Origin of the sequence: Pseudomonas sp. MIL9 (assembly GCF_016887925.1) — a bacterium.
Taxonomy (GTDB): domain Bacteria; phylum Pseudomonadota; class Gammaproteobacteria; order Pseudomonadales; family Pseudomonadaceae; genus Aquipseudomonas; species Aquipseudomonas mohnii.
In genome coordinates this window covers 1-57671 of record NZ_JAFEHE010000021.1, presented here as the reverse complement: position 1 = coordinate 57671, position 57671 = coordinate 1, and the positions used below count along the sequence as shown (strand labels likewise).

Genomic DNA, 57671 nt, shown 5'->3' with positions numbered 1-57671 from the left:
CTTGCACGCTTCGATGAACTGCTCGGTGGATACGTGCGGCATCAGCAGGCGGGCGCAGCTGCGTTGCATGCGCGCGGCGTTCTGGTCCGGACGGAACAGGTTGATCGAACCGTCCTTGCAACGATAGGCCTTCAGGCCTTCGAAGCATTGCTGGCCATAGTGAAGGGCAGTGGAGCCTTCGCTGATGTGCAGCACGTTGTCTTCGGTCAGGGTGCCTTTGTCCCACTCGCCATTACGCCAGTGCGACAGATAGCGCTTGTCGGTCTTGATGTAGTCAAAACCCAGCTTGTCCCAATTGATGCTTTCGTTACCCATGACACCCTCTATCACTTAACAACCGCCGAAACGGTTCAAGGCTTCTGACATTTTTTCGGATGGGCACAACAATACTTCATTCTCGGGCTAAATCGCAGCCCAGACTATCGGATGGCAGGCAGATAAATCGTGTTGGCCTCAAGAATTCGCGAGCAGGCTCGCTCCCACAGGGGATTGCATTTCAAATGTGGGAGCGAGCCTGCTCGCGAAGGGGCCGGTGTTGCCACCACCATTTAGAGGTGCAACGCGTGGCCAAGGGCCCGCAACGCCGCTTCCTGCACCGCCTCGCCGAGCGTCGGATGCGCATGGATGGTGCCACCGATGTCTTCCAGCTGCGCGCCCATTTCCAGGCTTTGCGCAAAGGCCGTGGACAATTCGGACACCCCGACACCTACCGCTTGCCAGCCCACGATCACATGGTTGTCACGACGGGCGACCACGCGCACGAAGCCGCTTTTCGATTCCAGGGTCATCGCCCGGCCATTGGCGGCGAACGGGAAGCTGGACACGATGCAGTCCAGCCCGGCAGCCTTGGCCTCGTCCGGCGTCTGGCCGACCACCACCAGTTCCGGGTCGGTGAAGCACACCGCGGCGATGGCCGTCGGGTTGAACTCGCGGGACTTGCCGCTGATCAGCTCGGCGACCATCTCGCCCTGGGCCATGGCCCGGTGAGCGAGCATCGGTTCGCCGCTGAGGTCGCCGATGGCGTAGACGTTGTGCATGCTGGTTTGGCAACGATGGTCGATCTTGATCGACGCGCCGTTCATCGCCAGGTCCAGCGCTTCAAGGTTCCAGCCCTGAGTGTTCGGCTTGCGACCGACGGCCACCAGCACCTGATCGGTTTCCAGGTTCAGGGTGTCGCCGTTGGGGGCAAGCACTTGCAGGGTATTTGATTTGGAATCAAAGCCTTGAACGCTGTGCTTCAAGTAAAGTTTCACGCCGAGCTTTTTCAGTTCGTCATGCACAGGCTGGGTCAGTTCGGCGTCGTAGGCCGGCAGAATCCGCTCCTGCGCCTCGACCACACTGACCTCGGCACCGAGTTTGCGATAGGCAATGCCCAGTTCCAGGCCGATGTAACCGCCGCCCACCACGATCAGCCGTTTCGGGACTGATTTCGGCGCCAGGGCTTCGGTGGACGAAATGATCGGCCCGCCAATCGGCAGCATGGGCAGGTTCACGCTTTTGGAGCCCGTCGCCAGCACCAGATGCTCACATTGAATGCGCGTGTCGCCCACTTCGACAGTCTTGCCGTCGATGACCCTGGCCCAGCCTTGAATGACCTGGACCTTGTTCTTTTTCAGCAGCGCGGCGACGCCGGTGGTCAGGCGATCGACGATGCCGTCCTTCCACTCGACGCTCTTGCCGATGTCCAGGGTCGGCGCCGATACGCTGATGCCCAGGGCCGAATGCTGGCTGTGCTGTTGCGTCTGGTGAAACTGTTCGGCGACGTGGATCAGTGCCTTGGACGGAATGCAGCCGATGTTCAGGCAGGTGCCGCCCAGGGACTGGCCTTCTACCAGAATGGTCGCAATGCCCAACTGGCCGGCACGGATCGCCGTCACATAACCGCCGGGGCCGCCGCCGATGATCAGCAGCGTGGTGTTCAGAGTTTGCATGCATGCCTCTCCAGAAATCAGTCCACAAACAGGGTGGCGGGTTGTTCGAGCAGGCCGCGCATGGCCTGGATGAATTGCGCCGCGTCCATGCCGTCGACCACGCGGTGATCGAAGGAGCTGGAGAGGTTCATCATCTTGCGGATCACGATCTGGCCTTTGATCACCATCGGCCGTTCGACGATCTTGTTGACGCCGACGATGGCCACTTCAGGCAGGTTCAGCACCGGGGTGCTGACGATGCCGCCGAGGGCGCCGAGGCTGGTCAGGGTGATGCTCGAGCCGGACAGTTCATCGCGGCTGGCCTTGCCATTGCGTGCGGCGGTGGCCAGTCGGGCGATTTCCGCCGCACTGTCCCACAGGCTGCGGGCTTCGGCGTGGCGCACCACCGGCACCATCAAGCCGATGTCGGCCTGGGTGGCGATGCCCACATGCACCGCGCCGAGGCGGGTGATGACCTGGGCTTCGTCGTCGTAACGGGCGTTGATCTGCGGGAAGTCGCGCAGGGCGACGACCAGGGCGCGGACCAGGAACGGCAACAAGGTCAGCTTGCCACGGGTCGCACCGTGTTTTTCGTTGAGGTGCGCGCGCAATTCTTCGACAGCGGTGACGTCGATTTCTTCGACGTAGCTGAAGTGGGCCGCACGCTGGGTTGCGTCCTGCATGCGCTGGGCGATCTTGCGGCGCATGCCGATCACCGGGATTTGCTCTTCATCGTTGCGCTGGGTGTAAGCGCTGCTGACGCTCGAGGCATTCGACTGGCCCTGGGCCAGGTAAGTCTCTAGGTCTTCGTGCAGCACCCGACCGGCCGGGCCGGTACCGCGTACCAGACGCAACTGGATGCCCAGGTCCAGCGCATGCTTGCGCACGGCCGGGGACGCCAACGGACGCTCATTCGCTTCACGGGCCACCATCGGGCCCTGGCACACGGCCGGGCGTGGCGCGGCGGCGACCGGTTTGCTTTCGACCACGGCTTCCACTTTCGGGGCTGCAGTCGGTGCTTCTTTGACAGCGGCCGCTGGCTGGGCCGACTCTTTAACGTTGCCCGCGCCTTCGACTTCAATGCTGATCAGCACACTGCCGACCGCCATGACTTCGCCTGGCTGGCCGCCAAGGGCGATGACTTTGCCATGCACCGGCGACGGGATATCGACCATCGCCTTGTCGGTCATGACATCGGCCAGCACCTGATCTTCGACGACCATGTCGCCGACCTTGACGTGCCACACCGACAGTTCAACTTCTGCAATGCCTTCGCCAATGTCCGGCATTTTAATAACGTGCGTGCCCATTCAGACCTCCATGACCCGTTTCAACGCCGCGCCCACTCGGGACGGACCAGGGAAATACGCCCACTCCTGCGCGTGCGGGTAGGGGGTGTCCCAACCGGTGACGCGTTCGATCGGCGCTTCCAGGTGGTGGAAGCAATGCTCTTGCACCAGCGCCACCAGCTCGGCACCGAAACCGCAGGTGCGGGTGGCTTCATGGACCACCACACAGCGCCCGGTTTTCTTCACCGACTTGACGATGGTTTCCAGGTCCAGCGGCCACAGGCTGCGCAGGTCGATGACTTCGGCATCCACGCCGCTTTCTTCGGCGGCGACCAGCGACACGTACACCGTGGTGCCGTAGGTCAGTACGGTGACATCCTTGCCCGGACGGGCAATGGCGGCAACGTCCAGCGGCACGGTGTAATAGCCATCCGGAACCTGAGCGGCGGGGTGTTTCGACCAAGGGGTCACCGGACGGTCGTGGTGGCCGTCGAACGGGCCGTTGTACAGGCGCTTGGGCTCGAGGAAGATCACCGGGTCATCGTTTTCGATGGAGGCGATCAACAGTCCCTTGGCATCGTAGGGGTTGGACGGCATGACGGTGCGCAGGCCGCACACTTGGGTGAACAGCGCTTCGATGCTCTGACTGTGGGTCTGGCCGCCGTAGATGCCGCCGCCGCAGGGCATGCGCAGGGTCAGCGGCGCGGTGAATTCGCCGGCCGAGCGATAACGCAGGCGGGCGGCTTCGGAAATGATCTGGTCGTAGGCCGGGTAAACGTAGTCGGCGAACTGGATCTCCACCACCGGCCGCAGGCCGTAGGCGCCCATGCCCACGGCAGTGCCGACGATGCCGCTTTCGGAGATCGGCGCGTCGAACACCCGCGAGGTGCCGTACTTGGTCTGCAAGCCTTCGGTGCAACGGAACACGCCACCGAAGTAGCCGACGTCCTGGCCGAACACCACGACATTGTCGTCACGCTCAAGCATCACATCCATGGCCGAGCGCAGGGCCTGGATCATGGTCATGGTGGTCGTGGTCATGGCGGTGTCCAACTGAATATTGTTGTTGTGATCGTTCATGTCAGATCCCCAGTTCCTGACGCTGGCGCTTCAAGTGCTCCGGCATCTCTTTGTAGACGTCTTCGAACATGGTCGCGGCGCTTGGAATCTGGCCACCGGCGAGGGTGCCGTACTGTTCGGCTTCCTTCTGCGCGGCGATCACTTCGGCTTCCAGCTCGGCGCTGACCGCGGCGTGTTCCTCTTCGGACCAGTGGCCGACCTTGATCAGGTGCTGCTTGAGGCGCGCGATCGGGTCGCCCAACGGGAAGTGGCTCCAGTCGTCGGCAGGACGGTATTTGGACGGATCGTCGGAGGTCGAGTGTGGGCCGGCACGGTAGGTGACCCATTCGATCATGGTCGGGCCGAGGTTGCGGCGGGCGCGTTCGGCGGCCCAGGCAGAAGCGGCGTAGACCGCATAGAAATCGTTGCCGTCGACCCGCAGCGAAGCGATGCCGCAACCCACGCCACGACCGGCGAAGGTGGTCGCTTCACCACCGGCGATGGCCTGGAAGGTGGAGATCGCCCACTGGTTGTTGACCACGTTGAGAATCACTGGCGCGCGGTACACGTGGGCAAAGGTCAGGGCGGTATGGAAGTCGGATTCGGCGGTAGCGCCGTCGCCGATCCAGGCCGAGGCGATTTTGGTGTCGCCCTTGATCGCCGAGGCCATGCCCCAGCCCACCGCTTGCACGAACTGGGTGGCGAGGTTGCCGGAGATGGTGAAGAAACCTGCGTCCTTGACCGAGTACATGATCGGCAACTGACGGCCCTTGAGCGGATCGCGCTCGTTGGACAGTAGTTGGCAGATCAGGTCCACCAGCGGCACTTCACGGGCCATCAGGATGCTTTGCTGGCGGTAGGTCGGGAAGCACATGTCGTCGATGTTCAACGCCAGGGCCTGGCCGCTGCCAATGGCTTCTTCGCCGAGGCTCTGCATGTAGAACGACATTTTCTTCTGGCGCTGGGCGACCACCATGCGGTTGTCATAGATCCGCGTCTTGAGCATGGCGCGCATGCCCTTGCGCAGGATCTCGACTGGCACGCCTTCAGCCCACGGACCGAGGGCATTGCCCTGGTCGTCGAGCACGCGAATCAGGCCTTTGGCCAGATCGGCGGTATCGGCCGGTTCAACGTCGATGGAGGGTTTGCGCACCGTGCCGGCGTCGGTCAGACGCAGGTAGGAGAAGTCGGTTTTACAACCGGGACGGCCCGAGGGTTCGGGAACGTGCAGGCGCAGCGGTTCGTACGCTTGGTTCATGGCTTCTACGCTCGATCTTGTGAATTTCTTGTAGTGAGCTGACAGATTTCGTTCTGTGGAAGAAATCTTGTCCTACAAACATCATAGGCCCGGCCAAGAAGAATATTTCTCTCTGTTTCGTTGCGCTGACGATCATTTGCAGATAAAAAATCTCCATAAACATAAAAAACAGGTGGTTTTATCTCATGCGCAAACTGGACCGTACCGATATCGGCATTCTCAACAGCCTTCAGGAGAACGCGCGGATCACCAACGCCGACCTCGCCCGCTCGGTGAACCTCTCGCCGACACCGTGCTTCAACCGGGTCAAGGCGATGGAGGAGCTGGGCCTGATTCGCGAGCAAGTGACCCTGCTCGATGCCGACCTGCTGGGGTTGCACGTGAACGTGTTCATCCATGTCAGCCTGGAAAAACAGGTGGAGGAGGCGTTGCAGCATTTCGAAGAGGCGATTTCCGATCGCCCGGAAGTCATGGAGTGCTACCTGATGGCGGGAGACCCGGACTACCTGATCCGCGTGCTGGTGCCGACCATCCAGTCGCTGGAGCGCTTCATGATGGACTTTCTGACCAAGGTGCCGGGGGTGGCGAACATCCGTTCGAGCTTTGCGCTCAAGCAGGTGCGATACAAGACGGCGCTGCCGTTGCCGGCCAATGGAATGACGCTGGATAAATAACATTCGATGGCGTTGTTATTGTTGTTGAATCAATAAGTCACACCTGTACAACGCCAATCTACAGTTTGGGTCCATGTTTATCTGATAGGGCTCCGTTTATGTTGTTTCCTCCATTGTTAAATAACTGTTGAGGTACAAGATGAATTCCCTATTGGATAAAGTTGCATTGGCTAGTTCGCTGGATGTGTGTGTTGATGATCTGGATGCGCTCGGTCATATAAAAGAATACCTGCCTCCGGTTTTTGGACCTTACTTTGAAAGTGCGGCGGTCATACAGTCGGTAGATCCGCAATCGCTACTGAATCACGGGCCGGCATCCGCCAGCGATGAGTTCGAGATCGGAATAATGGGTGGCTGGTGTCCGGGAGGAAGCTGGAGCGGTGGCGTATGCAAGCCTTTCAATAATAATCGTACGCACTGGATGAGCACTTATACGGGCGTGCGGAATTTGCCGATACATTCGGCCATTTTGCCGGGTACTCATAATTCGGGATTTGACCTGAAGGCCGAGTTCGCTCCTTCTATGGAAGTTTGCCAGGATGTTTCGCCTCATGAACAACTGAACGCGGGCATTCGAGTGCTGGATATCAGGGTTCACCACTATTCCGGATATCTGGCGGGTGATCCCCGGCGATTCATGGTTTATCACAGCACAACCAATGGCCGAACCATTCAGGGCGATATCATTAATGGAATCAAGTCCTTTCACTTCGGTTCGGGATGGGACCGTCGAAAAGAAATCGTGATCGTGAACTTCCATCAATTCCGGAAATTTACCTCTGCGGCGCATGCAGAACTTATAGGTATTTTGAAGTCTTCTTTCGGCGACTCGATTATTTCCCCAACGTATAAGAATTTGAGTGTGTCTCAGATCTGGGGCTTGCCGGGATTCAAAAATGTTGTCGTCTCTTATAACGCTGGCGAGCGAGACCCCGGTTTCTGGCCGGGAGTCAATCAACGCTGGATCGGTTCCAACACCCCTTCGGACTCCGCTCTCAAGGCCTTCATCGACGAGGTGGGTAAAGAGGTCAAGCCTGCGGGTGAGCTCAGATCGATTCAGGCCGCCCGTATGGTGCTTCCTTTTTTTGTGCCGAAAGACATATCGGGCTCACTGATGTCATGGTTCGGGGCCGGTAATGCCAATTCTCCTATCATGAATCATTACATCATCAATACAGATTGGTCGCTCAGGCATCGACTGGTAGATAACATCATCTACTCGAATCAGTTTCGTGCACGTACGTTGGGGCTTCAGGATGTCGAACAGGCCAACCCCACTGTCGCACGTGCCAAAAGCCTGCCCTCGGCCCGTCACATGCTGTTCAGAATCAGTGACGAGCATTGGTCGCCGACGGTCTCACTGCCTCCCATCCTGAGTGCGGAATCACACAGGCTGCTGGTCTGTTCGGACGCCAGCGCTGAATGTGTACTGGATATGCGCAACAGTGATGTCCCGATGGCTCGGGTGACGCTGTCAGCAGGTGATGCAGTGGCCTTCGTCTGTCTCGACGGTAGCGAGCAATGGCAATTACAGGTCCGCGACTGTTCGCCTGAAGATCATTCGCAATCGATTCCTGCACCCTGCGATGGAGAAAAGTTTGTTCGATACACGTTGTCCTACGGCAACTATTTGCCCTTGGTGTATCTACCGGACGTGGCGGCGGCCAATGGCGTAGTTTTGGTCGTCAGCGAGGCACCCTACGAAACCAGGATATGTCATGCCCGGGGGGCGGATGAAATCGAGCATGTCATTGAGGCGGGTCAGACGCTTGCATTCACCTACAACGAGCCTGCCGGCGGCTGGAGTATGGAGCCGGTTTTGACCAACGCTACATCTGATTGATCGGAATTTTCAGGTAGGTCACGCCATTACCTTCCGCGGGCGGCAGATTTCCCGCCCGCACATTGACCTGGATCGCCGGCAGCAACAACGTCGGCATCCCCAGCCCCAGCCCCCTGTCGCGCCGGGTGCGCATGGCGACGAAGGTGTTTTCGTCGATGCCGTCATGTACATGAATGTTGCTTTTTCGTTGCTCGCCAACGGTGCTCTGGCATTGCGCTTGCCGACCTTCGGGCGGGTAGTCGTGGCAGACGTAGAGTTTCACACTGGCCGGGAAGGCCAGCAGCTTCTGGATCGAAGCGTACAGATGATGCGCATTACCGCCGGGGAAGTCGCAACGCGCGGTGCCCACGTCCGGCATGAACAGTGTGTCGCCCACCAGGATCTGCTCGCCGTCGATCACGTAGGCCATATCCGCCGGGGTGTGGCCGGGGACGTGCAGGGCGGTGGCTTTCAGATTGCCGATCCTGAACGATTCGTCCGGGGCGAACAGATGGTCGAACTGCGAACCGTCCACGCAGAACTCTGGCTCAAGATTGAACAGCGCCTTGAACACCTCCTGGACCTTGCTGATCGATGCGCCGATGGCCATCTGGCCGCCCAGTTCCCGACGCAAATACGACGCAGCCGACAGGTGATCGGCATGGGCGTGGGTTTCCAGCAGCCATTGCACCTGCAACCGGTGTTCGCGAACGAACGCGATGATGCGGTCGGCCTGGGTGCTGGCGGTGCGCCCCGCAGCCGGATCGTAGTCGAGCACGGGGTCGACGATTGCGCACTGACTGCCATCGGCTTCATAGACCACGTAACTGTAGGTCGAGGAGGCCGGGTCGAGGAAGGCTTCAATCAAGGCGGGCATGGTGGCTGTTTCTGTCTGGACGAGTATTGAGGGTAGTTTCATTTTCCCCGTGGTGGTGGCCTGCATGTCATTGAAGGCGGCTGTCCAGTCAGTAGCGGTTCCTGTGGCCCCCACCTCGGGGGCCACAGGCCCTACACCTTAAGTTGCTGGCCCTGCCGACAAGCGGTCTTACGCCGAACTTGTTGCGCACCGCCGGCCGCTCCAAAGCAGCTGCAAATCGCCCCCAAGGCAGCGTATGGCGCCGCCGGTCCGCTTTCGATAATCGCCTCCGACACCTCGTCACCAGTCGCGGAGCGCGCCATGCACAACAATAAGAACTTCAAGCATCGTCTTTTACCGGTCTTCATCGCCAGCCTGCCGGCCCTTGGCCTGAGCTCGATGGCCGAGGCCGAGATCATGCTGTACGACAAGGACCAGACCACGTTCTCCACTGACGGCTATATCAACGCCTTTTACGTGAACAGTGACGTAAACCGTGAAGGGGACCAGTACGACCGTCGTCAGGCGCGGGTGAAGATGGGGTTCCTGCCGAACTACCTGGGCTTCAACATGGGCAAACAGGTCGATGATCTCAAGCTCGGCGCCCGGGCTTCGTTCTGGGTGACCATCAACGACAGTGAAACCAATGGCACCGACACCGCCATCGATGTCCGCCAGTTCTACGGCACCGTGGCCAACCCGCAATGGGGCGAAGTGCTGATCGGCAAGGACTTCGGCCTGTTTGCCCGCTCCAACATCCTGCTCGATGAACTGCTGGCCGGGTACGGCCAGGTCAGCGACACCCTGGGGCTGGTGGACGGTGGCGGGGTCTCGTTCGGCAACATCGGCACCGGTTATCCCTATCCTTTCCCGACGTCGCAGATCACTTACCGCACACCGGTGATGGACGGTCTGCGCGTGGCGGTGGGCATCATGGATCCGGTGGACACCAACGACAGCAGCCCGACCGGCAAGGCCTATCAGGAGAACCCGCGCACCGAGAGCGAAATCACCTACCAGTTCGACCTGGCCGGCGCGCAGATCTATAGCTGGGTCAACGGCAGCTACCAGACGTCCGACAATACCGACTCCACCGTCAACAGCGTCACTTCAAAAGGCGTCGGTTATGGGGTGCAGGCGAAAATGGGCGGGCTGACCCTGGTCGGTTCCGGTTTCCAGGCCAAGGGCATCAACCCCTTCTTCACCAACAATGCCGGGGAGCCGACCCTGCGCAACGTCGACAGCGACGGTTATCTGCTGCAGGGCTCCTACAAACTGGGGAAAAACCGCCTGGCGCTGTCCTATGGCAAGACCAATGACGATGGCAACGGCGTGGTCGGCAGTGGCGCCGACTATGAAACCCGCGGCGTCGCGCTGTTCCATGACGTGAACGACAACCTTAAGCTGGTGGCCGAGTACAACCAGTTCAAAATCGACGGGCACGATACCAGCGCCCAGAACGAAGACACCGATACGTTTGCGGTGGGGGCTGTAGTCACCTGGTAAGGGATTGATCGTCCGACCCTTTCCAGTGGCGAGGGCGCTTGCTCCCGCTTTGGGTCGCGAAGCGACCCCTGCTTCTGGTCGCGCATCGGCCAAGCAGGGGTAGCTTCGTCGCCCGGTGGGGGCAAGCTCCCTCGCCACAAAGGCCCCCGCCATCCAGTTTCCACGCTCCGGCTCTCATCCCATCGAAGCGCCTGACCGCTACCCAAGTAGCATAGGTCGCACCCCCACAGGCTTCGTACACTCGTACCTCATACATGCGCACCTGCGGGAGGCGACGATGCAGCAGGTCCAGAACGAAGGTATCGTCAGCGCGATGTCCCAGGCCACCGATGCCCGGCAGGTGGCGCAGGAGCTGGCGCGACAGTTATTGCATCCGCACCTGGGGTTCGTGCTGTTCTTCTGTTCCGCCGAGTACGATTTGCAGGCGCTGGGGCAGGCCTTGCAACAGAGCTTCGGCGGCATTCGCCTGGCGGGCTGCACCAGCGCCGGGGAAATCACTCCGCTGGGGTATGGACGCAATTGCGTGACGGCGGTCGGTTTCGATCACCGGCACTTCTCCATCGCCCTCGAACTGATCGACGAAATGGAACGCTTCAGCCTGATCGACGCCCAGCAAATGGTCGAGCGCCTGGTCGGCGGCTGTCGCAGCAACACCCTGGCACCGATCAAGGGCAACAGCTTTGCCCTGACCTTGCTCGATGGCCTGTCCAGCCGCGAAGAAATGGTCCTGGCGGCCTTGAGCGCCGCGCTGGGCGACATTCCGCATTTCGGCGGTTCGGCCGGCGACGACAACTACCTGACCCACACCCATGTCTACTTCGACGGCGAGTTTCACAGCGGCGCGGCAGTCGTGGTGCTGGTCAATACGTGGCTGGACTTCGAAGTGTTCACCACCCATCACATCCTGCCCCGGGCGGAGAAACTGGTGGTCACCGGAGCCGACAGCGCTTCGCGGCGGGTCTTCGAACTCAATGCCGAGCCGGCCGCCGCCGAGTACGCCCGACACATCGGCGTGCCGGTGGCCGAGCTCGATCACCGGATCTTCGCCGCGCACCCCTTGGCGGTGCGGATCAACGAGCAGTATTACGTGCGTGCCATTCAGCAGGTTCATGCCGATTTGAGCCTGAGTTTCTATTGCGCCGTGGAGAACGGCATCGTCCTCACCGCCATGACCCCCGGTCCCATGCTGCCGAACCTGCAGAGCCTGTTCGACGGCTTGCAGGAGCGTCTCGGTGATTTGCTGCTGACCATAGGCTGCGATTGTTTTCTGCGGCGCCTGGAGCTGGAGGACGACGGTAGCCTCGAGCAGATCGGCGCCTTCTTGCGCGAGCAGCGGGTGATGGGGTTCAACACCTACGGAGAACAGTTCAATGGCATGCACATCAACCAGACATTCACCGGCGTTGCCATTGCCCGAGGGCGGTCCCTCGGACTGCGCTGAACTGCGGGCGCAGATCGCCGGCCTGCAACACGACAACCAGAAACTGCAACGCATCAACGCCGCGTTGATCGAACGCATCGAGTCCGGCATCACCCGGGGCAATGATCCCTACGCCGCGTTCCAGCATTCGGTGGTGCTGGCCGAGCAGGTGCGAGAGCGCACCGACGCCTTGAACCAGGCCATGGCCGAACTCAAGGCCGGCAACCACTTGCTCAGCGAAGCGCGCTTGCGCGCAGAAACGGCTCATCAACACCTTATCGACGCGATCGAGAGCATCTCCGACGCCTTCGTGCTGTTCGATGCCCAGCAATGCATCGTCCTGTTCAACAGCCGCTTCAAGGCCTTCTGGAGCAACAGCCGGGTGCGGATCAGCGCCGGCATGCGCCTGACCGAGGTCAAGCGCCTGATGATGAACAACGGCCTGTTCACCGAAGAGCCGCGCGGGCATGCCGACGAAAACCTGCTGTATCGCCTGCAGGACGGTCGCTGGTTGCAAGTCAGCGAGCGGCCTACCCAGGAAGGCGGGCGGGTGATTCTGTTCACCGACATTACCGACGTCAAACTCAGCGAAACCGTGCGCCGCGAGCAAGCGGTGGCGCAGAAGTCGCACCTGTTGCAACGGGCGGTGGACAACCTCTCCCAAGGGGTGGCGATGGTCAACGCCGAAGGCATCCTGGAACTGTGGAATCGCCGGTTCCTCGAACTCAGTGGCCTGGCACCGGTAGCGGCCCATCGTCCGTTTGCCGAAGTGATCGCCGACAGCGAATTGACCCTGCTGACCCCGGCCAGCCGCGACGCCAACGGGCGGCCCACGCAGGAGTGCGAACAACGCCTCTACGATGGCCGGGTCCTGGAGATTCGCACCCATCCGCTGCCCACGGGCGGATTCGTCAACACCTTCACCGATATCACCGAACGCTACCAGCACGCCGAAGCCCTGAGCGAAAGCGAGCGCTGGATCCGCCTGATCACCGACCATGTGCCGGCGTTGATCGCCTATCTGAACGCCGACCTGGTCTACGAATTCACCAACAAGGTCTACGAAGAATGGTACTGCTGGCCACGGGGCGTGATGCTCGGCCAAAGCTTGCGCGAAGTGCACAGCGAGCAGCATTACCAGCGCCTGGAGTCCTACGTGGCCAGGGCGCTGGCGGGGGAGAGCGTGACGTTCGAGGTCGCCGAAACCAACGTCAATAATCAGGAACGCTACATGCTGCGTTCCTACGTGCCCAATCGGCTGGCCAGCGGCGAGGTGGTGGGGATTTTCGTGTTGATCCGCGACATCACCGAACGCCGCCGCACCGCCGAGGCATTGCACCAGGCCTATCAGAATCTGGAGCTGCGGGTGCGCGAACGCACTGCGGAACTGACCACCCTCAACGACCAGTTGTTGCGTGAGATCGAGGAGCGTCGCCGGGTCGAATCACGCTTGCGCGAGGCCAAGCAGGAGGCCGAGCAAGCCAACCTGTCGAAGACCAAGTTTCTCGCAGCCGTCAGCCACGACCTGCTGCAACCCTTGAACGCAGCGCGGTTGTTTACCAGTGCCTTGCTGGAGCGCCGGGAGGCGGTCAGCAACGAGGTGCTGGTGCGCAATGTCAGCAACTCCCTGGAAGACGTGGAAAACCTGTTGGGCACCCTGGTGGATATTTCCAAACTCGATGCCGGGGTGATCAAGGCCGACATCGCGCCGTTCGCCCTGAGCGAGCTGTTGGACACCCTGGCGGCGGAATACACCCAGGTCGCTCGCAGCGAAGGACTGGAGCTGCATTTCATTGCCTGTTCGGCGCTGGTGCGCAGCGATATCCAGTTGTTGGCGCGCATCCTGCGCAACCTGTTGAGCAATGCCATTCGCTACACCTACAGCGGTCGCGTGGTGCTGGGTTGCAGGCGTCATCACCAGCGCCTGTCGATTCAAGTCTGGGACAGCGGCATGGGCATTGACGAAAATCGCCTGGAGGAGATTTTCCAGGAGTTCAAGCGTGGCGATGTGCAACGCCCGGATCAGGATCGCGGCCTCGGGCTGGGCCTGGCGATCGTCGAAAAGATCGCCGGCATTCTCGGGCATCGGGTTCAGGTTCGTTCGTGGCCGGGCAAGGGCTCGATGTTCTGCGTCGAAGTGCCGTTAAGCGCCACCGCACCGCAGGCAGCCCCCGGTTTGCTGATGAGCGAGCCGATGCTCGAACGGCTGCGCGGGGCGCGGATCTGGGTGCTGGACAACGATGCGACCATTTGCGCCGGCATGCGCACGCTGCTGGAAGGTTGGGGCTGCCGGGTGGTCACGGCGCTGTCGGAAGAGGACCTGGCACGGCAAGTGGACAACTACCACGCCGACGCGGACCTGCTGATCGCCGACTATCACCTGGACAACGATCAGAACGGTGTGGACGCCGTGGCCCGGATCAATGCCCGGCGCGGCTCACCGATCCCGGCGATGATGATCACCGCCAACTACAGCAACGAACTCAAGCAGCAGATCCGCGAACTGGGGCATACCCTGATGCACAAGCCGGTACGGCCGATGAAGCTCAAGACAGCCATGAGTCATTTGCTCGCTCGGCCTTGAGTGCTCGGGTGCAGGTGCCGGCCCCTTCGTCGGAACGCCGCCCTGCTCCCACACTGGATCGGCTAAATCCCTGTGGGAGCGAGCCTGCTCGCGATAGCCGTTATGCGGTCTTCAGGCGAGCCTCACCGCCGCAAATACGACCCGAAATCAATGTCTCCGGCACTCAGGATCGCCTGCACCCGGTTGTGCACGTTGAGCTTGCGCAGGATCGCCGAGACGTGGGCCTTGACCGTGGTTTCGGCGATTTCCAGGGTGTAGGCGATCTGTTTGTTGGACTCACCCTTGGTCATGCGTTCCAGCACCTGCAATTGCTTGCGGGTCAGGGCCTGGAGCAGCTCCGGCGGGAAGCTCGGGGTGTCGTTCATCCGTCGGTGCGTGCCGGTTCTGGCCGAGCGGATAATGTCCGGGGGCAAGTAGACGTTGCCGTTGAGAATCTGCTGGATCGCATCGGTCATCTGGCTGCGGGGCGAGGATTTGGTGATGAAGCCCACCGCGCCGTAAGTGATGGCTTGCAGGACGATTTGCTTGTCTTGTTCGGCGGACACGATCACCACCGGAATGGTCGGTGCTTCGTTGCGCAGGTTGATCAAGCCATTGAGCCCGTGCATGCCGGGCATGTTCAGGTCGAGCAGGATCAGGTCCAGGTCATCGTGTTCCTGGGTCAGGGCCAGGGCGCTGTCCAGGTCGGCGGTTTCCATCACTTCGCTGCCGGCAAAGCCGTCGCTGATGACGTTATGGATGGCTTCGCGAAACAGCGGGTGATCATCGGCAATCAGAATTTTGTACATAGCCTTTCACCTCATTATTTTGATTATGGTGTGGCAACAACACGCACGCGTAAAGCTCAGGGAAAGGGTTCGGGCCGGGCCGGCGTCACCGGCAGGTTGGCCGCCTGCCAGGCGTCCACACCGTCACGGTACCAGTACAGTGTCTTATAGCCCAGGCTGGCCGCGCGCTTGACCGCATTCCAGCTCAGCCAGCAGTCGGAGCGGCAGTAAAAGACCAGTGGTTGCGTCGGGTCACCGGCGGTCAGTTTTTTCAGGTTGTGCGCGAAATAGTCCTGCCACTGTGGCGTCAGCTCACCATCACCGGTATTGGCCAGCCAATGGCTGCCGGGCAGGTTTTCGCGGGACTGGTCTTCGATGAATTGGCCTTGCAGCCATGGGCGGCGGTAGACGTCGATCAGCAGCGGGCGCGGGGTTTGTTCCAGCAGGGTTTGCAGGGCCGGTGTGTCGACGAGGGTCGCGCCCGGCAACTCATGGGGCGTCGGGCTGCGGTACAGGTCGATGCGATAGCCCTCTGCGGAAAACAGCGGGGCTTGAGCGTGCGCGTTGCCCAGCCACAGGCTCAGCGACAACGCAGCAAGAGAGAGACGCAGCAGGCGACGTCGGGCATGCGGCATGGGTTCAGTCCTTATCGTTATGGACCCATTACATGCCAGTCACGCTGCGTTTGGAATGCGACGATAGACAGGAAAACCAGTACTAAAGTAGTAATTTTGGTCCTTCGGGAGGTCGGTCAGCCGGATTTGCGCAAGGCGGCGTGTTGCGGGTTGAACGTCAACACGGCCAGCAGCGAAAACAGCAGGGTCAGCCCCACGCACACCGCCAGCGCCAGGGCATTGAAGCGTTCATACAAGGCAAACCGCACCAGTTCCACGGCATGGGTGAACGGGTTCAGGGCGCACAGCCAGTACAACCATTCACTCGACTCGCGCATCTTCCACAGCGGATACAGGGCCGAAGAGAGGAAAAACAGCGGGAAAATCACGAAGTTCATGACCCCGGCAAAGTTCTCCAGCTGGCGGATCGCGTTCGACAGCAAAAGGCCCAGGGCACTGAGCATCAGCGCCACCAGCAGCAACGCCGGCAAGGCCCACAACAGGCCCATGGCCGGCGGTCGCACACCGTAGACCCAGGCGATCGCCAGAAACGCATACACCTGCAACAACGAAATCAGCGCCGTGGCCAACAGCTTGCTGCACAGCAGAAAGGTCCGGGGCAGGGGACTGGTCAACAGCACGCGCATGCTGCCCATCTCGCGGTCGTAGACCATCGACAGCGAACCCTGCATGCCGTTGAACAGCAGGATCATGCAGGCCAGGCCCGGAATGATGTACACCTCGTAAGGAATGTAGGTGTCGTAGGGCTCGATGATCGCGATGCCGAGGGCCGCACGAAAACCCGCGGCGAACACCAGCAGCCACAACAAGGGCCGCACCAGCGCGCTGAGAAACCGCGTGCGCTGCAGAACGAAACGCAGCCATTCGCGCAGCACGATGCCGCTGAAACATTGCCAGTACGCGTTCATCGGGCAGCTCCGGAAGTCGTGAGACGGGTGAAGGCCGAACCCAGATCGCCGCCGTGTTCCAGGCTCAGCGCGTCGGCCTGCCCACTGGCGACCAGCCGGCCTTGATGGAGAATCAGCAAGTCATCGCTGGGCTGCACTTCGTCGAGCAAATGGGTGGTCCAGAGCACGCTGATGCGCTGCTCGCGGCACAGGTTGCGAATGTGCTGGTTGAGCGCCAGGCGACTGGCCGGATCGAGTCCGGCGCTGGCTTCGTCGAGCAGCAGAAGACGTGGCTCATGCAGCAGGGCGCGGGCAATTTCCACCCGCCGGCGATGCCCGCCATTGAGTTCACGTACCCGTTCGCGCCGGCGTTCGGTCAGGGCCTGCCGGGCCAGTTCCGCCTCGACCCGCAGGGCGCTCTGGCGCCGGGACAGGCCATGCAGCGCTGCGTGATAACGCAGGTTCTGCTCGACGCTGAGGTCCAGGTCGAGGGTGCTTTGTTGAAACACCACGCCCAACTGCCGAAGTGCCGGGCGCGGCGTCCTCGACAACGAGCAGCCACCGACGCGGATGTCTCCGTGCTGTACGTCATAGAGCCGGGTGAGCAGGGCGATCAGGGTCGATTTACCGGCTCCGTTAGGCCCCAGCAGCGCCGCGAAGCGTCCCGGTGCCAGACTGAAACTGACTTGGCGCAAGGCCTCTCGGGCCCCGTAGGCGAAACTCAGGTCGCTGACCTCCAGGGCGTTCATGGGGTCACCACCACGCCCCAGGGATAACGTCCGACCTTCACTGACTTGGTGACCTTGAGGCTTTCGACATCGATCACCGAGACGTCGCCGCTGACACCATTGGTGGCCAGCAACTGCTTTTGATCCGGGGTAAACGCCATCTGCCAGACCCGTCGCCCCACCAGCAGGTAGTCGAGAATCTCGAAGGTCTTGGCATCGATCACCGCCACATGGTTGGCCGGGCCCAGCGCGACGAAGCCGTACTTGCCATCGGCGCTGAGCTTGACGCCCACCGGCTGGACCTTGTCCGGGTGCACGCCCTTGATCTGGAAGTTCAGGGTCTTGAGGATCTTGCGGCTGGCCACGTCGAGAATGGTCACGGTGCCGCCGATTTCCGCCGAGGCCCACAGCTGCGAACCGTCCGCCGAGAACTCGACGAAACGCGGGCGCTGATCCACCAGGGTGCTGTCAGCCAGGGTCTGGGTGCCGGTGTCGATCCAGTGCAGCATGTTGGTGGTTTCGCTGGTGTTCACCGCCCATTTCCCATCGGGGCTGACGGCCATGCCTTCGGGTTCGACGCCGACGTTGATCTGGCTGAGGACCTTGGAGGTTTCGGTGTCGATCACCGTGACCAGCGCATCGTCTTCGTTGGACACGTACAACCAGCGATTGTTGGGGTGCAGGGCGAACTGCTCGGGATCCTTGCCCGAAGGCAGTTCCTTGATGATCTTGCGCGTGGCCACGTCCATCACCTGCACCCGGTCCGAGTCGCTGGCGCAGATGTACAGCAGCTTGTTGTCGTGGGACAGCAGCAGGCCACGCGGACGCTGGCCGACGGGCAAGGTCTCGGTGACTTGCAGGGTCTGCATGTCGATCAGGCTCAGGCTGTTGTCCTTTTCGTTGGAGACCCAGGCGGTGCTGGCCGCGGCGTGTCCCGCAGCGAGCAGCAGGGCGCATGAGAGCAGGGTGCGGCGCATGGCAGATTCCTTATTGTTGTCGTTGTTGTGAAAAAAGGGATCAGGGAAAGCGGCAGCTGACCTCGGGCTTGTCGTAGCCCAGGCTGTCCATTTCGTTGAAGGGGTGCAGAAAGCCGTCCTGGGGCGAGGTGCTGACCAGCGCACGGGGTTGCACGATGGGGATCGGCTGGCGCAACTGGCCGTTCCACGGCCGATAACTGAGCTTGCGCCCCTTGAAGCCGTCCAGCGGCAGTTGATCGCTGATTTCCAGCTGACGGATCGCCATGGGCTCGGTCTGGCGCAGTTTGCTCACGGCGCTGGCGATGCTGCGCACGGCCATCCATGCAGCGAAATCGCGGTCGTTCATCCAGCGCCCGGTCAGGGCTTCGAAACGTTTCTGCAACTGCGCGGCACCGTAGGTTTCCACGGTTTTGTGCCAGCCCACCGGGGTCAGGCCCTGGGTGCCCGCCACCGGGCGCGGGTACCAGGTCTGGTACGGCACGTATTCACCAAAGTCGCCGCGTTCGTCGGCCACCAACACCACGTCGTATTCAGCGGTCTGGGTGAACAGCGGCATGTCGGCCTGGGCGCTGCGTCGTTGATCGTTGTCGAAACTCCAGGCTTTTTCCGCCACCAGTTGCACACCGAAGCGTTTGGCCGCGCGGCGCAGGGCGGCGGCGTAGGCTTGATCGTCTGCGGTCGGGCCGACGATGAGCAGGGCCCGCTGCCATTTGCGCACCACCAGGAATTGCCCCAGGGCATCGGCGAGCATCGCCCGGCTGGGCAGGCTGTGCAGCACATTCGGCAGGCAATCGGTGGTGCGCAGGCTGTCGTCCGGGCTGCCGGCGTTGAACAACAGGCTGTCGGGAAGTACCGCGCTGAGCCGGCGCAGACTCTCTGCCGGCGCATTCACCACAAACAGGCGCAGGCCCTGTTCGTGCTGGGCCTGGGCGGCATGAATCAACGCATCCGGGCTGTCGACGCTGGCACTCACCAGGCTGTAGCTGTGGTTGAGAAAACGCCCGGTGCTGTTGCTGTCGGTGATCGCCAGTTCAGCGCCACGCAACCCGGCATCGGTCGGTTCGGGAATGACGTTCGACAGCAGCGGTCCCGGGTCGGGGCGATAGCCCAGGTAGCCGATTCGCACCTGCAACGGCGCATCGGCGGCCTGGCTTTGAGTCGCCAGCCCCGCCGCGCAGGCAATCGCCAGCACGTAGAACAAGGCGTAAGGGGCAAGCTGGCGCATAGGGCACTCCATTACAGGTAGCGCCAGCATAGGAAGCCTGAAGGCCGGATGAAATATGCAGAAAGTACCAGCGAGGCAGTACCAAGGTAGTAGCTCGCACCGTGCGGTGCGGTTTTAGCATGGGCTGAAACGGCCATTACCCTGGAGGCAATCGATCATGCGAATTCTCAAAGCGCTGCTCCTGCCGTTTTTACTGGTCCTGAGCCTGATCGGCGTCGACAAGCTGCACGGCCCGCGCCCCGCGCCGTTGCTCGTCATGCCCGCGACACCGGGACGCTAGGCATGTCGGCCCTGTGGCGGATCAACCTCTGGGTGTGCGGTTTTTTCGCCCTGGTGACTTTGGCGTGCATGGGGTTGCTGGTGCATCAGGCGCTGGCGGATGTGGAGCGTGAGCTGCAATCCGCCGAAGCGGTGGTCGAGTACCTGAGCGAAACTGCCGAGCGCAATCCTGCCAGCCTGCAACCACGGCTGACGCGCAGTTTGCGTCACGTGCGGGTGCGCTGGCTCGAGCCGGGCGAAGCGGAACGGCTGCCGGTGCAGGACGGGCTCGATGCCTGGCTCGGACGGCTGTTGTTTGCCGAGGCCCGACACAGTGAACGGGTTCTCCAGTTACAGGACGGCCGCCGCGTGCAGATCGCGGTCGATCCACGGGATGAAATCGACGAAGTCTGGGATTCCCTCCAACAATTGCTGAGCCTGTGTGGCCTGGCGTTAGCGTTGAGTCTGCTGACCATTCGCTGGGCCGTGCGTCGGGGCCTGGGCCTGCTCGACGACTTGCTGCGTGCCCTGCAGCAGGTCTCCGGCGGCCAGCTCAAGGTGCGTTTGCGTGCGCAAGGCCTGCCGGAGGCGCGGCAACTGGCGACGCATTTCAACCGCATGACCGACGCACTGGAACAGGCACGCGCCGACAACACCGAACTGACCCGGACGTTGCTGGCGGTGCAGGAACAGGAACGCACACAACTGGCGCAGACCCTGCACGACGACCTCGGACAATACCTGGCGGGGATTCGCGCCCAGGCCTGCCTGCTGCGGCTGGTGGCGGATCAGCCAGACACCGTGGAACGCACAGTGCGTGAGCTCGAACACAATTGCGAACACCTGCAACAGGGCTTTCGGGCGCTGGTGCATGGCCTCTATCCGGTGGTGTTGCAACACCTGTCGTTGTCCGAAGCCTTTGGCTTGCTGGTCGAGCAATGGCAAGGCCGGCAGGGGATCGATTGCCAGTTGAGGGTCAGCGCGCAGTTGCCGCCGTTGTCCGTACCGGACAAGACTCATCTCTACCGCCTGTTGCAGGAAGCCCTGACCAACATTAGCCGTCACGCCGGCGCCAGTGAGGTGCGGGTTCGCCTGCAACATCATGGCGGCCATCTGCGTTTGCTGATTCGCGATAACGGTCGCGGCGCCCGACAGCCACCCCGGCCGGGTGTCGGTTTGCATTCGATGTTCGAGCGCGCCCGCAGCCTGGGCGGCGAACTGCGGGTGATCAGCCGGCCCGGCGCCGGTTGGGCGCTGGCCTTGAGCATGCCTTTGGAGGTGTCATGAATATTCTGTTGGTCGATGACCATGCGGTGGTCCGCCAGGGCTACGCGAGTCTGTTGCGCGCGGTGCTGCCGGCAATGGACGTGCGAGAAGCGGCGACCGGCGAGGAGGCGCTGGCCAGGGTGCAGGAGGCTGTGCCGAATCTGGTGATCATGGATTTCGGTTTGCCGGGGATCAGCGGCCTGGAAACCACACGACGCCTGCGTCAGCGCCTGCCACAGTTGCGGGTGCTGTTTTTCAGCATGCACGACGAGCTGCCCCTGGTGCGTCAGGCACTGGACGCGGGGGCCTCGGGCTACCTCACCAAAAGCTCGGCGCCGCAAGTGCTAATCGAAGCGGTGCGGCGGATTCTCGCGGGCCATGCCTACATCGAACAGCCCCTGGCCACCCAACTGGCCTGCCACCCGCCACAGGACGCCAGCGATCCGCGTTTGCAGAGCATGACCCAGCGCGAGCTGGAAATTTTCGTGATGATCGCCAAAGGCACCCCGGCCCGGATGATTGCCGAACAGCTGAGCATCAGCAGCAAAACAGTCTCCAATCACCTGACGTTGCTCAAGAGCAAGTTGCAGGTCTCGTCCCATGCCGAACTGGTGCACCTGGGCATCGACATGGGCGTGGTGCGGGTGGCCGGCTGATTCACCGCCCTTGTGCCTGCGTAGGAGCGAGCCCGCTCGCGAAGAACGTCAACGATAACGCGGGGAGCCTGATACCCCGCGGCGCTCTCGGGTTTTTCGCTTGTGCCTTTGTAGGAGCGAGCCTGCTCGCGAAGAACGTCAACGATAACGCGGGGAGCCTGATGCCCTGCGGCGCGCTCGGGTTTTTCGCTTGTGCCTTTGTAGGAGCGAGCCTGCTCGCGAAGAACGTCAACGATAACGCGGGAAGCCTGATACCCCGCGGCGCTCTCGGGTTTTTCGCGAGCAGGCTCGCTCCTACAAAAGAGCAAGCATCGACATCTGCTCGCGAAGAACGTCAACGGTAACGCGGGGAGCCTGATACCCCGCGGCGCTCTCGGGTTTTTCGTTTGTGCCTTTGTAGGAGCGAGCCTGCTCGCGAAGAGCGTCAACGGTAACGCGGGGAGCCTGATACCCCGCGGTGCGCTCGGGTTTATCGCGAGCAGGCTCGCTCCTACAAAAGAGCAAGCATCGACATCTGCTCGCGAAGAACATCAACGATAACGCGGGAAGCCTGATACCCCGCGGCGCTCTCGGGTTTTTCGCGAGCAGGCTCGCTCCTGCAAAGGAGGGGGAGGGGTTAGCGATTCCAGGTGGTCGGGCAGCCGCTGCAGCCCTCCATGTTTGCATCCTGAAAATTCGCGTAGTGCTGGCGCGAGCCGCTGAGGTTGGCGCCCTCCAGGTTGCTTTCGCCCAGCTTGGCTTCTTGCAGGTTGGCATCACTGAGATTCGCGCCCTTGAGATCGGCCTTGCTCAGCCAGGTCATTTCCAGATCGGCGGCCCGCAGGTTGGCGTTGTGCAGTTTGGCTCCGGAGAGGCGGGCGAATTGCAGGTAAGCGCCGCTGAGGTCGGCGTCCTGGAGTTGCGCGCCCTGGGCGAACAGGCCCCAGCCCTGGATCGCGATCAATGTTGCACCGCTGAAATCAGCTAACCGCAGATTGCTTTGCTGCAGGCTGGCGCGAGTCAGGTTGGCGCCTTGTAGCCGGGCTTTTTCCAGATTGGCCAGGTCGAGGTTGGCGTGGCGCAGGTCGGCATCGCGCAGGTCGGCGCCGGCCAGGTTCATGTTGCGTAAATCCTGATTGCTCAGGTTGGCGCCCCTGAGATTGGCGCCGGGGCACTGGCTGTGTACGGCGAGGGTGCAGCCGTTGATGACCAGCGGGGCGTCGTCGCCCTCGTCGGCCTGGGCCAGGGAAAGACTCAAGAGCAGTAGGAAGGGCAGGTATTTCATCACGAGACCTCTGGTGTTCCTGTGGCGAGGGAGCTTGTCGAAGTGTCGAATCGTCCCGCTCGGCGGCGCAGCAGTCACTAGACCTGAGCGCATGGTGTGACTGAAGGAATGCCGGGGCCGCTTCGCAGCCCGACGGGAGCAAGCTCCCTCGCCACAAAGGCGGCCCCGCATCCTAGGAGGGGTTACTTCTGGGCGGTCTTGTTATCCCAGCTCGGAATCTTGAACACCCAGAACGACCCGCCCTGTGCCACGGGTTTGGTCAGTTCGGCCATGTCGCCGCCCCACAACGGCACGGCGCCGCCATAACCGACGGTCACGCCGATGTATTGCTCGCCGTCCTGTTCCCAGGTAATCGGTGGCGAGACGATGCCGCTGCCGGTCTGGAACTTCCACAGTTCCTTGCCGGTTTTGGCGTCGAAGGCCTTGAAGAAGCCGTCGCCGGTACCGGTGAACACCAGGTTGCCCTTGGTCGCCAGTACGCCGGCCCACAATGGCAGATGCTCCTTGTGCTCCCACACCACTTTGCCCGTGGTCGGGTTCATCGCCCGCAGGGTGCCAACGTGATCGTCGTACATGCGCTTGATGCGGAATCCCATGCCCAGATACGCCGAGCCCTTCTTGTAGCTGACCTCTTCGGTCCAGTATTCCTCTTTCCACTGGTTGCCCGGAATGTAGAACAGCCCTGTGTCCTGGCTGTAGGCCATCGGGTTCCAGTTTTTGCCGCCGAGGAACGGCGGCGAGACTTCCACCGGTTTGCCTTTGGTCTCGCCCGGTAGCGGTTTGGCCGGACGCTGGCCCTCGTTCTCGACCGGCCTGCCGGTCTTGAGGTCGATGTGGCTGGCCCAGGTGATGTTGTCGACGAAGGGGAACGCGTTCTGCAATTTGCCGTTGTTGCGATCGACCACGTAGAAGAAGCCGTTACGGTCCGCGTGGCCGGTGGCCTTGACCGTTTTACCGTCCTTGTCCTTGTAGTCGAACAGCACCAGCTCATTGTTGCCGGAGAAATCCCAGGCATCGTTCGGGGTGTGCTGGTAGAACCATTTCACCTCGCCGGTACTCGGGTCGACGCCGACCTGGCCCGAGGTGTAGAGGCTGTCGTAGTCGTGGGGATTGCCGTCCTTGGCGGTGCGCGCCCAGGTGTTCCACGGCCCGGGGTTACCGGCGCCAACGATGATGGTGTTGGTCTCCGGGTCGAAACTGGCGCTCTGCCAAGGGGCGCCACCGCCATGGCTCCAGGCCTCGACCTTGCCGGTTTCGGTGGTCGGGTCATTCGGCCAGGACGGTGCCTTGACGTCGCCGGTCGGGGTGCTGTCCTTGCCGTTCAAACGGCCCATGTGGCCTTCGACGAAGGGCCGCATCCAGACTTCTTCGCCCGTGTCCGGGTCGCGGGCAAACAATTGCCCGACGACGCCGAACTCATCGCCGGAGCTGCCGTGAATCAGCAGCACCTTGCCACTGGTCTTGTCTTTGATCAGCACCGGGGCGCCGGTCATGGTGTAGCCGGCAGCGTGGTCGCCGAACTTCTTGTTCCAGACCACCTTGCCGGTGTTCTTGTCCAGGGCGATCAGCCGCGCATCGAGGGTGCCGAAGTAGATCTTGTCGCCATAAATGGCGGCGCCGCGATTGACCACGTCGCAGCACGGGCGAATGTTGTCCGGCAAGCGATGGTTATAGGTCCACAGGCGCTTGCCGGTCTTGGCGTCCAGGGCAAATACCCGCGAGTAGGAACCGGTGACGTACACCACGCCGTCGCTGACGATGGCCTGGGATTCCTGGCCGCGCTGCTTCTCATCGCCAAACGAGTAGGACCAGGCCGGCGTCAGCTTGAACACGTTCTTGTCGTTGACCTGGGCCAGCGTGCTCCAGCGCTGGGCGTTGGTGCCCATGCCGTATTGCAGCACGTCCTTGGTGGTCAGGTGATCGTTGGCAATGTCTTCCCAACTCACATTGCCGGTCGGGGCGGCGGGGGCTGTCGCGGCGTAGCTGGCCGCGCTCAGGGACACACTGCCCACCAGCAGAAAAGCCTGCACGGCGAGTGTCAGCGGGGAAAGGGCGGGTAGCGATCTTATTGTCATGGTTGCAGTTCCCAGTGGAGGTTTTGGCCTGCACAGGTTGGTGCGCGCAGCGTTTGCCGGATACGGAAAAAGTCCCGCTGTGGCCGGGAAGACTTCCCGAACGGCACCTGATTTGGGTGTGCGCCACAAGCCCTACTACCAAGGTACTGGGCCGCGACCACCAAAGCAGCATGGGGCCGGCGCGGCGGGGTTCCTAAGATGGTTGCCATAGCCTCTGCCAAGAGGTTTTGCGTGCAATCCTGAGGGCATAACAATGACAACAAAACGCAACGCCTTGCTCGTTGCCGGACTGCTGGCCGGCTTTATCAGCGCAGGTTCCGTATGGGCCCACGGCAACGTGGTGCCACAAGCCGTCGAAACCAAAGGCCTGACGCCCATCAAGGATGCCGGCGTGACGGTGGATGGCGATGGCTGGGCCGCGGTGAACCCGTACCGCAATTCTCCGGAACACGACAAGGCCCTGGAAATCGGCTCATCGGCCTACAACCAGAACTGCGCGGCCTGTCACGGCCTGGAAGCCAAGTCGGGCGGTATCGCACCGGACTTGCGCATGCTCGATGTCGGCGACGCCGGTGATGAATGGTTCGTCGAACGGGTACGTCACGGGGCCGTGCGCGACGGTCGGGTCTACATGCCGAAAATGGCCGACTACCTGAGCCAGGAAGCCCTGTGGGCGGTCCGCACTTATCTGGACAGCGTCCACGTCGAGGAATAACCCATGCGCCTGCTCGCGGTGTTGATCAGCGCTGTGTGGCTGTGCTGCCAGTCGGTGCAGGCGCAGGTCCGCAACTATGACGAAATGATCGCCGCCGGCGAACTGAAGGTAGCGGTCTACAAGGACTTCGCGCCCTACAGTTTTGAAGACGCCGGCCAGCCCCGGGGTGTTGACGTCGAACTCGCCCAGGCGCTGGCCAAGGCACTGGGCGTGCGCCTGACACTGATCTGGGCGCCGGCCGGGGAAAAACTCGACGACGACCTGCGCGACTACATCTGGCGTGCCAGCCCACTGCACAAGCAGCAACTGGCCGATCTGATGATGCGCGTGCCCTACGACCGCGATTACGCGCAGAAGCGCAACGAATTCGGCGAGATGGAAAACGGTCATGTGGTGATGTTCGGCCCTTACCAGAACGAGCAATGGCAGGTGGCCTACGACCGTCGGCGCCTGGACAAGGTCGGCAGTGTCGCGGTGTTCGAGCAGCACCCGATCGGCGTCGAAGTCGACAGCGTGCCGTCGTTCTACCTGACCTCGGTGTTCAACGGCATGCTCGCCGGCAAGACCCACCACTACCCGGGCGTACCCCAGGCGTTTGCGGCGATGAAGGCCGGTGAGGTCGACGCGGTGATGGCCATGCGCGGCGAGATCGACTGGCAGGTGCACGAGGCTGCCGACCCGCAAGTGGCGCTGGCGGAAAACGCTTATCCGAACATGGGCAAGCAGCTTTGGGAAATCGGCATGGCCGTGCACGAAAGCAACCGGCAATTGGCCTATGCCGTGGAAGAAGCGCTGGAAGGCCTGATCCGCGAGGGTTCGGTGAAAACGATCTATGGCCATTACGGCCTGCGTTATGACGTACCCGAGATGTATCAATAGGAGCGGGCGATGACCTGGCGAGCGAGTTGTCTGTTGGCCTGCTGTTTGAGCCTGGGCCAGGCCGCACAGGCTGCCGGGATTGAATCGGGCAAGGACCCGGTGCCGTCGGTCATGTGGTCGTTCTATCACAAGCAGATGCTGGGCGACGCGCCGTTCGTGTTCGATGAACGGGTCAAGCTGCTGGCACCGCCGTTTGCCGAGGACGCCCGACAAGTGCCCGTGGAAATCGACGCCCGGGCGTTCAAGGGCGAGGTGGTGCGAATACTTGCCTGGGCCGAGCTCAATCCTCTGCCGAAAATCGTCGACTTCGAACCCGTGTCCGGTGTGTTGCCGTGGCTGTCGGTGCGTATTCGCGTCGAACAGGCGACCCCGTTGCGCGCCGCGGTGCTGACCCGCGACGGGCTGTGGCATGTCGGTTCGACCCTGATCGACGCAGCGGGCGGCGGCTGTACCGCGCCCAGTGTGGTGCGTACCCAGCCAGGCTGGGAGGAACACATAGGCGAGGTGCTGGGCGGTCGCTACCCGCGTGGTGATTTCAGCCGCTTGCGATTGCAGGTGGCGCATCCGATGGACAACGGCATGGTCAGCGGCATTCCGGAGTTTTTCATCAACCATGCCGAATTGCGGGACTCGAACAATCAAGTAATGGCCCGCCTGGAACTGTTTCCCGCGGTCAGTGAAAACCCCAACCTGGCCTTTGACATTGAAGGGGCAGGGCAGACGCGCCTGGTGTTGCGCGACAACAGCGGCAATGAATTCGATGCGTCGATACCCTGACCCCAAGGAGCGCGTCATGCGCTGGATGCTGGTGTTGTTCATGAGCCTGAGCCTGCCGGCCATGGCCGATCTCGACTATGCGCTCAAGCCCCGGCAGATCGCCGAAGACACCTGGCTGCTGGAAGGCAGCACGGACAATTTCGCCACGGCCAACGGCGGCAACATCGTCAATACCGCGTTCATCGTCACCGAGCGTGGCGTGGTGGTGATCGATACCGGGCCATCGAAGCGCTACGGCGAAGCCATGCGCCGGGCGATTGCCGCCGTCACGGATAAACCGGTGATCGAGGTGCTGCTGACGCACCATCACCCGGACCACGTGCTGGGCAACCAGGCTTTCACCGATGTGCCGATCGGTGCGCTGGCCGGCACCACCGAGCTGTTGCATCAGCAGGGTGATGCCATGGCGCAAAACATGTATCGGCTGGTGGGCGACTGGATGCGCGGCACCGAGGTGGTGCTGCCGACCCGGACGCTGACCGCCGGCGTGCAACGTTTTGGGAACCACGATCTGCAGCTGCTGAGCCTGGGTGGGCATACGGGTGCGGATCTGGCTATTCTCGACCAGAAAACCGGCGTGCTATTCGCCGGGGATCTGGTGTTTTATCAACGGGCGCTGACCACGCCCAACAGTCCGGGGTTATCGGTGTGGCTGGCGGACATCGCCACCCTGCAAGCGTTGCCCTGGACGCTGATCGTGCCCGGCCACGGGCCGGTGGCCAGCGATGCAAAACCGTTCGCGCAGATGCGCGACTACCTGGGCTGGCTCGACCAACTGATGCGCGACGGCGCCGCCCAGGGCAGCGACATGGCCGAGATGATCCGCAGCCCCATTCCCGAACGTTTCGCCGAGATCAGCCTGAGCCGCTATGAACTCATCCGCAGCGTCAGCCACCTGTACCCGCGCTATGAGCGTGCGCAAATGAAGCGCGTCGATTCCGCCACGCAGCAATGATCAACACCCCTTTGTAGGAGCGAGCCTGCTCGCGATGGTGGTCAACGATTACGCTGGAAACCTGACGCCCCGCGGCGTTTTCAGGTTCATCGCGAGCGGGCTCGCTCCTACAGGGGAGCGCGCCGTATCCACACCCAACCCCCTACCAAGGAACTAGAAATCTCCACACAGCGGGTCATTGTTGTAAGGGCGGCGGCGCCCAAGAATCTGCATCACACCGGGAAAATTTCCCGGGTATAACAAAAACCGCAGAGGTAGCCGTCATGACTCAACCCGCACGTCGCCAGCCCTTCGTCTTGAGCCTGTTGCTCAGTGCCATGCTGTTATCCGGCCAGGCATTGGCCGGCGTCACCGATCAAGACATTCTCCAGGACCCCAAGAACCCTGAGCAGATCGTCACCAACGGCCTGGGCGTTCAGGGTCAGCGCTATAGCCCGCTGGATATCCTCAATGTCGGCAACGTGAAGGAGTTGCGGCCGGTCTGGGCCTTCTCCTTCGGCGGTGAAAAGCAGCGCGGTCAGCAAGCACAGCCGATGATCAAGGACGGCGTGATGTACATGACCGGCTCCTACTCGCGGGTCTTCGCCGTGGATGCGCGCACCGGCAAGAAACTCTGGCAATACGATGCGCGCCTGCCGGATGACATCCGTCCCTGCTGCGACGTGATCAACCGTGGGGTGGCGTTGTATGGCGACCTGGTGATCTTCGGCACCCTTGACGCCAAGCTCGTGGCGCTGAACAAGGACACCGGCAAGGTGGTCTGGAGCAAAAAAGTCGCCGACCACAAGGAAGGCTACTCGATCAGTGCCGCGCCGCTGGTGATCAACGGCAAATTGATCACAGGCGTGGCCGGTGGCGAATTCGGCGTGGTGGGCAAGATCGAAGCCTATGACCCGAAAAACGGCGACCTGCTGTGGACCCGGCCGACCGTGGAAGGCCACATGGGTTACGTCTACAAGGACGGCAAAGCCGTGGAGAACGGTATCTCCGGCGGCGAGGCCGGCAAGACCTGGCCCGGCGACCTCTGGAAAACCGGTGGCGCAGCGCCCTGGCTGGGCGGCTACTACGACCCTGAAACCAATCTGCTGCTGTTCGGCACTGGTAACCCGGCGCCGTGGAACTCGCACCTGCGCCCTGGCGACAACCTGTACTCCTCGTCGCGCCTGGCGCTCAACCCGGACGACGGCACCATCAAATGGCACTTCCAGAGCACGCCACACGACGGCTGGGATTACGACGGCGTGAACGAACTGGTGTCGTTCAACTACACCGAGGGTGGCAAGGAAATCAAAGCGGCGGCGACCGCCGACCGTAACGGTTTCTTCTACGTGCTGGATCGTACCAACGGCAAATTCATCCGCGGCTTCCCGTTCGTGGACAAGATCACCTGGGCCACCGGGCTCGATAAGGACGGCCGGCCGATCTACAACGAAGCCAGTCGTCCAGGCGCACCGGGCACCGAAGCCAAGGGCAGTTCAGTGTTCGTGGCACCGGCCTTCCTCGGCGCGAAAAACTGGATGCCGATGGCGTACAACCGCGACACTGGTCTGTTCTATGTGCCGTCCAACGAATGGGGCATGGACATCTGGAACGAAGGCATCGCCTACAAGAAAGGCGCGGCGTTCCTCGGCGCCGGTTTCACCATCAAGCCATTGAATGAAGACTACATCGGCGTGCTGCGGGCGATTGACCCGAAAACCGGCAAGGAAGTCTGGCGCCACAAGAACTTCGCGCCGCTGTGGGGCGGGGTACTGACCACCAAGGGCAACCTGGTGTTCACCGGGACGCCGGAAGGGTTCCTGCAAGCGTTCAACGCCAAGACCGGCGAGAAAGTCTGGGAGTTCCAGACCGGTTCCGGCGTGCTGGGCTCGCCCGTCACCTGGGAAATGGACGGCGAACAGTACGTCTCGGTCCTCTCGGGTTGGGGCGGCGCCGTACCGCTGTGGGGCGGCGAGGTGGCCAAGCGCGTCAAGGACTTCAACCAGGGCGGCATGCTCTGGACCTTCAAGCTGCCGAAGGATCTGGTGGCCAAGCACTGACGCCAGGACCACCGCATAACCCCTGTAGGAGCGAGCCTGCTCGCGATGGCCGTCAACGATAACGCTGGATTCCTGAAATCCCGCGGTGCTCTCAGGTTTTTCGCGAGCAGGCTCGCACCTACGACCAAATAACGAGAGCCCCCCCTGCCAACGGCGCATTCGTCTGGCGCGCGGGGCTCTCTAGTATCGGTTCATCGCCTGTTGGTTCGACAGGCATCGACCCAGACAGAGGCCCACCATGATCTACGCACAACCCGGAACACCAGGCTCAGTCGTATCCTTCAAACCACGCTATGGCAACTTCATCGGCGGCGAGTTCGTTGCGCCGGTCAATGGCGAGTACTTCACCAATACTTCGCCGGTCAACGGTGAAGTGATCGCCGAGTTCCCGCGCTCCAGCGCCGCCGACATCGACAAGGCCCTCGACGCGGCCCATGCCGCCGCCGACGCCTGGGGCAAGACCTCGGCCCAGGACCGCTCCCTGGTACTGTTGAAAATCGCCGATCGCATCGAGCAAAACCTGGAAATCCTCGCCGTCACCGAAACCTGGGACAACGGCAAGGCCGTGCGTGAAACCCTCAATGCCGACGTGCCGCTGGCCGCCGACCACTTCCGTTATTTCGCCGGTTGCATCCGCGCTCAGGAAGGCGGCGCCGCCGAGATCAACGAGCTGACCACCGCCTATCACTTCCACGAGCCATTGGGCGTGGTCGGGCAAATCATTCCGTGGAACTTTCCGCTGCTGATGGCGGCCTGGAAACTCGCCCCGGCCCTGGCTGCCGGCAACTGCATCGTGCTCAAGCCGGCCGAACAGACGCCGCTGTCGATCATGGTGTTTGCCGAACTGATCGCCGACCTGCTGCCGGCGGGCGTGCTGAACATCGTCCAGGGTTTCGGCCGTGAAGCCGGCGAGGCCCTGGCCACCAGCAAGCGCATCGCCAAGATCGCCTTCACCGGGTCGACTCCGATCGGCGCGCACATCATGCATTGCGCCGCCGAAAACATCATTCCAAGCACCGTGGAACTGGGCGGCAAGTCGCCGAACATCTTCTTCGAAGACATCATGAACGCCGAGCCTGCGTTCATCGAAAAAGCCGCCGAAGGCCTGGTACTGGCGTTCTTCAACCAGGGCGAAGTGTGCACCTGTCCTTCCCGGGCGCTGGTGCAGGAGTCGATCTACGAACCGTTCATGGCCGAAGTCATGAAGAAAATCGTCAAGATCAAGCGCGGCAATCCGCTGGACACCGAGACCATGGTCGGCGCCCAGGCGTCGGAGCAGCAATACGACAAGATCCTCTCGTACCTGACCATCGCCCAGGAGGAGGGTGCCGAACTGCTCACCGGTGGCGCGGCCGAACGTCTTGAGGGTGACTTGTCCAGCGGCTATTACATCCAGCCGACGCTGCTCAAGGGCACCAACAACATGCGCGTGTTCCAGGAAGAAATCTTCGGACCGGTGGTGGGTGTCACCACCTTCAAGGACGAAGCCGAAGCCCTGGCCATCGCCAACGACACCGAGTTCGGCCTCGGTGCCGGGCTCTGGACCCGCGACATCAACCGCGCTTACCGCATGGGCCGGGCGATCAAGGCCGGGCGTGTATGGACCAACTGCTACCACCTGTACCCGGCGCACGCCGCGTTCGGTGGCTATAAGAAATCCGGCGTCGGCCGGGAGAACCACAAGATGATGCTCGACCATTATCAGCAGACCAAAAACCTGCTGGTGAGCTACGACATCAATCCGTTGGGGTTCTTCTAACCTCGTAATAACACCACCGAAACCTGTGGGAGCGGGCTTGCCCGCGATGGGGCCGGCACATTCAACATCAATGTTGACTGTCCGACCGCTATCGCGGGCAAGCCCGCTCCCACAGGTCCGATGGTATTGCTGAAAATCTCGTCACCCCCCCCCTACCAAATCCCCCCCAAACCTCCTTCGAAAGTAGCATTCGGGCGTCCGGCGCCCCGTGCATTAATGGTTCTACCGGAATCGCCCGGCACAACAAGAGGATTGACCCATGTGGACTAAACCCGCGTTTACCGACCTGCGTATTGGCTTCGAAGTGACGATGTACTTCGCCAACCGTTGATGGTTCACCCGGCCAGCCAGGGTGTTGGCCGGGCCTGCCTTTAGGGAGCATTGCCCATGCACATCCGCGTTCTCGGTTCCGCCGCCGGTGGTGGTTTTCCGCAATGGAACTGCAACTGCCGGCAATGCGCCGGTATGCGCAATGGCAGCCTGCGCGCGCAACGGCGCACCCAGTCATCGATTGCCCTGAGCGACGACGGCGTGGCGTGGGTGCTGTGCAATGCTTCACCGGACATCCGTGCGCAACTCGAGAGTTTCGCGCCGTTGCAACCGGCCCGTCGCCTGCGCGACACCGCCATTGCCGGCGTGGTGCTGATGGACAGCCAGATCGACCATTGCGCCGGCCTGCTGAGCCTGCGTGAAGGCTGCCCCCATGACGTCTGGTGCACCGAACGGGTTCATCAGGACCTGAGCACGGGTTTCCCGTTGTTCAACATGCTTGCCCATTGGAACGGCGGGTTGCACTGGCAACCGCTTGGCCTGGATCGCCAGCCATTCAGCATCCCGGCCTGCGCGCATTTGCAGTTCCGGGCGATTCCCCTGGTGAGCAACGCGCCGCCGTATTCACCCAATCGCGGCAACCCGCAGCCAGGCGACACCATCGGCCTGTTCATTGAAGACCAGCGCAGCGGTGCGTCGCTGTTCTACGCGCCAGGCCTGGGGCAAATCGACGAAGAGGTGCTGGGCTGGATGCAGCGCGCCGATTGCCTGATGGTGGACGGCACCCTGTGGCGCGACGATGAAATGCGCGTGTGTGAAGTCGGCCAGAGCCTGGGCAGCGACATGGGGCATCTGTCGCAAAGCGGGCCCGGCGGCATGCTCGAAGTGCTGGAAGGCTTCCCCCGTCAGCGCAAGGTGCTGATCCATATCAACAACACCAATCCGATCCTCGATGAAGACTCGGCCGAACGGGCGCTGCTGGAGCGGCGGGGGATCGAAGTGGCGTATGACGGCATGAACATTGAGCTGTAGCCGACGGCCCCATCGTCGGAACGCCGCCCGGAGCAAGCCCGCTCCCACATTTGGAATGCGAACTCCTGTGGGAGCGGGCGTGCCCGCGATGGGGCCAGACCAGACACCGCAGGGCTTCCAGGAGAATCCGCAATGACCGACACCCCCATGACCCCCACCGAATTCGAACAAGCCCTGCGTGCCAAAGGCGCCTATTACCATATCCATCATCCGTTCCACCAAGCCATGTACGCCGGGCGTGCCACGCGTGAGCAGATCCAGGGCTGGGTCGCCAATCGCTTTTACTACCAGGTGAACATCCCGTTGAAGGATGCCGCAATCCTGGCCAACTGCCCGGACCGCGACGTGCGCCGGGAATGGCTGCAACGCATCATCGATCATGACGGCGCACCCGGCAGCGAGGGTGGCATCGAGGCCTGGTTGCGCCTGGGCGAGGCGGTGGGGCTTGAGCGTGAACGGATCCTGTCCCAGGAACTAGTGTTGCCCGGTGTGCGGTTTGCCGTGGACGCCTACGTCAATTTTGCCCGGCGTGCCTGCTGGCAGGAAGCGGCCAGCAGCTCGCTGACCGAGCTGTTCGCGCCACAGATCCATCAATCGCGGCTCGATGCCTGGCCCACCCATTACCCGTGGATCGACGTCGCCGGCTATGACTATTTCCGCACCCGGCTGAGCCAGGCCCGACGCGATGTCGAGCACGGTTTGCGCATCACCCTGGCGTATTACACCACCGCCGAGGCGCAGCGGCGCATGCTGGACATTCTCCAGTTCAAGCTCGACGTGCTGTGGAGCATGCTCGATGCCATGAGCATGGCCTATGAACTGGAGCGCCCGCCGTACCACACGGTGACCCGCGACAACGTCTGGCACCGGGGGATCGCTCTGTGAGCCCGATCCGTCGCGACCAGGCCCTGTCGTTGCGCCGGGGTTTTCGCCTGCAATGGGAACCCCGCCAGGACTGCCACGTGCTGCTGTACCCCGAAGGCATGATCAAGCTCAACGCCAGTGCCGGGCAGATCCTCGAACGGCTGGACGGCCAGCGCAGCGTGGCCACGATCATCGACCAATTGACCGCGAGTTTCCCCGGTGTGCCGGGGATCGACGAGGACGTGTTGGCGTTTCTGGAGGTGGCCCATGCACAGTTCTGGATCGAGTGAGGCGCTACCGGGGCCGCCGCTGTGGCTGCTGGCGGAGCTGACGTATCGCTGTCCCTTGCAATGCCCTTATTGCTCCAATCCTCTGGACTTCGCCGGGCAAGGCGAGGAGTTGAGCACTGAAGAATGGATTCGGGTGTTCCGCGAGGCGCGGGAAATGGGCGCCGCGCAATTGGGTTTTTCCGGTGGCGAGCCGCTGGTTCGCCAGGACCTGGCCGAGCTGATCAAGGCCGCCCGGGACATGGGGTACTACACCAACCTGATCACCTCGGGTATCGGCCTGACCGAGCAGAAAGTACGCGACTTCAAGGTCGCCGGGCTCGATCACATCCAGATCAGCTTCCAGGCCGCCGACGAAGCGGTGAACAACCTGCTCGCCGGTTCGCGCAAGGCCTTCGCGCAGAAACTGGCCATGGCCCGGGCGGTAAAAGCCCAGGGCTATCCGATGGTGCTGAACTTCGTCACCCATCGGCATAACATCGACCGCATCGAACAGATCATTGACCTGTGCCTGGAGCTGGAAGCGGATTTCGTCGAATTGGCCACGTGCCAGTTCTATGGCTGGGCCGAGCTCAACCGCGTCGGGCTGTTGCCGACGCGCGAGCAACTGCAGCGAGCCGAGCGCATCACCAACGAGTATCGCGAACGTCTCGAGGCCCAGGGGCACCCGTGCAAGTTGATCTTCGTCACCCCGGACTATTACGAAGAGCGACCCAAGACCTGCATGAACGGCTGGGCCAACCTGTTTCTCGACATCACCCCGGACGGTACGGCCTTGCCTTGTCACAGCGCCCGGCAGTTGCCGGTGCCGTTTCCCAACGTGCGCGAACACAGCATCGAGCACATCTGGAATCACTCGTTCGGCTTCAATCGTTTTCGCGGCGATGACTGGATGAAAGAGCCGTGCCGCTCCTGCGACGAGAAGCACAAGGACCTGGGCGGCTGTCGTTGTCAGGCCTTCATGCTCACCGGCGACGCCGCCAATGCCGACCCGGTGTGCAGCAAGTCGCCCCATCACGGGGTCATCCTCAAGGCGCGGGAGGAGGCCGAAGCGCCGGGGCTGGGGATGGAACACCTGACCTTGCGCAACGAAAAAGCGTCGCGGCTGATCTACCGCGGCTGATTGAACACACACACATCCCCTGTAGGAGCGAGCCTGCTCGCGATGGTGTATCAGTAAAAGGTGCGGCGACTGACACTCCATCGCGAGCAGGCTCGCTCCTGCAGGGGCATTGGTTGACGCGACAATCCAGGTACACAGCCAACCCCCATCAGGATCTGCAGTGAATCCGGCCATTGGTCTGATTGCATTCGCAGCTGGATGCTTTAGTGTGAGCGCTACCTTTCAAAACAATAAAAAACAGGCTTTCCAATGAGCCAGAGTCTCAGCCAGCTGCGTAAATTCGTTTCGCCTGAAATCATCTTTGGTGCCGGTTGCCGGCACAACGTCGGCAACTATGCCAAGACCTTTGGCGCCCGCAAGGTCCTGGTGGTCAGCGATCCCGGGGTGATTGCCGCCGGTTGGGTGGCCGATGTCGAGGCCAGCCTGCAAGCCCTGGGCATCGAATACTGCCTGTACAGCGCGGTGTCGCCCAACCCGCGTGTCGAAGAAGTGATGCTCGGTGCCGAGATGTACCGGGAAAATCACTGCGATGTGATCGTCGCCGTCGGCGGTGGCAGCCCGATGGATTGCGGCAAAGGCATCGGCATTGTCGTCGCCCACGGTCGCAGCATTCTCGAGTTCGAGGGCGTGGACACCATCCGCGTGCCCAGCCCGCCGCTGATCCTGATTCCGACCACCGCCGGCACGTCGGCGGATGTTTCGCAATTCGTGATCATTTCCAATCAGCAGGAGCGCATGAAGTTCTCCATCGTCAGCAAGGCCGTGGTGCCCGACGTTTCGCTGATCGACCCGGAAACCACCCTGAGCATGGACCCGTTCCTGTCGGCCTGTACCGGCATCGACGCGCTGGTGCATGCCATCGAAGCCTTCGTGTCCACCGGGAACGGGCCGTTGACCGATCCCCATGCGCTGGAAGCCATGCGCCTGATCAATGGCAACCTGGTGCAAATGATCGCCAACCCGACGGACATCGCGCTGCGCGAGAAAATCATGCTGGGCAGCATGCAGGCCGGGCTGGCCTTTTCCAATGCGATCCTCGGCGCGGTGCATGCCATGTCCCACAGCCTGGGCGGCTTTCTCGACCTGCCCCACGGCTTGTGCAACGCGGTGCTGGTGGAGCACGTGGTCGCTTTCAACTACAGCTCGGCGCCGGAACGTTTCAAGGTGATTGCCGAGACCTTTGGCATCGACTGCCGTGGCCTCAATCACCGGCAGATCTGCGGGCGACTGGTGGAACACCTGATCGCGCTGAAACACGCCATCGGTTTCCACGAAACCCTCGGGTTGCACGGGGTCAGTACTGCGGACATTCCGTTCCTGTCGCAACACGCGATGGACGATCCATGCATCCTGACCAACCCGCGCGAATCCAGTCAGCGTGATGTCGAGGTCGTGTATGGCGAAGCCCTCTGACGAGCAGCAACGGGCGCTGGCCGGGCTGCTGGGGTTAGGCAGCCATTCGGCGCGCAAGAGCCATTACCCCGAGTTGGCCGCGCGCCTGGACGAGCTGGAAGCCGAGCGCAACCGCTACAAATGGCTGTTCGAAAACGCGGTCCACGGGATTTTCCAGGCCAGCCTGCAAGACGGTATGCGCGCGGCCAACCCGGCACTGGCGCGCATGCTCGGTTATCAGGACCCGCAGGAAGTGCTGTTTTCCCTGACGGATCTGGCCAGCCACCTGTTTTCCGGTGGCGTGGCGGAGCTGCAAAGCATCGGTGAAGTCCTCAGGCAGCAACGCAGCCTGCACGGTTACGAAACCCGTTTGCGGCGCAAGGACGGCAGCCACCTCGATGTACTCATGAACCTGCTGCTCAAGCCCGATCAGGAAGGGCTGGTGGAAGGTTTTGTCGCCGACATCACCGAACGCAAACTGGCCCAGCAACGCCTGCAACAACTCAACGACGAACTGGAACAACGGGTCACTGCGCGCACCGATGAACTGCTGGAGGCCAACCGCAACCTGCAGCAGCAGATCGCCCAGCGTCAGCAGATCGCCCAGGCCTTGCGCGATGCCCGTGATGCCGCCGAGGCGGCCAATCGCAGCAAGGACAAATACCTCGCCGCCGCCAGTCACGATTTGCTGCAACCGTTGAACGCTGCGCGCTTGCTGATCTCGACCCTGCGCGAGCGCAAGCTGCCGGAGGTCGAGCAGGTGCTGGTCGAACGCACCCACCAGGCACTGGAAGGCGCCGAAGACCTGCTGACCGACTTGCTCGACATTTCCCGGCTCGATCAGTCGGCGGTCAAGCCCGACGTCGCCGTCTACCGCCTCGACGAACTGCTCGGGCCGCTGGTGTCGGAATTTCAGTCGGTCGCCGAGGCGGCGGGGTTGAATCTGCGTGTGCACATGGGCCATTACGCCGTCAGTACCGACTTGCGCCTGATGACGCGGATCCTGCGTAACTTCCTCAGCAATGCCTGCCGCTATACCGACGAAGGCTGCATCCTGCTGGGGGCCAGGCGCCGGGGTGAGATGCTGCGCCTGGAAGTCTGGGACACCGGGCGCGGCATCGCTGCGGATCGGCTCGATTCGATTTTCCTCGAGTTCAACCAGTTGGACGTCGGCCGCGCCGCCGACCGCAAGGGGGTGGGCCTGGGGCTGGCCATCGTCGAGCGCATCGCCAAGATCCTTGGCTACAAGATCGGTGTGCATTCGCTGCCGGGGCGCGGCTCGATGTTCAGCATCGATGTGCCGATTTGCGCCGAGATGCCGTTGCCCGTCAGCCTGGCCGCGCCGCAGCCGGGGACGGGCAATCCGCTGCCGGGCCGGCGTTTGCTGGTGCTGGACAATGAAGTGAGCATTCTGCAAAGCATGAGCGCGTTGCTCGGGCAGTGGGGCTGCGAAGTGGTCACCGCCACCGACGAAGCCTCGGCACTCTCGGCCTTGCGCGGCCAGGCACCGGAACTGATCCTGGCGGACTATCACCTCGATCACGCGGTGGTCGGTTGTGATGTGGTCCGGCATCTGCGCGAACATTTTCATCAGACCATCCCCGCCGTGATCATCACCGCCGACCGCACCGATCAGTGTCGGCGTGCGTTGCAACGCCTGGACGCGCCGTTGCTCAACAAACCGGTGAAACCCGGCAAGCTGCGTGCGGTGTTGAGTCAACTGCTGGGTTAGAGCGCTCGATAGTGCAGGGTGAAACCAAGTTCGGTGGACTGTCCCTGTTCGAGTAAACGCAAGCCTGGCCGACCGGGCAGGTGATGGGCGTTGACCGGGTGGCTGACCGGCTCGATGCAGAAAAAATCCAGGCCCACCGGGCAATAGAGCAGGTAGTAATCGCTGCCGCTGGCCTGGCACTCCAGTTCATAGCCCAGGTCCGGTTGCTGAATCAGGCAATGGCCGTCCCATTCGCAGAAGCCGTTGTCGACCAGCGTTTCCGGCAACGCCCCGGGGTGTTGGAAATCCCATTCGGCAGGCAGTTCGCCAAGCTGTGTCGGCAATTTTGTCGCGTCGCAAAACCACACCTGGCGCGCTGCCGCCTGCAATCGGGTGTTCGCGGTTCGCGGCAAGTACGGGTGCAATCCCAGGCCATGCCAGGCGGCGCGTTCGGCCAGGTGGGTGACGCTCAATTCGATGCTCAGCTTGCCTTCGCTCAAATGAAAACGCTGACGCGCGCGATAGGCGAAGGGCGTGCTGCTGTCGAGTTGCAGGACCACTTCATCCGCCGTCCGGGACACCACTTGCCATGCCTGCTGCCACGCACTGCCATGAATCGGCAGGGGATCGGTGAGGCTGTTGGGTGTCAGCGACTGCCAGCCATCCGGGCAATCGAAGCCGCCCTCGGCGATACGGTTTGACCAGGGCACCAACGGAAAGCAGCCGAGTTTGCCGGGCAGGCCGCTGTTCAGCGCGTGGGCGTCGGCATGGCGCAGCAAGGGCTGGCCAGTAGCGCGTACGGTCCAGTTGACGATGCTCCCGCCGAGCTCAGGGGCGAGGGTGAGGCGGGTGAATTGGTCTTCGAGTTCGAGGGTGGCTAACGTCATGGCCTTCTCTGCTGGTTGATGAGCTGTTGTGGCGAGGGCGCAAGCGCCCTCGCCACAAAGCGTTTTGCGAGTCTTGGTTACAACACCAGATGCGGCAACCACAGTGACAGCGCGGGAATGTAAGTCACGGCGATCAACACCAGGAACAGCACGCCGTAGAACGGCAACAGGGCTTTGACGGTTGATTCGATACTGACCTTGCCCACGGCCGACCCCACAAAGAGTACCGCGCCCACGGGCGGTGTGATCAAGCCGATGCCCAGGTTGACCAGCATGATCATGCCGAACTGCACCGGGTCCACGCCAATGCCGAGGATCACCGGCATCAGGATCGGCGTGAGGATCAGGATCAGCGGCGCCATGTCCATCACCGTGCCGAGCAACAGCAGCATGACGTTGATGCACATCAGGATCACGTAACGGTTGTCCGAGAGCGTGAGGAACATCGTGGTGATTTTCGCCGGGATCTGCATCAGCGTCATGATGTAGCCGAAGCTGGCGGCGAAGCCGATCAGGATCATCACGATCGAAATCGTCCGCACCGTGCGGTGCATCAGTTTCGGCAGTTCGCTCCACTTGTAGTCGCGGTAGATGAACATGGTCACGAAGAACGACCACAGCACCGCAATCGCCGCCGACTCGGTGGCGGTGAAAATCCCCGACAGAATGCCGCCCAGGATGATCACCATGGCCATCAGGCCCCACAGCGCTTCACCGCAGATCTTCAGCGCTTCGCGCATCGGAATGACTTCGCCCTTGGGGTAGTCACGCTTTTTGGCGAAGATCAGGCACAGCACCATCAGGCACGCGCTCATCAGCAGGCCGGGCACCACGCCGGCCATGAACAGCGAGGCAATCGACACGGTGCCGCCAGCGGCCAGCGAATAGAGCACCGAGTTGTGGCTCGGCGGGGTCAGCAGGGCTTGTACCGAACCGCTGACGGTGACCGCCGTGGCGAACTCCCGTGGATAACCGCGCCGCTCCATCTCAGGGATCAGCACCGAGCCGACCGAGGCGGTGTCGGCTACCGAAGAACCGGAAATCGCCCCGAAGAAGGTCGAGGCCATGATGTTGACCAGCGACAGACCGCCACGGACGAATCCCACCAGCACCCCGGCAAACGCCACCAGCCGTCGGGACATGCCGCCTTCGGCCATGATCGCGCCCGCCAGGACGAAGAACGGAATCGCCAGCAGGGAGAATTTGTTCACGCCACCGGCGACCTGAATCATCAATGCCTGGAACGGAATATCGATCCACCATGCGCCGATCAGGGCCGACAGCCCCAGGGCATAGGCGACCGGCATGCCGATCAGGATCAAGGCGATAAAGCTGCCCAGCAGAATCAATGCGTCCATTCAGGCAGCCCCTTCGTTTTCTTCAACCAGGTCGAAGCGCACGACCCGCCGGTTGCTCTGGTCACCGAGCAGGAGTTTTTCCAGCACAAAGACCAACGTCAGCAAACCGCCAATCGGGATCGGCATGTAAGTGATGCCGACGCGCAGGGTCGGCACGGCGCTCATGAACTGGTTCCAGGTCGACAGGCACAGCTTGGTCCCCCAGATCGCCATGAACAGGCTGATGGTCGCCATCAGCAGTTGCGCAAACACGCTCATGGCTTTGCGCAGGTTCGGTGGCAGGCGATCAGTGAGCATCGCCACCGCCATGTGGGAGCCGGAACGATAGCTGGCGGCGGCGCCAATGAAGGTGAACACCATCATCAGCAAAATGGCGCTGGGCTCCGGCCAACTGGAGCCGGTGCCAAGGACGTAGCGAGCAAACACGCCCCAGGGAATGATCAGGGCAATGGCCAGCACGGACAGGCCCGCGACCCAGATACAGGTCATGTAAATCCTGTCGTTGATGCGCAGCAGTAGATTCTTCATCGGGTTTCACCGTAACCGGGCGCGCACTGACAGACACCCGTGTCAGTGGCGCCGGGCCTTTCTTGAATGCAGGGAGGGATTACTGAACGGCTTCGATACGCTTGATCAGATCGGCATAGGGCGCGCCGTATTTCTCGCGGATCGAGGCGGTGGCCTCATAGAAAGGTTTTTTGTCGACGGTGATGAACTCGACGCCCGCCGCCTTGAGCTTCTCTTCGCTGCTGGCCGATTTGGCGTCCCACAGGACGCGTTCCTGTGCCTGCGCGGCCTTGGCGGTTTTCTTCACCAGTGCCTGTTGCTCGGGGCTCAGTTTTTCCCAGGTGATCTTCGACATCACGATCGGTTCTGGCAGGATCAGGTGCCCGGTCAGGCTGTAGAACCTGGCGTTCTGGTAGTGGTTGTGTTCGAGCAGGGTCGGCGGATTGTTTTCCGCGCCGTCGATCACCCCGGTCTGCAAGGCACTGAAGATTTCACCGGTGTCCATGGCAATGCCGTTACCGCCCATGGCATTGATGGTGTCGATGAACATCGGGTTGCCTTGCACGCGAATCTTCATGCCCTTGAGGTCTTCCAGGCTGCGCACCGGTTTCTTGGTGTAGATATTGCGCGTGCCGCCGTCCATCCAGGCCAGGGCGACCAGGCCGAATTCGGAGTCGGTGATTTTGTCGAGGATCGCGTCGCCGACTTCGCCGTCGATCACCTTGCGCATGTGCGCCTGGTCGCGGAACACGAACGGCATGTTGAACACGTTCACGTCCGGCACCACCGGCCCGACGATGCCGAGGCTGACCCGGGCCATCTGGATGGCGCCGACCTGGGCTTGTTCGATCACTTCCTTTTCCGAGCCGAGCACACCGCCGGCAAACATCTTGAAGGTCAGTTTGCCGTCGCTGTCGGCCACCAGGGTTTTACCCAGTTGTTCCTCGGCCACTACGGTCGGGTAGCCGGCAGGGTGGATGTCGGCGAATTTGATTTCCAGCGCATGGGCGGCGCTGCTGAGGGAGAAGGCGAGGGCTGCGGTGAAGGGGAGTGCAGCGGTGAGCAAGGTGCGTTTGAAGTCCATTGGGGGTGTCTCCTGTTTTATTGTTTTTGTGTTCAAGGCACAGCGTTGCAGCACGAGCAGTTGCGGTCAGACGTTGAAAAGTGGCTCCGGCAAACCCTTGACGCCGGGGTTGAGGGCGAACACGCCACCGGCCAGGGACTGTTCGTCGTGGTCGTCTGCGGGGCGGATCGAAGTGACGAACAAGGTGTCCAGGCGGCTGCCACCGAAGGCACACATGCTCGGTTTTTTCACCGGTACGGCGAGGGAACGGTCCAGGCGTCCGTCCGGGGTAAAGCGGTGAATCAGCCCGGCGTCGTTGGCACAGATCCAGTAGCCACCCTCGGCATCGACCGCGGCGCCATCGGGGCGCCCGGCGTAGTGATTCATGTCGACAAACAGCCGGCGATTGCTCGGCGTGCCGCTGTCGATGTCGTAGTCGAAGGCCCAGATCTGCTGGACGGCGGGATGGGAGTCGGACAGGTACATGGTGCGACCGTCCGGACTGAAGCCCAGGCCGTTGGGCACGATGAAGCCGTTCAGCCGGGCGTCGAGCGGTCCGCATTGTCCCGCGCCATAGCGGTAGAGCCGGCCCTCGGCGGCGTTGGCGCCCATGTCGAGCACCATGCTGCCGGCCCAGAACCGCCCCTGACGGTCACAGCGACCATCGTTGAGGCGCATGTCGGGGCGGCTGTGATCGATGCCGGCCAGGGGCTCGCTGTCGAGGCTGCCGTCGTTGTGCGGGCGTAGCTGGAAGAAGCCGCTCTCCATGCCGGCGACCCAGCCGCCGTCAGGGTGACGGGCGATGCACGCGAGCATTTCCGGGGTTTTCCACGCCGACACATGGCCGGTGTCGGCGCTCCAGCGTTGCAGGCCGCCGGCCGGGATATCGACCCAGTACAGGGCGTTTTCTTCACCGACCCATACCGGGCATTCACCCACCGCGTTGCGGGCATCGACAATCAATTCAGCTGGCATGGCAACTCATTCCCTTGGTTTTTGTTGTGGGGATCAAGCGGTAAGCACTGACGGTTCAGTCGCCGAACGGGCCGGCCACGCAGAAGGCGCCACCCTGGTAGACCCGCGTCGGATCATCGGCGGCTGGCATCGGCAGGGCTTCGACCTTTTCTCGGAACACTTCGGAGCTGTCATTCGGTACATAGCCCAGGACCGTGGCGTAACGGTTGTCCCACCAGACGTTCTTGTTGTCGGATGCGCCATAGACCACGGTGTGGCCGACATTCGGCGTGTACAACGCCCGTTCGAGCAGTTGGGTCAGGTCGCCGAAGCTCAGCCAGGTGCTCATCATCCGGCGGTTTTGCGGTTCCGGGAACGAGGAGCCAATGCGCACGCTGACGGTCTCGATGCCATAGCGATCGAAGTAGAAAGTGGCCATGTCTTCACCGTAGGACTTGGACAAGCCGTAGTAACTGTCCGGGCGGCGAGGGGAGTGGGCGTCGATGACTTCGTCTTGCTTGTAGAAGCCGATCACGTGGTTGGAGCTGGCGAAGATCACGCGCTTCACGCCGTGACGGCGCGCGGCTTCGTAGATGTGAAAGACGCCGCAGATGTTGGCGCCGAGGATCTCTTCGAACGAGCGCTCGGTGGACACACCGCCAAAGTGCAGGATCGCGTCGACGCCTTCGACCAGTTGATGCACGGCTTGCTTGTCGGCCAGATCGCACGGCACGACTTCTTCACGGTCGTCGATGGCCGGCGCGATGTCGGCGATGTCCGACAGGCGAATGACATTGGCGTAGGGGCGCAGGCTTTCGCGAAGGACCTTGCCCAGGCCACCGGCGGCACCGGTCAGCAGCAGGCGATTGAAAGGGGCGCGGGCAGTGGGAGTGGTGGTCATGGAGAGTCCTGGACAAGCAATGGTGGTTATTGAATTTGTTGTAGGTTGTCGTACGACTATTGGCAGTATCGTAAGGCTTTCCGTTTCTTGTCAACGCGTCTTGTGGCGAATTTGACGAAGGGTTGGATTCTCAGGGCGGCCTGTGGCGAGGGAGCAAGCTCCCTCGCCACAAGAGCGGTGTCAGCGAACCGTCTTACAACAACGAAATCGGATAGCTGATGAAGATCCGGTTTTCGTCGAACTCGTTGGTGCTGAAGTTTTTGCGGATGCTCGCGTTACGCCATTTGACGTTGAGGTTTTTCAGCGGACCGCTCTGCACCGTGTAGGCCAGTTCCGATTCACGGCCCCATTCCTTGCCGTCGGTGATGCTTCCGGTGTGCACGTTATCGCCGCTGATGTAGCGGTTCATCAGGGTCAGGCCCGGCACGCCGAGGGCCACGAAGTTGTAGTCGTGACGCACTTGCCAGGATTTTTCCTTGGCATTGTCATAGCTGGAGTTGTAACTGTCGTTGGCCAGGGTGCCGCCGCTGGTGCCGTTGACGCGCATCCAGACATCGTCGCCCGTGAGCTTCTGCAGGCCGACATAGAAGGTGTTGCCACCGTACTTGGCCGAGAGCAGGGCGAACGCGGTTTTGTTATCGAGGTCGCCGGCCAGGGCGCTACCGTCTTCCTTGCCGATGAAGTAGCCGAGGTTGGCGCCGAGGGTCCAGTCGCCAATGGGCTGGCTGTGGCTCAGGTTGAAGTATTGCTGTTGGTAGATATCGCTCAGTTGCGCGTACCACACGCCGACCTGGGTGCGTTTTTCGTTGAAGGCGTATTCGCCGCCACCGAAGTTGAAACGATCGGAGGTGAACGCCGCTTTGCCGTTCATGAACATGTCTTCCATGCTCCCATCGTTACGCGGGCTGTTCTGGCGGAACTGCCCGCCGTAGAGCGTCAGGCCGCTGATTTCAGTGGAGGTGACCTGACCACCACGGAAGGTTTGCGGCAGGGAACGGCCGTCGTCCGAGCGCAGGATCGGCAGCACCGGCATCCATTCACCAACCTTGACTTCGGTCTTCGAGATCTTGCCCTTGAGCGCCACGCCCAGGCGCCCGAAGTTGTCGGCCGGGCGACCGTCGTGGTCCAGTGGCAGCAACTGTGTACCGCCGGTGCCCTTGCCGCCATCGAGCTTCTGCGAAAACGTGCCCAGCACGTCCACACCAAAGCCGACCGTGCCCTGGGTGAACCCGGATTTGGCGTCGAGGATGAAGTTCTGGGTCCATTCCTCAGCCTTGCCCTGGGGGTAGGCCGGGTTGGTGTAGTTACGGTTGAAGTAGGCGTTGCGCAGGTTCAGCGTGGCTTTGGCGTCATCGGTGAAACCTTCGGCGTGACTGGTCATGGGCAGGGCGATGGCCAGGCTGCTGCAACCGATCAGGCTCAGGGCATGACGGCGGGCAAACTGTGGACGTGGGGCACGGGGGGACGAATTGCGGGCGGGCTTGCTCACTGTAACGCTCCATTTCTTTTTTGTTTTTATTGTTGTTATACGTCGTCGTACAACATTGGAGGCGATTATTTACGCGGCGTTTCAGTGTTGTCAATCGGAAGTTGTACGATGACTTGGTGTATAGAATTCTTATGTGGGAGCGAGCCTGCTCGCGAAAGCGGAGTGTCTGTTACATCAATGCTGACTGTGGCGACGCCTTCGCGAGCAGGCTCGCTCCCACAGGGCGGCGGGTCTTAACTCGAAATCATTGGCGGCAGGGTACCCAGCAACGAAACCGCCGCCACCGCGCCAATGCCCAGCAACCATTCGGCGATCACGCTTTTACGCAAGGCCGACAGGCGCTGTTCGCAGTCCTTGATCCGCAGCCGGTTGAACAACGCCAGGCCGAGCAGGGCGGCGGTGGTGAGGGCTTTTTTGAGCAGCATTGTCGGGTTCCTGTCAGGCAGTGGCGAAGTGGCGTCAGTTTAGCCGCCGGAGGCCCGTTGTACGAAGTTTGGTTTTCCCCTGTCGCCGCGAGGTAGAGCGGATGCTAGTCTTGTTTAACGCTGTTGTCAGGGAGCCCTCATGGGCAATCACAAGATCGAGATTCGTCGCAGTAACGTCGAGAAAATTCTGCTGGGGGCCGAGAAGGTCTTCGCCGAGAAAGGCTTCGGCAGCACCGCCATGGCCGACATCGCCGCCGAAGTGCAACTGCCGCGCTCCAACCTGCATTACTACTTCAGCACCAAGACCGAGTTGTACAGCGCCGTGCTGTTCGACTTGCTGGAAGTCTGGAAGCAGGACGCGCTGTGCTTCGAGATGTTCGACGACCCGCGCGTGGTGCTCAGCAGTTACATCCGCGCCAAGATGAACCACTCCCGCAGCCGTCCCTACGGTTCGAAAGTCTGGGCCAACGAAATCATCCACGGCGCCCCGACCCTGGGGGAGGCACTGGATGCGAGCCTGTACGACTGGGCCAAGATGAAAGAAGCGAAAATCCGCCAGTGGGTGGACGACAAGCGCATCCTGCCGGTGGAGCCTTCGAGCCTGCTGTACATGATCTGGGCCTCGACCCAGCACTACGCCGACTTCGACCACCAGGTGAACATCCTCAACGACCACCAGCCGCTGTCGGACATGCAGTTCGAACGGGCGATACAGACCGTGACCAGTGTGATTTTGCGCGGGATCGGGTTGGAGCCGTAAGTTTTGTGGCGAAGCTGATGGCCTCATCGCTGGCGAGCCAGCTCCCACAGTAGATCTTCAGTCGACACAAAATTTGTGAACACCAGAGACCCTGTGGGAGCGGGCTTGCCCGCGAAGGCGTCTTTTCAGGCGCAGCCCATCTCAAGGACTGACGTGATAGGGATTCCTCGGATCATGGTTCCAGTCCAGAAACGGCTTGCCGTTTTCCACCGGCACCATCTCGATGCAGTCCTGCACCGGGCAGGTGATCTGGCACAGGTTGCAACCCACGCATTCATCCTCGATCACTTGATACTTGTGCGTGCCGTCCGCCTGCTTGAGGCTGGCCACGGCCTGGTGCGAAGTGTCTTCGCAGGCGATGTGGCAGCGGCCGCAACCGATGCAGGCGTCCTGGTCGATTTTGGCGATGACCTGATAGTTGATGTCCAGGTACTTCCAGTCGGTGGTGTTGCCCACGGCACGCCCGGAAAACTCTGAAATGCTCGAGTACCCCTGACTGTCCATCCAGCGTGACAGGCCGTCCTTCATCTCCTCGACAATCCGGAAGCCATGCAGCATGGCCGCCGTGCACACCTGCACCGAGCCGCAGCCCAGGGCAATGAATTCCGCCGCATCGCGCCAGTTGCCGATGCCGCCGATGCCGCTGATGGGCAGGCCACGGGTCTGCGGGTCACGGGCGATTTCGGCGACCATGTTCAAGGCAATCGGCTTGACCGCTGACCCGCAATAGCCGCCGTGGGTGCTCTGGCTGCCGACCATGGGGTTGGCGACCATGCGCTCCAGGTTGACGCTGGTGATCGAGTTGATGGTGTTGATCAGCGATACCGCATCCGCGCCGCCACGGTGCGCCGCGCGGGCCGCAACGCGGATGTCGGTGATGTTCGGCGTCAGCTTGACGATCACCGGCAGCGAGCAATAGGTCTTGCACCAGCGGGTGACCTGTTCGACGTATTCCGGCACCTGACCGACCGCCGCGCCCATCCCGCGTTCCGGCATGCCATGGGGGCAACCGAAGTTCAGTTCGATGCCGTCGGCACCGGTGGCTTCCACCAGCGGCAGGATGTGTTTCCACGATTCTTCGACGCAGGGCACCATCAACGACACGATGAGCGCACGGTCCGGCCAGTCCTTTTTGACCTGGGTGATTTCCCGCAGGTTGATCTCCAGCGAGCGGTCGGTGATCAGTTCGATGTTGTTGAAACCCATGACTTCACGGTTAGGACCGAAGTGCGCCGAGTAGCGCGACGATACGTTGACCGCCGCCGGGTCTTCACCCAGGGTTTTCCAGACCACGCCACCCCATCCGGCCTCGAACGCGCGGACCACGTTGTAGGCCTTGTCGGTGGGCGGCGCGGAGGCCAGCCAGAACGGGTTGGGGCTTTTGATGCCGGCGAAGACAATCGAGAGATCGGCCATTTACGCAGCCTCCACGTTGAGCATCAGTTGAGCGTTGATGGCCTCGGCGGCCAGTTTGCCGTGCTGCACGGCCTGCACGGTGAGGTCCTGGTCGAGGCTGGTGCAATCGCCGCCGGCATACACGCCGGGGACGCTGGTGCGCAGCTGTTCATCGACCTCGATACGATCCCCCCGGCGCTTGAGTTCACCGGCCAGCGGGTCGGCGAGGGCGCTGCTGTCGAAGGCCTGGCCGATGGCTTTGAAGATGGCGTCGGCGGCCAGTTCAAAGGTTTCGCCGGTGGTTTGCAGACGATCTTCGACCAGATGGGTGCGCGCGAATCGCATGCCGCGCACGCGGCCGTCGGCATCGAGCAGGACTTCTTCAGGTTGTGCCCAGGTCATCAGGCGCACCTGATTGGCCTTGGCGATGTCCTGTTCGTGGCGGGTAGCGCCCATGTCCTCGACACCACGGCGGTACACCAGATTGACGTCATGGGCTCCAAGGCGTGCCATCTGTACGGCCATGTCGATGGCGGTATTGCCGGCACCGAGCACGATGCAACGATCAGCCAAGGGCAGTTGAGTCAGGTCATCGGCCTGGCGCAGTTCACGGATGTAGTCGGTCGCGGCCAGCAGCCCCGGCGCGTTTTCATGGGCCAGGCCCAATTGCTTGCTCGCCGCCAGACCCAGGCCGAGGAACACCGCATCGAATTGCTGATGCAGTTCGGTCAGGCTGAGGTTCTCGCCAAGTTTTTGCCCGTGACGGATCTCGATCCCGCCGATCTGCAGCAGGAACTCCAGCTCCTTCTGCGCGTAGTCATCCACCAGTTTGTACTTGGCGATCCCGTATTCATTGAGACCGCCGGCCTTTTCCCGAGCTTCGAAAATCACCACGTCATGGCCGTGCATGGCGCTGCGATGGGCGCAGGACAAACCCGCCGGCCCGGCACCGACCACGGCGATGCGTTTGCCGGTGGCGGCGGCGCGGGGGAACGGGTGTTCGCTGAAGTGTGCGTTGTCCACGGCGTAGCGCTGCAGCAGGCCGATCAGCACCGGTGCGCACTCCTGAGCGTTGTTGCGCACACAGGCTTGCTGGCAGAGGATTTCGGTGGGGCAGACCCGGGCGCAACTGCCGCCGAGGATGTTCGCCGAGAGGATTTTCTGTGCTGCACCCTGCACGTTGTCCTGATGGATATTGCGGATGAACGATGGAATATCGATCTCGCTCGGACAGGCGTTCACGCACGGCGCGTCGTAGCAATACAGACAGCGCGAGGCTTCAAGGTGAGCCTGGCGGTCGTTGAGCGGCGGTGCCAGGTCGGTGAAATGACTGGCGAGGACGGCCGCCTGCTCTACGGGATGCGGGAGATGGGTCAAGGTCTTGATCACGGTATTGGCCTCACGGTGATGGCGGTGCTGCCTCTGTCGGGCATTGTTTTTGTGTGGTTCGGGCTGACGCCATCGCCAGCAGGCTGGCTCCCACAGGGATTTCAGGTGTTCACAAAACCTGTGGGAGCGAGCCTGCTCGCGATAGGCCGAAGGCCTCGATCTCAGCGTTTCACGGCAACCGGCTGATTCAACTCAGCCCGCTTGCTCAGCAAATCAAACACCGCCGGATACGCCGGCCGTTCGATATACCGCCCGGCGCCGCGTTCGGCCCGCAGATCGCCGTCGGCCCAGACCACCCGGCCCTGGCTGATGGTGTGGCTGGGCACGCCGCGCACGGTCTTGCCCTCGAAGATGTTGAAGTCGACTTGCTGGTGGTGGGTCTTGGCCGAAATCGTGCGCGTGCCCTGCGGGTCCCACAGCACCAGGTCGGCATCGGCGCCGACGCGGATCGCGCCTTTGCGTGGGTAGAGGTTGAAGATTTTCGCGGTGTTGGTGGAGGTCAGCGCCACGAAGTGCTGCATCGACAAACGCCCGGTGTTCACCCCTTCGTCCCAGAGCACGGCCATGCGGTCTTCGATGCCGGCAGTGCCGTTGGGGATCTTGCTGAAATCATCCTTGCCCGCGGCTTTCTGCTCGGCGCAGAAGCAGCAATGGTCGGTGGCGGTGGTGTGCAGGTTGCCGGCTTGCAGGCCATGCCAGAGCGCTTCTTGATGCCCGATGGGGCGGAACGGCGGGCTCATCACGTAACCGGCGGCGGTCTGCCAGTCCGGGTGTTGATAGACGCTGTCGTCCAGCAACAGGTGCCCGGCCAGCACTTCGCCGTAAACCGGTTGGCCCTTGGCCCGGGCATAGGTGATTTCGTCGAGGGCTTCCCTGGTCGAGACGTGCACCAGGTATAACGGTGTGCCGAGGGTTTCGGCGATCCGGATCGCCCGGCTCGCCGCTTCACCTTCCACTTGCGACGGACGCGACAGGGGATGCGCCTCCGGCCCGGTCATGCCCTGGGCCATCAGCTTGCGTTGCAGGTGATAGACCAACTCGCCGTTTTCCGCGTGCACGGTGGGCACCGCGCCGAGCTCCAGGCAGCGTTCGAAACTCGCCACCAGCGTGTCGTCGGCGGCCATGATCGCATTCTTGTAGGCCATGAAATGCTTGAAGCTGTTGACCCCGTGGTGCTTCACCAACTCGGCCATTTCTTCGCGGACCTGCTCGCTCCACCAGGTGATGGCGACGTGGAAGCCGTAATCGGAAGCCGACTTCTCGGCCCAGCCACGCCACTGATGGAACGCTTCCATCAGTGATTGTTGGGGGTTGGGAATCACGAAGTCGATGATCGACGTGGTGCCGCCGGCCAGACCGGCCGCCGTGCCGCTGTAAAAGTCTTCACTGGCCACGGTGCCCATGAAGGGCAGTTGCATGTGGGTGTGCGGGTCGATGCCGCCGGGCATCAGGTATTGGCCGCTGCCATCGAGTACTTCGGCACCTGTGGGAGCCTCGAGGTTTTCGCCGATGGCCTTGATCACGCCGTCTGCGCAATACACATCGGCGCGATAACTTTCATCATGGGTAATAACGGTGGCGCCACGGATCAACAGAGACATTCCGAGTTCCTCGCAGGCAATGACCGGCTGATGCCGGCTCTCAATGTTTTATATGAAGCGAGTTGCACAGGTTTATTCCTGTCATCGCTGTCAAGATTGAAAGCTAGCTGGTGTTATTGAAATCAGCAAGAATAATTTTTATAAGCTTATATGCGTTTTAAGTTGTTGATTTTTAACAGTAAAAATTAAAAATCACCAAAATGGTGAGGCCTCTCACCATTTTGACGCACTTGACAGGATCCAAATATGGTCAAGATTTCTTATGTGAAATCAGCCGTTTGAGGATGGTCTATGGTTGATGCGCAACGTTTAAAAAAAGATTCACGCACCAGATTGAGTCCTGACTGTTTGGACAACTTGCCTGGCATTCGGCCTGAGTGGCATGGCAAGTGACCGGAGACTGAATGGTTGAATAAATAAAACTGATAATAATCAGCTGTTTATAAAACGTTTATGGAACTGCCCGATGCGTAAGCGGGGTATCCGGCACGTTTATTGATGCCGCCAGCCCTCGATGAGCAATACAAAACAACAATGGAGCGGCCATGCAACAGATCAGATCACAAGTGACCGAGCGCGACGGCTTGTTTGAGTTGGAGGCCGGCAGCGACGTCCTCGACAGTCCCCGATACAACCATGACATGGCACCGACCAAGGTGCGCGAACGAACCTGGAACCAATGGCACATCACGGCCTTGTGGATCGGCATGGCGGTTTGCGTGCCGACCTACACCCTGGGCGGCGTGCTGACGGCGTACTTCGGGCTGAGCGTCGGCGAAGCGCTGCTGGCGATCCTGTTTGCCAACATCATCGTATTGATCCCGCTGACCCTGAACGCCTTTCCCGGCACCAAGTACGGCATCCCGTTTCCGGTGTTGCTGCGCTCGTCTTTCGGCGTCCTCGGTTCCAACATTCCGTGCCTGATCCGCGCCTTGGTGGCGTGCGGCTGGTTCGGCATTCAAACCATGTTCGGTGGCCTGGCGATTCACCTGTTCCTGGGGTCGGTGTTCGACGGCTGGAAATCCCTGGGCGGCACCGGCGAAGTCATCGGCTTCATGATCTTCTGGGCGCTGAACCTGTGGGTGGTGATTCGTGGCGCCGAGTCGATCAAATGGCTGGAAACCCTGTCTGCACCATTGCTGGTGGCGGTAGGCGCAGGCTTGCTGGTGTGGGCCATGCCCAATGTGTCGATGACTGAACTGCTGGCGATTCCGGCCAAGCGTCCCGAAGGGGCCGGCGTGGCCAGTTATTTCGCCGCCGGATTGACCGCGATGGTCGGCTTCTGGGCCACGCTGTCGCTGAACATCCCGGACTTCAGCCGCTATGCGAAAAGCCAGAAGGACCAGATTGTCGGGCAGATCATCGGTTTGCCGTTGACCATGTTCCTGTTCGCCTCGCTGGGCGTGGTGATGACCGCCGCGTCGGTGAAACTGGTGGGCGTGACCGTCTCCGATCCGGTGACGCTGATCGGCCATATCCAGAGCCCGGTCTGGGTCGCGGTGGCCATGGCGCTCATTATCATTGCCACCTTGTCCACCAACACCGCGGCCAACATCGTTTCGCCGACCAACGACTTCCAGAACATTGCGCCCAAGGTGATCAACCGCACCAAAGCCGTACTGCTGACCGGGTTTGTCGGCCTGGCGCTGATGGCCCATGAGCTGCTGAAAAAACTGGGCCTGATCGTTTCTGACGTGAGCCTGGAAACCGTCTATTCCAACTGGTTGCTGGGCTACTCCAGCCTGTTGGGGCCGATTGCCGGGATCATGGTGGTGGACTATTTCCTGATCAAGAAACAGCGACTGGACCTCGCCGGGCTGTACCGCGATGACGTGTATCCGGCGTGGAACTGGAACGGGTTCCTGGCGTTCGGGGTGCCGGTGGTGTTGACGCTGCTGTCGTTGGGCAGCGATGCCTTCAGCTGGTTCTACAGCTACGGCTGGTTCACCGGCTCGGCCCTGGGTGGGTTGATTTATTACGGGTTGTGCTCGATGCGGGCGCAGCCGTCTGCCGTGAAATCGGCGGTGTAGCGGCTGGCCCTGTCGCGAGCAGGCTCGCTCCCACTTTGGGTACGCGTTACCCCTGCGGGAGCGAGCCTGCTCGCGATGACGGCCTCGAACACACCGACGAAATGCCTGACAGAATCCATAAGAACTGCCTGAGGAGATCATCATGAACGCAGCTGTAGATGTTCTGCAGTCCACCCATCAGCACATCAACCGCGACCGTCTGTGGCAGTCGCTCATGGAACTGGCCAAACTCGGCGCCACGGTCAAGGGCGGCGTTTGTCGCCTGGCCCTGACCGACCTCGATCGCCAGGCCCGGGATATTTTCGTCAGATGGTGTGAAGAGGCGGGCTGCACCGTCAGCATTGATGCCGTGGGCAACATCTTCGCCCGGCGCCCCGGGCGCAACCCGGACTTGCCGCCGGTGATGACCGGCAGCCACATCGATACCCAACCCACCGGCGGCAAGTTCGACGGCTGCTTCGGCGTGCTGGCCGGGGTCGAAGTGCTGCGCACCCTCAATGACCTGGGCGTGGAAACCGAAGCGCCGCTGGAAGTGGTGGTCTGGACCAACGAAGAGGGCTCGCGTTTCGCCCCGTGCATGATGGGCTCCGGCGTGTTCGCGGAAAAATTCACCCTCGAGGAAACCCTGGCCAAGGTCGACGCCGAGGGCGTTACCGTGGGCGAGGCGTTGAACGCCATTGGTTACGCCGGGTCGCGCGCGGTCAGCGGCCACGCGGTGGGCGCCTATTTCGAAGCGCATATCGAGCAAGGCCCGATTCTCGAGGACGAGCGCAAGACCATTGGCGTGGTCATGGGCGCCCTCGGGCAGAAATGGTTCGACCTGAAACTGCGCGGCGTCGAAGCCCATGCCGGGCCGACGCCGATGCACCTGCGCAAGGATGCCCTGGTCGGTGCCGCGGTGATCGTCGGCGCGGTCAATCGCGCCGCCCTCGGCCATCAACCGCACGCCTGCGGCACGGTCGGTTGCCTGCAAGCCTATCCCGGTTCACGCAACGTCATTCCCGGCGAAGTGCGCATGACCCTGGACTTCCGCCATCTCGACCCGGTGCGCCTGGACTCGATGATCGCCGAAGTCCGCGAAGTCATCGAAACCACCTGCGAGGAACACGGCCTGACCTATGAACTCACCCCGACCGCCGACTTCCCGCCGCTGTACTTCGACAAGGGTTGCGTTGAAGCGGTGCGCGGGGCGGCGCAAGGCTTGGGCCTGTCGCACATGGACATCGTCAGCGGAGCAGGGCACGACGCGATCTTCCTCGCCGAACTCGGCCCCGCCGGGATGATCTTCGTACCGTGCGAAGGTGGCATCAGCCACAACGAAATCGAAAACGCCGCGCCGGATGACCTGGCGGCCGGATGTGCGGTGTTGTTGCGGGCCATGCTGGCGGCTTCGGCGGCGATTGCCAGCGGGCAATTGGCCGCTTGAAGCGCAACAGATCGTAACCCTCGGCATCCCGTGGAGGCAGTGCTGGTCGAACGCGTGCAGGAACTTCGCACGATTGCAGGCTCTGGCGGTCGTACTTGTCACCGGAGTGCAATTGCTCCGCCGTACGTATGGAGATGCAATGAGCCAAGACGTCCTGACCACAGAAACCAGCCGCCGCCAATTGCAGCAGATCATCACGGGCCTGTCCGACGGGGTGATCCTGCTCGATCTCGACCAGACCATCGTCTGGGCCAATGACGCGGCGCTGGCCATGCACGGCATCGAGCGGATCGGTGACCTTGGGGCGAACGCCAAGGAGTACGCGCGTCGCTTTGCCCTGCGTTATCGCAACCATCACCCGGTGCCGGTGGCCAGTTACCCGATCAGCCGTGTCGCCCGTGGCGAGACCTTCAGCGATGTGCTGGTCGAGCTGACCCCGGTTGATGATGAAGAACGTACCTGGGTGCATAAGGTGCGCAGCCTGGTGGTCACCGATAGCCGCGGTGAGCCGGAGTCGTTGGTGCTGATCATGGACGATGTCTCCGAGTGGGCCAGCGCCGAGCAGCGCTTCGAGAAAACCTTCGCCGCCAACCCGGCCCCGGCGGTGATCTGCCGGCTCAGCGATCTGCGCTACATCAAGGTCAATCCCGGGTTCCTCGAAATGACCGGTTATGCCCGTGATCAGGTGATCGGTAGCTCCACTTATGAACTGGATATATTGGACCAGGCGCAAAACAAGGACCTGGCCAAGCAGCGTTTGCGCGAAGGCGCGACCATTCCGCAAATGCAGGCCGAACTGCGCGTGGCCGAGGGGGGAACCAAGCAGGTCATCGTCGCTGGCCAGCCGCTTGAGCTCAACGATGAGCCCTGCATGCTGTTTTCCTTCGTCGACGTGGAGCCGCGGCGCAAGGCTGAAGTGGCCCTGCGCCAGAGTGAGGAGCGTTTTGCCAAGGCCTTTGGCCTGACCCCGGTGCCGATCCTGGTGTGCAGTGCCAGCGATCAGGTGGTGATGGATGTGAACGAGGCATTCCTCGAGACCCTCGCGTATCCGCGTGAGGAAGTGCAGGGCAAGACCATCGCCGAAATCGACTTCATTCACGACAAGGGCGCGAGGACGAAACTGTTCAGCGCCCTGGAGAAAACCGGGCGTCTGGATCGGGTTGATGTCCGCGTTCGAAAGAAAGATACCGAACTGATGGATTGCGCGGTTTGCGCCGACACCGTGAATATTCAGGACAGGGCTTGCTACCTGCTGGTGTTGATGGACATCACCGAGCGCAAACGCACCGAACTGGAGTTGGTGGCGGCCATTGAAGAGGTGATGAAAGATGCCTCCTGGTTCAGTCGTACGCTGATCGAAAAGCTCGCCAACGTGAAGCATGTCAATTCGCCGCAGTTGCCCAGTGTGTCCTTCACTGACCTGACGGCCAGGGAGCGCGATGTGCTGGAGTTGATCTGCGAAGGCCTGGCGGACAAGGAAATCGCTGCGCGCCTGAAGCTGGCACCGAACACGGTGCGCAATCATGTGGCGACGGTGTATTCCAAGCTCGATGTGCACAGCCGCAGCGAGGCGATTGTCTGGGCACGCGAACGCGGGTTGTTTTCCAGTGCGTGGCGGCAAAAGGGTCAACGGTAGGTGCAAATGCACCAGGCGATGGGGTGCAAATTCACGTTCTGGCGGGCAGGTGGCAAGCCTTAGGCTGAGTGCGTGCGAATGACAGTTTCGGATCATTCGTCCGCCCCGAAGTCGCTAAAGGAACAGCCATGCATCCCGAACGTTTTACCTGCACAGTCGCTTGTCGCCGAGGGCCATCGCAATGATTTACCTGGCGCAACTGCGGACGCAGCTTGAGCGGACCTTTTCACCCCTGGCCTGCGAATGCGCTGTCACAGGCGATCATTCGTTGACCATCAAGCTCTACCATCCAGTGACCGGGCAAGTTGATCTGGTGGTCAGCGGTTTGAACATGACGAGGCTGCAGACGTCCGATTCGATCGCGACGCTCATTGAAGAGCTGCGTTATGAACTGGAGAGCAACAGCCTGCAACGCCCCGACCCGGTGGTGTAGGAATCGCCAGCTTTCCCCGGTCTGGACGGCTGGTTACGCGATAAGAATGTACAAAAGTGATATTTCTGCACCTGCCCCGTGAACTTTTGGGCGGTGTTTTGTTGTCACACCTCTGTGTACATCCTTTTCTCGCGGGTCATCCTATGAACAGTCTTGGGAAACGCGTTTTTGCTCCAACGTCGCTCGTACTCTGCGCCATGATTCTCGGCGGCTGCGCCAGTCCGCCTCCGCCACCTCCCGCCGCACCGCCTCCACCCCCTGAACGCACCTGCCAGACCCTGGATAAAACCGATGTCATGGGCGATGTGAGGGCCGAAGGCGAGGTGACTCGGGTGACGACAACTACCCGCTGCGTGACGCAGTAGAGCGGGTATGAGAAAGGCATTACCTGCCCATCAGTCAGATGAACGGCTGCCTCTTCTGTAATTGAATGGACTCGCCCAAGCCGAGGCGTCTGTGCGCCACGGTGGCATTCTTATAGAAGCCAACGACAGCGAG

General features: G+C 61.7%; 50 protein-coding genes and 1 pseudogene (1 of these 51 running past the window's edge). 26 read left to right on the top strand and 25 right to left on the bottom strand.

Translation table 11 applies throughout. From position 1 onward, the window contains the following. The 5 genes from JQF37_RS22015 to JQF37_RS21995 form a co-directional block, all read right to left on the bottom strand. A protein-coding gene (locus JQF37_RS22015; RefSeq protein ID WP_090320577.1) for a branched-chain amino acid aminotransferase crosses the window boundary here: on the bottom strand, positions 1-315 show its start. Its footprint begins 705 nt before the window's first position; only the first 315 of its 1020 coding nucleotides appear in the window; its start codon is at positions 313-315; the stop codon falls past the left edge of the window. A 233-nt stretch (positions 316-548) separates the two neighbouring features. Further along, positions 549-1931 carry a dihydrolipoyl dehydrogenase gene (gene lpdA / locus JQF37_RS22010; RefSeq protein ID WP_130208704.1) on the bottom strand — a complete coding sequence of 461 codons (1383 nt, stop codon included), beginning with the start codon at positions 1929-1931 and terminating at the stop codon, positions 549-551. Between the two features lie 17 nt (positions 1932-1948). Further along, a complete protein-coding gene (locus tag JQF37_RS22005; protein WP_130208702.1) occupies positions 1949-3220 on the bottom strand; it encodes a dihydrolipoamide acetyltransferase family protein in 1272 nt (423 codons plus the stop codon). Further along, positions 3221-4279 carry an alpha-ketoacid dehydrogenase subunit beta gene (locus tag JQF37_RS22000; RefSeq protein ID WP_047528172.1) on the bottom strand — a complete coding sequence of 353 codons (1059 nt, stop codon included), beginning with the start codon at positions 4277-4279 and terminating at the stop codon, positions 3221-3223. It lies immediately after the preceding gene. Position 4280: 1 nt separating this feature from the next. Further along, positions 4281-5516: a 3-methyl-2-oxobutanoate dehydrogenase (2-methylpropanoyl-transferring) subunit alpha gene (locus JQF37_RS21995; RefSeq protein ID WP_130208700.1), complete on the bottom strand. Its 1236-nt coding sequence runs from the start codon at positions 5514-5516 to the stop codon at positions 4281-4283. A 185-nt stretch (positions 5517-5701) separates the two neighbouring features. Between JQF37_RS21995 and bkdR the strand changes: the two genes are divergently transcribed. Together bkdR and JQF37_RS21985 are read left to right on the top strand one after the other, a co-directional pair. Continuing rightward, a complete protein-coding gene (gene bkdR / locus JQF37_RS21990) occupies positions 5702-6190 on the top strand; it encodes a Bkd operon transcriptional regulator BkdR (RefSeq protein WP_047528178.1) in 489 nt (162 codons plus the stop codon). A gap of 139 nt (positions 6191-6329) precedes the next feature. After that, complete coding sequence (locus JQF37_RS21985; protein WP_130208698.1) at positions 6330-8033, top strand: hypothetical protein; 1704 nt, start codon at positions 6330-6332, stop codon at positions 8031-8033. Here JQF37_RS21985 and JQF37_RS21980 read toward each other — a convergent pair. After that, positions 8020-8889, bottom strand: a complete 870-nt coding sequence (locus JQF37_RS21980; RefSeq protein WP_130208696.1) for an MBL fold metallo-hydrolase — start codon at positions 8887-8889, stop codon at positions 8020-8022. The two genes, JQF37_RS21985 and JQF37_RS21980, sit on opposite strands and share 14 nt — an antisense overlap. 300 nt (positions 8890-9189) lie before the next feature. Between JQF37_RS21980 and JQF37_RS21975 the strand changes: the two genes are divergently transcribed. From JQF37_RS21975 to nahK, 3 genes are all read left to right on the top strand, one after another. Further along, positions 9190-10374 (top strand): porin, encoded by a 1185-nt coding sequence (locus JQF37_RS21975; RefSeq protein ID WP_130208694.1) that lies wholly within the window; start codon positions 9190-9192, stop codon positions 10372-10374. Between the two features lie 277 nt (positions 10375-10651). After that, a complete protein-coding gene (gene nosP, locus JQF37_RS21970) occupies positions 10652-11815 on the top strand; it encodes a nitric oxide-sensing protein NosP (protein WP_130208692.1) in 1164 nt (387 codons plus the stop codon). Continuing rightward, on the top strand, positions 11784-14378 hold the full coding sequence (gene nahK, locus JQF37_RS21965) for a hybrid sensor histidine kinase/response regulator NahK/ErcS' (RefSeq protein ID WP_130208788.1): 2595 nt from the start codon (positions 11784-11786) through the stop codon (positions 14376-14378). Before nosP ends, nahK begins: the two co-directional genes overlap by 32 nt. Before the next feature lie 122 nt (positions 14379-14500). Here nahK and JQF37_RS21960 read toward each other — a convergent pair whose 3' ends face one another. From JQF37_RS21960 to JQF37_RS21935, 6 genes are all read right to left on the bottom strand, one after another. After that, the gene (locus JQF37_RS21960) at positions 14501-15166 is read right to left on the bottom strand and encodes a response regulator transcription factor (RefSeq protein WP_047528184.1); all 666 of its coding nucleotides are present in this window, start codon (positions 15164-15166) and stop codon (positions 14501-14503) included. Between the two features lie 56 nt (positions 15167-15222). Next, entirely contained in the window at positions 15223-15780 is a 558-nt protein-coding gene (locus JQF37_RS21955) for a PQQ-dependent catabolism-associated CXXCW motif protein (RefSeq protein ID WP_130208690.1), read from the bottom strand. A gap of 116 nt (positions 15781-15896) precedes the next feature. Continuing rightward, positions 15897-16688, bottom strand: coding sequence for an ABC transporter permease (locus JQF37_RS21950; RefSeq protein ID WP_047528186.1), 792 nt, complete (start codon positions 16686-16688; stop codon positions 15897-15899). Next, positions 16685-17416 (bottom strand): ABC transporter ATP-binding protein, encoded by a 732-nt coding sequence (locus JQF37_RS21945; protein WP_130208688.1) that lies wholly within the window; start codon positions 17414-17416, stop codon positions 16685-16687. The genes JQF37_RS21950 and JQF37_RS21945 overlap by 4 nt, the downstream gene beginning before the upstream one ends. Continuing rightward, positions 17413-18372: a YVTN family beta-propeller repeat protein gene (locus JQF37_RS21940; RefSeq protein WP_130208686.1), complete on the bottom strand. Its 960-nt coding sequence runs from the start codon at positions 18370-18372 to the stop codon at positions 17413-17415. Before JQF37_RS21940 ends, JQF37_RS21945 begins: the two co-directional genes overlap by 4 nt. Before the next feature lie 40 nt (positions 18373-18412). Then, entirely contained in the window at positions 18413-19597 is a 1185-nt protein-coding gene (locus JQF37_RS21935) for an ABC transporter substrate-binding protein (RefSeq protein ID WP_130208684.1), read from the bottom strand. A 157-nt stretch (positions 19598-19754) separates the two neighbouring features. On the opposite strand from JQF37_RS21935, the gene JQF37_RS31745 reads away from it, so the two are divergent. Genes JQF37_RS31745 through JQF37_RS21925 form a run of 3 tightly spaced genes read left to right on the top strand, consistent with a single transcriptional unit; the run spans position 19755 to position 21777 of the window. Further along, positions 19755-19877, top strand: coding sequence for a hypothetical protein (locus JQF37_RS31745; RefSeq protein ID WP_262984254.1), 123 nt, complete (start codon positions 19755-19757; stop codon positions 19875-19877). Positions 19878-19879: 2 nt separating this feature from the next. Then, positions 19880-21142: a histidine kinase gene (locus JQF37_RS21930; protein WP_130208682.1), complete on the top strand. Its 1263-nt coding sequence runs from the start codon at positions 19880-19882 to the stop codon at positions 21140-21142. Further along, complete coding sequence (locus JQF37_RS21925; protein WP_047528192.1) at positions 21139-21777, top strand: response regulator transcription factor; 639 nt, start codon at positions 21139-21141, stop codon at positions 21775-21777. Before JQF37_RS21930 ends, JQF37_RS21925 begins: the two co-directional genes overlap by 4 nt. Positions 21778-22393: 616 nt before the next feature. On the opposite strand, the gene JQF37_RS21920 is transcribed toward JQF37_RS21925, so the two are convergent. Both JQF37_RS21920 and exaA read right to left on the bottom strand, forming a co-directional pair. Continuing rightward, the gene (locus JQF37_RS21920; protein ID WP_130208678.1) at positions 22394-23041 is read right to left on the bottom strand and encodes a pentapeptide repeat-containing protein; all 648 of its coding nucleotides are present in this window, start codon (positions 23039-23041) and stop codon (positions 22394-22396) included. 182 nt (positions 23042-23223) lie between these two features. Then, positions 23224-25116, bottom strand: coding sequence for a quinoprotein ethanol dehydrogenase (gene exaA, locus JQF37_RS21915; RefSeq protein WP_130208676.1), 1893 nt, complete (start codon positions 25114-25116; stop codon positions 23224-23226). Between the two features lie 253 nt (positions 25117-25369). Here exaA and pedF point away from each other — a divergent pair, with 253 nt between their 5' ends. From pedF to JQF37_RS21850, 13 genes are all read left to right on the top strand, one after another. Further along, positions 25370-25831 carry a cytochrome c-550 PedF gene (gene pedF / locus JQF37_RS21910; protein WP_103404281.1) on the top strand — a complete coding sequence of 154 codons (462 nt, stop codon included), beginning with the start codon at positions 25370-25372 and terminating at the stop codon, positions 25829-25831. A gap of 3 nt (positions 25832-25834) precedes the next feature. Then, positions 25835-26710 carry a transporter substrate-binding domain-containing protein gene (locus JQF37_RS21905; protein ID WP_130208674.1) on the top strand — a complete coding sequence of 292 codons (876 nt, stop codon included), beginning with the start codon at positions 25835-25837 and terminating at the stop codon, positions 26708-26710. A 9-nt stretch (positions 26711-26719) separates the two neighbouring features. After that, positions 26720-27487 (top strand): quinoprotein dehydrogenase-associated SoxYZ-like carrier, encoded by a 768-nt coding sequence (locus JQF37_RS21900; RefSeq protein ID WP_090468833.1) that lies wholly within the window; start codon positions 26720-26722, stop codon positions 27485-27487. Positions 27488-27503: 16 nt separating this feature from the next. Continuing rightward, positions 27504-28442, top strand: coding sequence for a quinoprotein relay system zinc metallohydrolase 1 (locus tag JQF37_RS21895; protein ID WP_130208672.1), 939 nt, complete (start codon positions 27504-27506; stop codon positions 28440-28442). A gap of 263 nt (positions 28443-28705) precedes the next feature. Beyond that, positions 28706-30481, top strand: coding sequence for a PQQ-dependent methanol/ethanol family dehydrogenase (locus JQF37_RS21890; protein ID WP_130208670.1), 1776 nt, complete (start codon positions 28706-28708; stop codon positions 30479-30481). A 238-nt stretch (positions 30482-30719) separates the two neighbouring features. Then, positions 30720-32240: an aldehyde dehydrogenase family protein gene (locus JQF37_RS21885; protein WP_130208668.1), complete on the top strand. Its 1521-nt coding sequence runs from the start codon at positions 30720-30722 to the stop codon at positions 32238-32240. A 259-nt stretch (positions 32241-32499) separates the two neighbouring features. Next, positions 32500-32571 (top strand): pyrroloquinoline quinone precursor peptide PqqA, encoded by a 72-nt coding sequence (gene pqqA, locus JQF37_RS21880; RefSeq protein WP_003253598.1) that lies wholly within the window; start codon positions 32500-32502, stop codon positions 32569-32571. 56 nt (positions 32572-32627) lie between these two features. Continuing rightward, the gene (gene pqqB / locus JQF37_RS21875) at positions 32628-33542 is read left to right on the top strand and encodes a pyrroloquinoline quinone biosynthesis protein PqqB (RefSeq protein WP_130211323.1); all 915 of its coding nucleotides are present in this window, start codon (positions 32628-32630) and stop codon (positions 33540-33542) included. 132 nt (positions 33543-33674) lie between these two features. Beyond that, on the top strand, positions 33675-34427 hold the full coding sequence (pqqC, locus tag JQF37_RS21870) for a pyrroloquinoline-quinone synthase PqqC (protein WP_130211322.1): 753 nt from the start codon (positions 33675-33677) through the stop codon (positions 34425-34427). Next, positions 34424-34696: a pyrroloquinoline quinone biosynthesis peptide chaperone PqqD gene (gene pqqD, locus JQF37_RS21865; RefSeq protein ID WP_130211321.1), complete on the top strand. Its 273-nt coding sequence runs from the start codon at positions 34424-34426 to the stop codon at positions 34694-34696. Before pqqC ends, pqqD begins: the two co-directional genes overlap by 4 nt. After that, complete coding sequence (pqqE, locus tag JQF37_RS21860; protein WP_130211320.1) at positions 34674-35816, top strand: pyrroloquinoline quinone biosynthesis protein PqqE; 1143 nt, start codon at positions 34674-34676, stop codon at positions 35814-35816. The genes pqqD and pqqE overlap by 23 nt, the downstream gene beginning before the upstream one ends. Before the next feature lie 249 nt (positions 35817-36065). After that, complete coding sequence (gene ercA / locus JQF37_RS21855) at positions 36066-37229, top strand: alcohol dehydrogenase-like regulatory protein ErcA (protein WP_103404289.1); 1164 nt, start codon at positions 36066-36068, stop codon at positions 37227-37229. Then, on the top strand, positions 37213-38940 hold the full coding sequence (locus JQF37_RS21850) for a NahK/ErcS family hybrid sensor histidine kinase/response regulator (protein ID WP_130211319.1): 1728 nt from the start codon (positions 37213-37215) through the stop codon (positions 38938-38940). Before ercA ends, JQF37_RS21850 begins: the two co-directional genes overlap by 17 nt. Here JQF37_RS21850 and JQF37_RS21845 read toward each other — a convergent pair. The 8 genes and pseudogenes from JQF37_RS21845 to JQF37_RS21810 all read right to left on the bottom strand — a co-directional run. Next, positions 38937-39806 carry an aldose 1-epimerase gene (locus tag JQF37_RS21845; RefSeq protein WP_130211318.1) on the bottom strand — a complete coding sequence of 290 codons (870 nt, stop codon included), beginning with the start codon at positions 39804-39806 and terminating at the stop codon, positions 38937-38939. The genes JQF37_RS21850 and JQF37_RS21845 overlap by 4 nt on opposite strands. Positions 39807-39883: 77 nt before the next feature. Next, positions 39884-41164: a TRAP transporter large permease gene (locus tag JQF37_RS21840; protein WP_090468847.1), complete on the bottom strand. Its 1281-nt coding sequence runs from the start codon at positions 41162-41164 to the stop codon at positions 39884-39886. Beyond that, positions 41165-41692: a TRAP transporter small permease gene (locus JQF37_RS21835; RefSeq protein WP_130211317.1), complete on the bottom strand. Its 528-nt coding sequence runs from the start codon at positions 41690-41692 to the stop codon at positions 41165-41167. 79 nt (positions 41693-41771) lie between these two features. Then, positions 41772-42755: a TRAP transporter substrate-binding protein gene (locus tag JQF37_RS21830; protein WP_130211316.1), complete on the bottom strand. Its 984-nt coding sequence runs from the start codon at positions 42753-42755 to the stop codon at positions 41772-41774. A 66-nt stretch (positions 42756-42821) separates the two neighbouring features. After that, on the bottom strand, positions 42822-43709 hold the full coding sequence (locus JQF37_RS21825; protein WP_130211315.1) for an SMP-30/gluconolactonase/LRE family protein: 888 nt from the start codon (positions 43707-43709) through the stop codon (positions 42822-42824). Positions 43710-43764: 55 nt separating this feature from the next. Beyond that, a complete protein-coding gene (locus JQF37_RS21820) occupies positions 43765-44589 on the bottom strand; it encodes an NAD(P)-dependent oxidoreductase (protein WP_130211314.1) in 825 nt (274 codons plus the stop codon). Positions 44590-44782: 193 nt separating this feature from the next. Further along, the gene (locus JQF37_RS21815; protein WP_130211313.1) at positions 44783-46078 is read right to left on the bottom strand and encodes an OprD family porin; all 1296 of its coding nucleotides are present in this window, start codon (positions 46076-46078) and stop codon (positions 44783-44785) included. A gap of 233 nt (positions 46079-46311) precedes the next feature. Then, a pseudogene (locus tag JQF37_RS21810) lies at positions 46312-46503 on the bottom strand (copper resistance protein CopD); the annotation flags it as partial. Positions 46504-46642: 139 nt separating this feature from the next. Between JQF37_RS21810 and JQF37_RS21805 the strand changes: the two are divergent. Next, the gene (locus JQF37_RS21805) at positions 46643-47263 is read left to right on the top strand and encodes a TetR/AcrR family transcriptional regulator (protein ID WP_047528232.1); all 621 of its coding nucleotides are present in this window, start codon (positions 46643-46645) and stop codon (positions 47261-47263) included. 141 nt (positions 47264-47404) lie between these two features. Here the strand turns inward: JQF37_RS21805 and preA are convergent, their stop codons facing one another. The 3 genes from preA to hydA form a co-directional block, all read right to left on the bottom strand. Continuing rightward, a complete protein-coding gene (preA, locus tag JQF37_RS21800) occupies positions 47405-48679 on the bottom strand; it encodes an NAD-dependent dihydropyrimidine dehydrogenase subunit PreA (RefSeq protein WP_130211312.1) in 1275 nt (424 codons plus the stop codon). After that, positions 48680-50047, bottom strand: a complete 1368-nt coding sequence (locus tag JQF37_RS21795) for an NAD(P)-dependent oxidoreductase (RefSeq protein WP_130211311.1) — start codon at positions 50045-50047, stop codon at positions 48680-48682. It lies immediately after the preceding gene. A gap of 161 nt (positions 50048-50208) precedes the next feature. Beyond that, on the bottom strand, positions 50209-51648 hold the full coding sequence (gene hydA / locus JQF37_RS21790; RefSeq protein WP_130211310.1) for a dihydropyrimidinase: 1440 nt from the start codon (positions 51646-51648) through the stop codon (positions 50209-50211). A 545-nt stretch (positions 51649-52193) separates the two neighbouring features. Between hydA and JQF37_RS21785 the strand changes: the two genes are divergently transcribed. The 4 genes from JQF37_RS21785 to JQF37_RS21770 all read left to right on the top strand — a co-directional run bounded on the left by JQF37_RS21785 (position 52194) and on the right by JQF37_RS21770 (position 57173). Then, the gene (locus JQF37_RS21785) at positions 52194-53678 is read left to right on the top strand and encodes an NCS1 family nucleobase:cation symporter-1 (RefSeq protein WP_130211309.1); all 1485 of its coding nucleotides are present in this window, start codon (positions 52194-52196) and stop codon (positions 53676-53678) included. Between the two features lie 142 nt (positions 53679-53820). Beyond that, positions 53821-55104: a Zn-dependent hydrolase gene (locus JQF37_RS21780; protein WP_130211308.1), complete on the top strand. Its 1284-nt coding sequence runs from the start codon at positions 53821-53823 to the stop codon at positions 55102-55104. Between the two features lie 139 nt (positions 55105-55243). Continuing rightward, on the top strand, positions 55244-56740 hold the full coding sequence (locus JQF37_RS21775) for a helix-turn-helix transcriptional regulator (RefSeq protein ID WP_130211307.1): 1497 nt from the start codon (positions 55244-55246) through the stop codon (positions 56738-56740). Positions 56741-56921: 181 nt separating this feature from the next. Next, a complete protein-coding gene (locus tag JQF37_RS21770; protein ID WP_130211306.1) occupies positions 56922-57173 on the top strand; it encodes a DUF1652 domain-containing protein in 252 nt (83 codons plus the stop codon). Positions 57174-57671: the final 498 nt, after the last annotated feature.

Coding starts and splice junctions, on each gene's coding strand:
- JQF37_RS21925 (WP_047528192.1), top strand. CDS start 21,139: ATGAATATTCTGTTGGTCGATGACCATGCGGTGGTCCGCCAGGGCTAC.
- JQF37_RS21900 (WP_090468833.1), top strand. CDS start 26,720: ATGACCTGGCGAGCGAGTTGTCTGTTGGCCTGCTGTTTGAGCCTGGGC.
- JQF37_RS21850 (WP_130211319.1), top strand. CDS start 37,213: ATGGCGAAGCCCTCTGACGAGCAGCAACGGGCGCTGGCCGGGCTGCTG.
- pedF (WP_103404281.1), top strand. CDS start 25,370: ATGACAACAAAACGCAACGCCTTGCTCGTTGCCGGACTGCTGGCCGGC.
- JQF37_RS21905 (WP_130208674.1), top strand. CDS start 25,835: ATGCGCCTGCTCGCGGTGTTGATCAGCGCTGTGTGGCTGTGCTGCCAG.
- JQF37_RS22005 (WP_130208702.1), bottom strand. CDS start 3,220: ATGGGCACGCACGTTATTAAAATGCCGGACATTGGCGAAGGCATTGCA.
- nosP (WP_130208692.1), top strand. CDS start 10,652: ATGCAGCAGGTCCAGAACGAAGGTATCGTCAGCGCGATGTCCCAGGCC.
- JQF37_RS31745 (WP_262984254.1), top strand. CDS start 19,755: ATGCGAATTCTCAAAGCGCTGCTCCTGCCGTTTTTACTGGTCCTGAGC.
- JQF37_RS21840 (WP_090468847.1), bottom strand. CDS start 41,164: ATGGACGCATTGATTCTGCTGGGCAGCTTTATCGCCTTGATCCTGATC.
- JQF37_RS21935 (WP_130208684.1), bottom strand. CDS start 19,597: ATGCGCCAGCTTGCCCCTTACGCCTTGTTCTACGTGCTGGCGATTGCC.
- JQF37_RS21785 (WP_130211309.1), top strand. CDS start 52,194: ATGCAACAGATCAGATCACAAGTGACCGAGCGCGACGGCTTGTTTGAG.
- JQF37_RS21770 (WP_130211306.1), top strand. CDS start 56,922: ATGATTTACCTGGCGCAACTGCGGACGCAGCTTGAGCGGACCTTTTCA.
- pqqC (WP_130211322.1), top strand. CDS start 33,675: ATGACCGACACCCCCATGACCCCCACCGAATTCGAACAAGCCCTGCGT.
- JQF37_RS21825 (WP_130211315.1), bottom strand. CDS start 43,709: ATGCCAGCTGAATTGATTGTCGATGCCCGCAACGCGGTGGGTGAATGC.
- pqqE (WP_130211320.1), top strand. CDS start 34,674: ATGCACAGTTCTGGATCGAGTGAGGCGCTACCGGGGCCGCCGCTGTGG.
- JQF37_RS21885 (WP_130208668.1), top strand. CDS start 30,720: ATGATCTACGCACAACCCGGAACACCAGGCTCAGTCGTATCCTTCAAA.
- JQF37_RS21920 (WP_130208678.1), bottom strand. CDS start 23,041: ATGAAATACCTGCCCTTCCTACTGCTCTTGAGTCTTTCCCTGGCCCAG.
- pqqB (WP_130211323.1), top strand. CDS start 32,628: ATGCACATCCGCGTTCTCGGTTCCGCCGCCGGTGGTGGTTTTCCGCAA.
- JQF37_RS21890 (WP_130208670.1), top strand. CDS start 28,706: ATGACTCAACCCGCACGTCGCCAGCCCTTCGTCTTGAGCCTGTTGCTC.
- JQF37_RS21980 (WP_130208696.1), bottom strand. CDS start 8,889: ATGCCCGCCTTGATTGAAGCCTTCCTCGACCCGGCCTCCTCGACCTAC.
- JQF37_RS21955 (WP_130208690.1), bottom strand. CDS start 15,780: ATGCCGCATGCCCGACGTCGCCTGCTGCGTCTCTCTCTTGCTGCGTTG.
- JQF37_RS21895 (WP_130208672.1), top strand. CDS start 27,504: ATGCGCTGGATGCTGGTGTTGTTCATGAGCCTGAGCCTGCCGGCCATG.
- ercA (WP_103404289.1), top strand. CDS start 36,066: ATGAGCCAGAGTCTCAGCCAGCTGCGTAAATTCGTTTCGCCTGAAATC.
- JQF37_RS21960 (WP_047528184.1), bottom strand. CDS start 15,166: ATGTACAAAATTCTGATTGCCGATGATCACCCGCTGTTTCGCGAAGCC.
- hydA (WP_130211310.1), bottom strand. CDS start 51,648: ATGTCTCTGTTGATCCGTGGCGCCACCGTTATTACCCATGATGAAAGT.
- JQF37_RS21945 (WP_130208688.1), bottom strand. CDS start 17,416: ATGAACGCCCTGGAGGTCAGCGACCTGAGTTTCGCCTACGGGGCCCGA.
- JQF37_RS21845 (WP_130211318.1), bottom strand. CDS start 39,806: ATGACGTTAGCCACCCTCGAACTCGAAGACCAATTCACCCGCCTCACC.
- JQF37_RS21930 (WP_130208682.1), top strand. CDS start 19,880: ATGTCGGCCCTGTGGCGGATCAACCTCTGGGTGTGCGGTTTTTTCGCC.
- JQF37_RS21835 (WP_130211317.1), bottom strand. CDS start 41,692: ATGAAGAATCTACTGCTGCGCATCAACGACAGGATTTACATGACCTGT.
- JQF37_RS21940 (WP_130208686.1), bottom strand. CDS start 18,372: ATGCGCCGCACCCTGCTCTCATGCGCCCTGCTGCTCGCTGCGGGACAC.
- JQF37_RS22000 (WP_047528172.1), bottom strand. CDS start 4,279: ATGAACGATCACAACAACAATATTCAGTTGGACACCGCCATGACCACG.
- JQF37_RS21775 (WP_130211307.1), top strand. CDS start 55,244: ATGAGCCAAGACGTCCTGACCACAGAAACCAGCCGCCGCCAATTGCAG.
- lpdA (WP_130208704.1), bottom strand. CDS start 1,931: ATGCAAACTCTGAACACCACGCTGCTGATCATCGGCGGCGGCCCCGGC.
- JQF37_RS21985 (WP_130208698.1), top strand. CDS start 6,330: ATGAATTCCCTATTGGATAAAGTTGCATTGGCTAGTTCGCTGGATGTG.
- JQF37_RS21830 (WP_130211316.1), bottom strand. CDS start 42,755: ATGGACTTCAAACGCACCTTGCTCACCGCTGCACTCCCCTTCACCGCA.
- preA (WP_130211312.1), bottom strand. CDS start 48,679: ATGGCCGATCTCTCGATTGTCTTCGCCGGCATCAAAAGCCCCAACCCG.
- JQF37_RS21820 (WP_130211314.1), bottom strand. CDS start 44,589: ATGACCACCACTCCCACTGCCCGCGCCCCTTTCAATCGCCTGCTGCTG.
- JQF37_RS21780 (WP_130211308.1), top strand. CDS start 53,821: ATGAACGCAGCTGTAGATGTTCTGCAGTCCACCCATCAGCACATCAAC.
- JQF37_RS21950 (WP_047528186.1), bottom strand. CDS start 16,688: ATGAACGCGTACTGGCAATGTTTCAGCGGCATCGTGCTGCGCGAATGG.
- exaA (WP_130208676.1), bottom strand. CDS start 25,116: ATGACAATAAGATCGCTACCCGCCCTTTCCCCGCTGACACTCGCCGTG.
- JQF37_RS21995 (WP_130208700.1), bottom strand. CDS start 5,516: ATGAACCAAGCGTACGAACCGCTGCGCCTGCACGTTCCCGAACCCTCG.
- JQF37_RS21805 (WP_047528232.1), top strand. CDS start 46,643: ATGGGCAATCACAAGATCGAGATTCGTCGCAGTAACGTCGAGAAAATT.
- bkdR (WP_047528178.1), top strand. CDS start 5,702: ATGCGCAAACTGGACCGTACCGATATCGGCATTCTCAACAGCCTTCAG.
- JQF37_RS21975 (WP_130208694.1), top strand. CDS start 9,190: ATGCACAACAATAAGAACTTCAAGCATCGTCTTTTACCGGTCTTCATC.